Origin of the sequence: Paenibacillus sp. 22594 (assembly GCF_052044425.1) — a bacterium.
Lineage (GTDB): Bacteria > Bacillota > Bacilli > Paenibacillales > Paenibacillaceae > Paenibacillus_AQ.
Genome location: NZ_JBQENA010000011.1, coordinates 115,344 through 167,599, shown reverse-complemented (window position 1 = coordinate 167,599; position 52,256 = coordinate 115,344). Strand labels below are relative to the sequence as shown.

Genomic DNA, 52,256 nt, shown 5'->3' with positions numbered 1-52,256 from the left:
CAAAGGTGTAGCGATTGGCATTCGCCTCGATCTTAGTGCCGTCCACAAAATAATGCTCCAGAGACACGTATTTTTCGGCAGCCAGAAACTGAAGTACGGCGGTAAATACCGTTTCGAGGACATTTCTCATCCGCTGGGAACGGAAGCGATTAAGAGTGCGAAAGTTGGGTTGCTGCCGTCCGGCCAGCCACATGAAAGGAATATTCTCTCGCACGGCTTTGGCGATTTGACGAGCCGAATAGATCGCTGAGTATAGGCGTAAATGATGACTTTGGTGAGCATTTTAGGATGATAGCTGTCGCGGCCGCCGCCGGGATAGGCAGCGTCAAAGATGGAGTCGTCCAGCCGATTGACGGCTGCGTTAACGACACGAACGAGGTGATGTTCTGGAATGTCTTCTTCCAGATCCATTGGCAAGCAAAGTTGGTCCATGGTATATTGAATGTACAAAGAAATCGCTCCTTTTTTGAAATGGTTGCTCGACACTTCCATTTTACCAAAGGGCGATTTCTTTTTGTGATTTTTGAAAGAATTGTAGGAACGTTCCCCCGCTTAAACAGCGGAGAGGACGGACTGATTGCGGAAAAGCGGTAGCGGTCGCCTTGCTCTCCGGATTTTTACCGCTACGGGAAATAAATAAAATCTGGAGAGCACAGCGATTGTAGCAACGGTCCGTTCGCGGAGCGTCCGCACCAAGTGCACAAGTCTATCCAACTCAAAAACAGCGGGGCTGTCTCAAGTAGCCATTTCATGGCTTTTGAGACAGCCCCTTTTTTCATGCTAATACCATTAATGACACGTTTAGAGAAGTTAGTGTTACTTACTTAACTAATGGGGAACGTTAGCAATAAACCAACAGTAGTTTACGATTTTATTTTTCTGTTTAAGACAGCTGTTGGTTTTTATATTGGAACCTTCTAAACGAGCTCTTTTGGAATTCGCTAGTGAGCAGTATGCGTCTACTGTTCGTTAATTTACTGCATACATAGGTAAACAGCTTTTTTGGCATTCACCCAGCTTTCAATTCAATAGCAATTAACTTTCATTTATAATCTTTTAATACCGCCCCAAGCTCGGCTGTATACTTGGTCAGCCTTAAGCTTATCTCTGTGCGCATAACATCACGGGTCAGGCCAAAGCGTTCCTGATATCCCCTGCAAAAGATTTTGTAATACACCAGGAACTCCTCCTGTTCATCTGCCAGTACCCGGATATTCCGCTGCTTCAGCTCTTTTTGCAACTGATAGGTATCCTGCATGATGCGGCGCTGAATAGTTTGACCGGCCATTAAATAGGCGCGTTTGAGGATATTGCCGGAGTTCTCGATCTCCTTCAGGCTTTTGCCAACCATTGTATCTATGTAAGGGAGTAAAATGAGGTCGCGTACCATCGTCCGCTCTCCGATCGTTATCATTTTATCTCCCGGATCCCGCTGCTGCTCCTCGTACTGTTCCACATGCTCCGTCATGATCATTTTGGTTTTCCAGCGTTCGTTGCCTTCAAGTTTACTCATTTATAATGCCCTCCAATCTGTTCAGCTCTCTCCAGGGCAACTCCGGATTCAAGTAAGGATGATGCTCTAATAAGGGCCTGGTTTCCGTACCGGGCTTTAATTCCGTCGATGGCCCGTTCCTTATTGTAAGAGCGGACCCGGTCATCGAACAGCGTAAGCTGGATCACACGATCATCCGAAAGGTGGGACAACGTGATGGCTAAGCGCCCTACAGGCAGTCCGGACCAATGGTCCACGAACAATTTCAGCGCCGCTGCGGCTACCTCATGCGTCAACGATGAAGGCTCGGGCAATGTCATCTGGCGCTCGTAGGAGTGTGAACGCTCTCCGTCTGTCTCCAAAACGGAAACAGATACCACAGCCCCCATATAACGATACCGCCGTGCCCGCTGGCACACCTCAATAACGAGCTCAAGCAGCACAACCTCAATATCCATAAGCCGGGTGTATAAATTCCAGCGCAGTGCCTTGCCATGCCCCACGGATTTGATCTGATGGCGGATCCCCGTGACCACTGGACTAGGATCTAGCCCACGCGCAGTTTGCCAATAATATTCCGCCTGGATATCACTTTGCTTGCCCATGGTCATTCGCATTCGTTGTTTAAACTCGGGCAGCTCCATTCTGGCAATATCTCCGATTGTGGAAATACCCATACGCCAAAAATTCCTGGTCATTCTAGACGCCACCATAAACATATCCTGGACCGGCAGTCTCCACAGGGTGGACTCTAATTGGTCGAAGGTAAGTTGGTATATCCCATCTTTCGTCTTTTTGGCATAATTATCTGTAGCCATCTTTGCCATAACTTTCGTAGACCCAATGCCTACCCGGGTCCAGACACCTGTCGACAGCAAAACATGGTGCTGGATTTTTTGAATCATATATTTCAGTGATCCCCCAAAATAAGCGAGTGAGCCTGTGATATCCAGAAACTGCTCATCGATGCTGTAGGGTTCCACCAGATCCGTATAGGTCCGGTAGATTTCTGATATCAAAAGCGAGACCTTAATGTAAGTTCCCATGCGGGGTCGTATGACAATTAGCCCAGGGCATTTTGTCATAGCCTCCCCCACCCGCGATGCCGTTGTTACTCCCTGAGCTTTGGCAATGGGGCAGGCGGCCAGCACAATGCCGTTCATACGGGTAGGGTCTCCGATTGCAACAGGTTTATCCCGATATTCGGGATGGGCTGCTTTTTCAACGCTTGCATAAAAGGATTGGCAGTCGGACAGTAAAATAACGCGATTCTTAGGCATAGTGCTTCTCCTCTACCCGCTGCCATACAATTTCAATCATTTGACCGTTTCGAATCTGCATAAGATCCGCCTCCAAAACAGGAACATTTGTTTGTATTATAACCACGTTAGAGATTTTTAAGCAATGGTAAAATAGAACAAACGTTCCTATTGCCGGCGATCACCTAACCTTTGATGGGATAATAGGCCGGCAGAGCTTTCACACCAGGCAAACGGTCATACGCTGGACCTACGCTGAAGTATTCATCACAGGATATATGGGAGTTTTTAAGTTCAGCGTAAATCCCCTTGGTATTAACCCCCCGGGGGGGGATATAATCAAATCAGTTGAAAGCCAAATTCACAGGAGGATTGTTATGCCGGAAGCAGTTATCATCAAAGATACCGATAATAAACAAAAAATAAAAATAATCCTAGCGCTTGCTGTACCTGCTATGATTGAGAACTTCCTGCAGACGGTTGTAGGGTTTGTAGACACTCTTTTTGTTTCCAATCTTGGTTTGAATGAGGTTGCCGCTGTGGGTGTGTCCAATGCCATCGTAGCGGTCTACATTGCTGTTTTTATGGCCATTGGAGTTGGAACTTCCTCATTGATTGCTAGAAGCGTTGGTGCAGGCCAGGTCGACCAAGCGAAAGCAATCGCTCGGCAATCCACATGGATTTCTGTTATTGCAGGTATTATTTTTGGCTTGGCTACTCTCTTCTTCGCCGAACCGTTGTTGCGTATAATGGGAGCGGAACCAAGCGTCATAAAACAAGGAGTTGTTTATTTCCAAATCGTAGCTATACCTTCTGTTTTTCTAGCCCTTATGACCATATTCGGAAGTATTCTTCGTGCGGCTGGCAATACAAAGACACCGATGAAGGTTGGGATTTGGATTAATCTTATTCATATTGTGCTGGATTATGTGCTCATTTTTGGACTTTTTGATTGGGCCGGAGGGGGGATAGCTGGCGCTGCCTGGGCAACATCAATCGTGCGAATCATCGGTGCTATAGTCTTGTACCTTTACATTCGCAAATCAAAGCTTTCATTTTCCATCTGGAAAGGCTCTGCCAGTGAGTATACAATGCCGCTGTTAAAGCTTTCGGGTCCTGCTGCAGCGGAAAGGTTAATCATGCGCTTTGGTCAGGTCTTATACTTTGGTCTGATCGTCCGTCTAGGAACGGATGTGTATGCTGCCCATGTTCTGGCTGGAAATATCGAAGTTTTCTCCTATATGCCTGGATACGGCCTTGCCATTGCAGCAACAACCTTAGTAGGGCAGCATCTGGGTGCGGAGCGAAAACAGGATGCCTACCAGTATGGCATGCTCACTGCATGGATCGCTGTAGTATTCATGGGGGTTGTCGGTGTACTTCTCTTTTTCTTCTCACCGCTTGCTGCCAGCTGGTTTACTAAAGATAAAGACGTCATTCATATGGTCACGACAGCCCTTCGAATAGACGCCTTCGCCCAGCCATTCCTTGCAATCGGGCTTGTAATTGCTGGGGCGCTACAGGGTGCTGGAGACACCAAAAGTCCAATGTATAGTACAACAATTGGGATGTGGCTGATTCGAGTCGTGGGTGTGTATGTATTATGTATATACTTAGGGATGGGGATCGCGGGGGTATGGCTGTCCATTACCATAGACCTTATCATACGAGCTGCTTTTCTGCTGTATAGATTCAGAAAACATATGCATGTGCGCCAAACCCTTCAATAAGTATTTGTGGCCCATACCAAATACCCCGCCAATTCTGGAAGGGTACAGAGGTTACTTAATATTTAATTTATTATCATGACTGCCTAATTTATTTGTAGTATGAAGTAGTCAGGGGGATAAAGACGGAGGAGCCCTCTTTAACATCCCCGGTTACAAAAAGTTTACTTACTCCGGAAATATTCACTTCTATCGTTATGAGTCCCTCCTCAGCGGTAATGTTCTGTTTCTTAAGCACCGTGTCGGTATCACTATCTATAATGGAGAAGTCTTCAATATCGTCGCCGATCGCCGCAACCTGGAGATACAGCTTCTGATATTTTTTATTGGGGTAGAGCATGAAGGAAGAGCCACGGGTTCCACTGCCGTTATCGAAATGGACATCTTTATAATCCTTGTCTTTATACACCGTTTTGTCCGGATCTTTGGTGTGATAGGACGAATCAAATCCGGCAGCAATCGATACCCCCTCTGTTTGTTCTCCTAACAAGATTGTGTTGGCTGCGGCATTAAAATTAACGGTAACGCCTAACAGGTCGGATACGGCTCTAACAGGTAAGTACGTTGTATTGTTATAAGTAATCGGAGCTACGACTGCACCACTGCCATTCTTAAGCTGGACGGGTTGGCCATCGACCTTGAATTTGATTCCGGGATTGAGGAAAGCCTTGATCTCTTGCAGGTTGGCACCGGCATATACACCTGTCCCCATCCCTCCAAGTACAGCAAAAACAGTTAGCGCGGCTGTTATCTTCTTTTTCACTTTATCAAACTCCTCTCCGTTATTTCAAATTTTGATTTCCTATATTGGAAGTATAATGAATCATCCCCTGGTATGCAATATTTTCCGGGTCTGCCCTTTTCGAGGCTGTATCAAAACCCAATATATGGTACGATCACAGTACTAGCTGTATTTAAGAGCATGAAGATTGATGCCATGCATACCGTACTATAAAGGGGCTGATCGAGATGGCTATCTTTTACTGGGCTCTTTTGGTTATAGGAATTATTGTTGTTGGTGGTTTATTAGGTACTAAAAGACGTAAGTGATCCTAAGGCTGCTATGCCCTTAATCCATAAAGATAATTACCGTACTGCGGACGAACCTCTTTCGCGAGCCGCATAGCATATCTCAAATAGTACGGGAGGTATGTTCTATGACACGGTTACTTGATGCAAGAACTTCTCAAAATGCAAGTATTGCCGGCAGCATGAATGGTGTGGGATTGACAGCCAACCAGAATGTGCTAATCGGGCAGATTGGACTAACCACTGCAGGAGCGGAAGGTCCAATCAGAGTACAACTTAACGGTGTTGCATCTTTTTTTGTGTTTTCAGGAGGATTTATCACGTTAACCCTGTTTGCTGTTAGAGGGAGTGCAGCTACTGATCCCTTAGTGGCTTCAAACCGACTTCAATTAAATCCTGGAGCAACAACACCGACTAATTTATTTCCGCTTTACTTAATATGCTCTGACTACAATCCTGCTCCAGCAGATGAGATCATCTATTCCTTATTTGTGAACAGCTCGATAAACGTTAACCGAGTAGGTCCCGAAAGTTTCAATGGATGTGCTTATTCTGATTAGGTAATTCTTGAAAAGAAGAAATCCGCCAGCCTATGGCTGACGGATTTTGTCTGTCGATGCAGCGTAGATGCTAGAGCAGAATGGTCTTCGAGATGATTACCAGCAAAATAAACAGAACCAGGATTGCACCGGTAGAAGTAAATGCACCATATCCGCCGCCGTATCCGCCAACATTTTCACCCATAATTTAATTCCTCCTTAAAATAGAGTACGGCTTAGGATATGCGGATTCCCCTCAAGCGTTTGGGCATACCGGAAAAAGATGTGGCATCAGCGATTGGTGAGCGGAATTAAATAATAACAAAGATGTAACTTTAATGACTGTTAAGAATTGCCAAGGAGGTTTAAATAATAAATAAATAGTATTTTAGAGATAGCAGTAAGGGAAGTGAAAGATATGAAAAAAAAGGACATCCAGCTTGCACTTGTTTCCAGCATGTGTCAACGTGTCCATCTGGTTAGCGGAGAAACGTATACTGGAAAATGTGAAATTAATCCGGCTGCCGACGTTTTAGAGATTATAACGAATGAGGGACGGCTTAAGCTCCCCTACTGGACCATAAAACGTTTCGTACGGCTGTAACCCCTGAGGTGAAATCCATGAGCAAATCCAAACGTTCCGATCAGGCGATCGTCTCCCTTTTACTCGGTCTGGCTTCTTCTTTGATTATCGCCTTCTTTGTCATACGCTATATAATTCAGAATGTCTCGTTTGCCCCTTAAGCTCCACGTAACCATCTCCTGATGGGAATCGGTTAATGAGGCGCGACCCGGACGTTGCTTCTTTCCCATTCCTTCACGCCAGCACACGCAGCACGTCCTCTATCTTCCGCTGATGGGAGAGTACACCATAATTCATCCAGGCCATAAAATCCACCTCGTACACGCATCCGCTGCGTACAGCGGGTAGTCTGCTCCATAGCGGTGTATCCAGCAATTCCCGCCCTTCCCCTTCCTGCCGGTCAAAGGTAATGAACAAATGATCCGCAGTCAGCTGCGACAGCTCGTCACGGGTAAGGTTCACACGCTTCTGCCCCCGGGTGAGCTCCTGGACGAGCGAATGCGGCTGCAGTCCCAGATCTTGATGCAATACGCCTCCTGTATACCCCAGCTCCCCACATCCATATAAAGTAATTCCGCAGGAGGAGATCCGTAAAAAGGCTACGCTGCTGTCCTTCACGGAGCGGCTTAGCTGCTGCCTGGCCCGCTTCGACTGCTGCTCGTAATTGCCAATAACCTCACGCACACGATCCGTCCTGCCGAAGATAGCGGCTGTGGAGTGCAGGGTTGCCCGCCAGTCCTCCTGATGAAAAGGCAGCCGGAGCAGCGGGGCAATCCGGCGGCACTCATCCAGATGCCAGCGCTGAAAGCCATCATCCAGCAGGATCAGCTCGGGCGTATAACGGGAGAGTTCCTGCCATTCTCCGGTTGAAATATCGAATGTCGGCACCTGATGGAGCCCCAGGTACTCCTGCTTCCCCCACTGGGCATGGGATAACTGAACCACCGGAACAATACCCAAGGCCAGCAGATAATCCTCCAGAAAAGGAGCGAATACACGAACTCCCTCTTGATGAAGACTTCTATATTGGCCGGGGGTTATCCCCACCAAACCTTTAAAGCGCCGGTTGAAATAGTACTCATTGCTGTAGCCGACGGTTAGTGCGATATCATGCAGACGGTCACTGGTCAGAAGCAGCTGCTGCTGCGCCCGTTCTATACGCAAGGCATTCAAATACTCCAAGGGGCTCTGGCCTGTCATCTCTTTAAAAAGCCGGGGATACCGGGCACGGCTAACACCTGCAATCTCCGCCAGGTAGTCGATAGTGACCTCTTCACTAAAACGCTCCTGTATATAACGTATGGACCGCCGCACTGCCTCATGATCATCCGAGGTCTTCAGCCCTGTGTCATTCGCGCGCATAATCAGCAGCAGCAGCTCCTGAAAACGGATATGACCCGCGAACCCTTCGATCTCTTCCGGGCTTCTGCGGCTTTGACAGATCGATTCCAGCAGCAATGCGCACTGTGAGTAAGGTCTACAGCTGACCGGACCCGGCCGAAGCATGCCGTTCTCGGGCATTCTTTCCTTTCTGCTATGTCCGCTGTTCCCGTTCCCAATAATCTCGAAGGTAATCCGATAAAAACAAAGCTCCTTCTCTTCCGCGTGAATCCGGTTGATTGAGCCAACTTCGAACAGGAACCCCGCTCCTTTTTCTAATCGAAAACGCCGTTCACCAGCTTCGACCCAGCCCTGCCCCTGCGAAATAATGATGAGCGTGTAGTCCTGAAACACTGCAATGGGTCTATTTTCGTTGAGGGATAGGGTAACAGATTCTATATTGGTTAAGCTGTAGAATAGTTTTTTGCTAATACTGTCACTCGGATTTTGCAACATTCCCCGCCTCCTAATTGAGAATCATTTTCATCATCTTAGTGTAGAACAAAAAAGAAAGCCTATCAACTATGCTGATAGACCTTCTTTGTGCTTCATCGCGCCTGGCTTCTATTTATTTCACCATAGCCTCCAGCAGATCATCTAGCTTCATCGAATTAGCCGTAATGGCACCGGATTGCCAATGAGAACGTTCCATTTTATAAATATTTCCGTTCTTCACGGCAGGCAGGTTCTTCCACAGCGGGCCATCGAGGATTTGAAGCGCCTCTTGATTCTCCGCTGTATCCCATCCCCCATTGTCAGGAAAGACAATAATGTGATCCGCTTCAAGCTCAGGAATAACCTCTTCCGATATTAGAGCCTGATAATCTGTCATCTCCGCAGCCATCGGGACTGGTGTGAGTCCGAATTGATCATAAATAACACCGGTGAACCGGTTTTTGACACCGAATAAAGCGAAGGTTTTGTCCGCGACATTCAGCCGGATAACTGCCACCTTCTCTTGTCCAAGCGCCTGCTGCAGCCTGGCTTTTCCATCCGCCACCTTCTGATCGTACTCCTTAAGCACGGCTTCTGCCTTCTCCGGAATGCCCAGTGCATCTGCAATGGCTGTCAGCACTTGTCTGGAGTCCTGCAACACCCGCTCCGGCAGACGGTAGGTGGGGGCGATCTTGGAATATTGTTCAAATTTGGCCGCATCTGCGCCGCCGTCGACGATAATCAGATCCGGATTTTTTTCCAGCAATGCCTCTATGCTACCGGAGATATCGAATTCAGGCACATCCAGATTCAAGTAATCCTGCTTGCCCCAGCTCGGATGATACCATTGAACCACCGGAGTAACACCAAGCGCTGTCAGGTAATCCTCCAGATAGATCCCTGCTACCCGCTGAGGGTTGACGGGAATTTCAACATCTCCGAACTCACCGGCAACGGTCCGTGTCCCGGCTTCAGCTGGCGTGCTGCCACCTGTATCGGCTGGCGTGCTATTTGCTGTGGCTCCATCCGCCAGATTTGTAGCTTGAACAGTGCTGGTACCTGCAGCATTATTATTGGTTCCGCACGCCGCAATTGCAGTCAATGCCAGAATAAGTACGGCTGTCCATATAAGTTTTCTACCCCATTTTACCATTGAATTATTCACTCCCGCGCTCTGCTGTGATTGATTATCATTCTCAATAATCTCAATCCCAATAGTAGCATGTCTTCCCCAGCTTGCAATGCACTTTCTCTGCAAAAATCTTATACAAACATATGAACCAGTGAAAAAATATAAGGATAGTTTATGGCATGAACCCTATACGCTTATTTTTTAAAAAAAGGCCCTGCCGATAACCGGCAAGGCCAAGTGCATACAACAGGTGTTGCTTCTACTATAACGGATAATTATTAAGAGAGTGTATGAAACCCCGGCTTCCTTTTAACGTAATGATGAAGATATTTATTAACGGAGGCGATGATTTTGCAGCAAGAAAACAGGATTTGCCCGACATGTGGAGGCAGCCATTTCACGAAGGGAGTAATGAAAAGCAGTGATGCCAACGTAAGACCGATCGGCAAACCTTTTTCATTGGGCTCTCCAGTGATTTTCACCTTTTGCAAACAATGTGGCGAAGTCGCTTCCATAAAAATTGAAAAGCCCGAGAAATTCTAGTCTGCTGCTCAACTGTCATTCTCTGTCCGAAGTAAATCGATTCCTTGTGTAAGGATAATTTGATTACCCGGCCGGTCTGCCCAGAAGATTGAATCCCCCACTCTCTCCACACCTTGACCCGAACCATAGGTTGGCGGCTTAATTCTGTTCACAAATTTGAATTCATGACCATCGAACCTGTAATGATCCATGCCTTGAGCATATTCCTTGCCATATTCATTCGATCCATGGAGATTGGCATAGAGATTATCTTTTATAAAAAAGATTCCCTGGTAACCGCCCTCACCACCAAATTTCCCTGATAAAGGGTATACTGCCTGTTGGCGAAAATCCCTGTCAAATCTTCTTATTTCATTTCTATCATGATAGACCACCCAAAATGATCCTTTATACTTAGCTATGGATTCTGCTGTACCCTGACCGATATTATATTGCTCAATTTGCTTCAGATCTGAAAGTCTATACTTCACAATTCGACTAATCCGCTCCTCTTCCGGCGGAGAGGCATTGAAGTTATAAACAGTAGCGTACAGAAATTTATCTGAAACCAAACAATCTCCAAAGGACATGAAGCGTTTCTTTCCGTCTTTGCCTGTATAAGCATTTTTCTTTTCCGTTATGTATTTCCCCGCCACTCCATACACTGAAATTGTATTGGAAAGAGCAAAGTCTCTATCCCGGTCCGAAGTGATATAAATCCTTTTTTCATCTGCACCTACGCCTTGCCAAGCGCTGAAAGGATTTTTCATTTTAATCGCAGTTATTTTTCCATGATAAGCATTTGCCTGGGAACTCACAGCAAACCATCCGCTGATCCCAGCAATTACACAAGCTACAGTCATCATTCTTCTCACGAGAACTACCTCTTTTTTTATTTTAGAATATATGGCAACAGTAAAAGTCCGAGTCCGACAGCTGCAAAAATGGATGCACCTATAGCAGAAACTACAAAGTAGGCTCTAGGCGGCTCCTTCACTGCTTTCCAGCCCTGCGTAATCCGCCAAAAGGAGTAGGGCCGGATTGCAGCATAGGCTGCCGCCGCCGTCCAGACTGCAAGAAATGCTGTGAATACCCATGAAATAGCGTTTGGCATTGAACCACTCCTCCTATTCATCCCATCAGCCACTAAGAAAAGGCCATGTTCCGCATAAATACCCCCGCCTCTTCAGGCAGGGTCCAAGCTTCCATCCGGTGTAATCTCACTATAGCCCAAATGGAACAATATGTAAATAAGAAATCGGCGTTTCATTCCCGTCCGCGACCAGGGTCCTCTCTGCCTCTTATTAATTTCTTGATCCAGGTGATTGATTTCTGCAGGATTTTATCTTACAATGGGTTCATAAACGCGCGTTTACGTAAAAAAGGGGGGCACTATGCGCAGCGAAGATATAGCAAAGCTCGCCGGGGTATCCCGAAGCACGGTTTCCCGCGTGATCAACAACTATTCCAACGTCCCTGAGGAGACCCGGGCCAAGGTGCTGAAGGTCATTGAGCAGCATCAGTATGAGCCGAACAGCTTCGCCCGGGCTCTGGCCGGCAAGAAGACCGACACGATCGGGCTTTTCGCTATCAGCATGAATGAGAAAGAGAACACGACCCGGATCTATCAGAACAATTACTTTGCGCCTTTCGTTGATGCCGTTGTCGACACTTCGAACGCCCGCGGCTGTTATGTGCTGATACACACCGTATACTCTCCGGACGATTTCCTGAAGGTGAAGCAGGCTTTCCTGCAGAAACGGATTGACGGCGGCATTATCGTCGGCACCCAGAAGGATATTGATATCGTGCGTGAGATGGTCAGTCTTGAATTTCCGCTTGTGCTGATCGATTACGACATTTCAGAGATTATGTCAGAGCATCTCGACCGCAACCATCTGGCTATCGTGAATTCCAAGGACTACGAGGGTACTGTTGAAGCAATTGAGTACCTGATCAGCCTGGGCCATGAAGAAATCGGCATGATCTGCGGCCGCATGAACACCTACTCCGGGCGGGAACGCTACATGGCCTACGAGGATACGCTGAAGAAGCACGGACTGGCGCTGAATGAGAGATTCGTCCTGAAGGGTGATTTTCTCAAAGAAACCGCCTACGAAGAGGTCAAGAAGCTGCTTGCTTCCGGTGAAGCTCTGCCGACCGCCTTCTTCTCCTCCAACGACGACATGGCTATCTCTGCGATGGAAGCGTTCTCTGAACATGGGATTTCTGTACCTGAGGACATCTCCATCGCCGGCTTCGACGATGTGCAGATGGCCTCACGCATTCATCCCAAGCTGACCTCCGTCCGTCTGCCGATTTACGAAATGTCCAAGGCTGCGGTCGAGAAAGTAATCGAGCTGTGCGATTCCCGCCAGCCGACCTTCAGCACCATCAGCTTCCCGGCGCGGCTGGTCGAAAGAGATTCCTGCCAGCCGCCGAAGAAGCAAGGCAATCATTAATTACCCAAGCAGAAACGGCTTATATTTCGAGAAACTCCCTTTCCCCCGAGGGAATTTTTTCTCAGCTTTGTAAACGCGCGTTCACAATTGAAAGGAGAGTTTTCTCTAATGAAATTCGGAACCTTTGACGACACTCGCAAAGAGTATGTAATCAACACTCCCAAAACGCCTTACCCATGGATCAATTACCTCGGCAACGAGCAATTTTTCGGCCTCATCTCTAATACTGCCGGTGGTTACACCTTCTACCGCGATGCGCGGATGAGAAGACTTACCCGTTACCGGTATAACAATATTCCGCTGGATACAGGCGGACGCTACTACTATCTGTATGACGACGGTGATTTCTGGACCCCGGGCTGGATGCCGGTAAAACGCGACCTTGATTTCTACGAATGCCGCCACGGTCTGGGCTACACTTCCATTACAGGCGAACGCAATGGTATTTCTGTGAACCAGCTCGCTTTTGTACCGATGGGCCATAATGCCGAAGTGCATCGTCTGGTCGTTAAGAACACTGGCTCCGCAAAGAAATCCGTGAAGCTGTTCTCTTTTGCCGAATTCTGCCTGTGGAATGCCAATGATGATATGACCAACTTCCAGCGCAACCTCAGCACCGGCGAAGTTGAAGTGAAAGATTCCGTTATTTATCACAAAACCGAATACCGTGAGCGCAGAAACCACTACGCTTTCTATTCTGTAAATAAAGAAATCGCCGGCTTCGATACAGACCGCGAGTCCTTCGTGGGTATGTACAACGGTCTGGACGCTCCGCAGGCAGTTGCTGCCGGTGAAGCTACCAACTCCGTTGCCAGCGGCTGGTCGCCGATCGGCTCCCATGCTCTTAACATCACGCTGGAACCAGGTGAAGAACAAAGCTTCATCTTTGTACTCGGCTACATCGAGAACCCTGAAGATGAGAAATGGGAATCCCTGAATGTCATCAACAAGAAACCGGCGCAGGCTGTAATCGAGCAATTCGCTACAGATGCTCAAGTGGATGCTGCCCTGACAGTTCTGGCTGCACACTGGGACAACCTGCTGTCCAAATATCAGATTCAGAGCAGCGACGACAAGCTTAACCGTATGGTTAATATCTGGAACCCGTACCAGTGTATGGTTACCTTCAACATGTCCCGTTCCGCTTCCTACTTCGAATCGGGGATTGGCCGCGGTATGGGCTTCCGCGACTCCAATCAGGACTTGCTCGGCTTCGTTCACCAGATTCCAGAGCGCGCCAGAGAACGTATTCTTGATATCGCCGCTACCCAGTTCCCTGACGGCAGCGCGTACCACCAGTACCAGCCGCTCACCAAAAAGGGCAACAATGAAGTCGGCTCCGGCTTCAACGATGATCCGCTATGGCTGATCTCGGGAACGGCTGCCTACATCAAGGAAACCGGCGACTACTCGATCCTCGATGAGCAGGTTCCTTTTGACAGCAATCCGGATCACACAGCTACCCTGTTCGAACACTTGAAGCTGTCCTTCGAGCACGTAACCAACAACCTCGGACCTCACGGCCTGCCGCTGATCGGCCGCGCGGACTGGAATGACTGTCTGAACCTCAACTGCTTCTCCACCGAGCCGGGCGAATCGTTCCAGACGACTGAGAATATCGCAGGCGGCGTAGCGGAATCCGTGTTTATCGCAGGTCTGTTCGTCTTTGTCGGACCGGACTATGCCGAAATCTGCCGCATGCGCGGACTGGATGATGTAGCTGCAGACGCGGTTGCGAAGATCGAGAATATGAGTGCTATCACACTGTCACACGGCTTCGACGGCGACTGGTTCCTGCGTGCATATGACCACTACGGCGACAAGATCGGCAGCAAGGAGAACGAAGAAGGCCAAATCTTCATCGAGCCGCAGGGTATGTGCGTAATGGCGGGTATCGGTGTTGAGAACGGTCAAGCTGCCAAAGCGCTGACTTCCGTTCAGGAACGTCTGGATACGGATTACGGTATCGTATTGCAGCAGCCTCCGTACTCCAAGTACTATCTGAACCTGGGTGAAATTTCTACGTACCCTCCGGGCTACAAGGAAAATGCCGGTATCTTCTGCCACAACAACCCTTGGATCATGATTGCTGAAACCGTGCTGGGCCATGGCGATAGAGCGTTCGATATCTATAAGAAAATCGCCCCGGCTTACCTGGAAGATATCAGCGAAGTTCACCGTATGGAACCTTACGTGTACTCGCAGATGATCGCCGGTAAAGATGCCGTACGCCACGGGGAAGCTAAGAACTCCTGGCTGACAGGTACCGCTGCATGGAACTATGTAGCGATCACACAGTCCATTCTCGGAATCCAGGCTGATTTCGCCGGTCTGAAAGTAGATCCTTGTATCCCTGCTGAGTGGGACGGCTTCGAAATCACCCGCGTCTTCCGTGGAGATACTTATGTGATCAACATCAAGAATCCAAACCATGTCTCCAAAGGCGTAGCCAGCCTCACCCTAGACGGCGCAGCTGTTGAAGGCAACGTTATCGCTCCTGTCGGCGACGGCGCCGTGCATCACGTTGTTGTAGAACTGGGCTAATCCGCTTTCTGCTCCGCGGGTACAGCCTATCCATTTAAGAGTTTCACTGCGGGACTCTTCCTTGTAAAAGGAGGGGCCCGTTTTTGTGCGGATCATAACTTCATGGCGCTAGCCCAACAATGAAAACAGCGGCAAGCCAGGACGAATATAGTCCTAGACTGCCGCTGTTTTATTTGAGCCAATGTCCCCGTTAACCGAATGAACTGTTCGATGATATCATATTACAATTCTAAAGTTTTAAAGAGAAATGGTTTACCTTTTAGGTAATTTCTTATTATGGCTTGGGCATAAGGCTGCTCTTCCTTAAGCCCCTCTGTTTCCCTCGGGTCAGGGGCATGGTGACAATAATTTTCGATCATGACCATCACAGTAAAACTCTCCAACGCTGGGAGCCAGTCAGCTTCTAATCTCATAATGGTCTCGTAACCCTTAATTACTAATTCCCTTTGCAATGGATGCAGCCCTAGAATTGTATGAGCTATATCATAAAGATAATAACCAAATCCACATCTTCCAAAATCGATTGGACGGGGTTCACCATTATGAAAAACAATATTGCCTTGGTGCAGGTCCCCATGAATTAATCCATAATTTCTGCTATCTCTTTGATGCCGGGTAATCCAAGAGAGTATCCTCTCAGCGGCCAATTGATACAATTGGAACTCTACATCTGTCAGGAACCGATCATAATATTTATTCAAACGGTTCATAGCTCGCCTAAAGCTCTGCTCTCCCCAATTGGGCCGCACGAAATTAGGTGTCAACTCAAATTCCTGTGATGTTTTATGGAGTTGTGCTAAGAGAATCCCCTCTTTAAAGATTTGCTCATCAGCAAGTCCTCCACTCGCGTTCGTTCCCTCTAACCAACGCATCAACGAAGCGTAACTATAGTCACCATCCTCCAGATCGATTCTTAGAGTTTTGAAACCGTTGCGGTCTAATATTCCTTGGGGGATGGCAATATCAATCTTCTCATTCAAATACTCAAGCCAATCGATCTCAGATATTATTTCTTCTTCACTCATTCCCGAATGAATACGGAGTAAAAAGGACCCTTCCTTACTTGTATCAATTTGAAATGTACATGTATCGGAGAATTGCATAAAACGTATGTGCTCCCAGTCCAAGTTGTAATGTTGAAGCACCTTCAAAGCTGATAGCTTCGACTGCGAGATTGCCTGCTCTATTTCATTTTCAGATGCCATCATAAATAACCCGCTCATCACCTTTCTTCAACACTGGGTACACCATTAGAGTTTAGTACATATCGGGATAATTCTCCTAAATCATCAAGGATCACGTCTGCATCAACATAACCTGAAGTATCTGTTTCATTTCGTTTCCAAGCTGCCTTCATACCAACAGCCCGGCTTGCTCTTATATCGTTTTCAGAATGGTCACCTACGAAAAGAGCTTCCGTTGCTTTCACTGCGAGTCTTGATAATGCTCTAATAAAAATTGCCGGGTCAGGCTTACGTAATTCTTCCCATTCCGATATAAGTACTTCGTCAAATAAGTGCCTGATCCCCAGAGATTTAAAATTATCATACTGGAATTGTCCATATCCATTAGAAATAAGGTCTACCTTTATGCCGCTGTTTCTTAGTTCTGTAAGCATATTCATCAAATTTGGATAGAAAATCCATCAACAAGTTGCTCATAAACTTTATCTTTCCAAACGTATCCGTGATTATCGAGTTCTATAAAACGTTAAGCATCAATCCGCCATCTCTGGTGGACGACGAAAAAGTGTTGCCTTCTCAAAACTATAGGCGATGCTGATTAGCGTAGGCTCACTGAAAGCCCTCCCGGAAAAGACAACACCAAATGGCCCCTGCGTTGAATCTCCATCCGCATCTATTGTTCCTTTTGCTGAATAACCGGCGGGCACGGTAATAAGTGGATACCCTAACCGGGCAGCTATATACATACCATCAATGTCACCGGGTAACATTAATGCGTCTAAACCGTGTTGATCGAGTGCATTGTCAATCCCTTGCGCTACAGCCAGATGATTATATTCTTGACGTTTAAGCTGATAGGTTGTCTCGATTAACGCATTTTGTTCTGAGCGAATGAGATTATCTTGGCCAAATTTCAATGCGGACGCAGCGTGTTTCTGATTATATTCAATCAGTTCTTGAAGAGAATGCACGGGGATATCCGGGTTCAATTTCGATAAATAGCGATTCAGGCCTGTTTTGAATTCGTAGCAGATTACCTCATTGTTCCATGGATGCTCCTCCAAATGGAGGTCCACAGGATCGATAACTGTGGCACCTTGCTTACGCAGAACTTCAATGGCGGCTTCCATGATAGAAAGTCTTTCTTCATCCAATGACCGATAGTAATGTCTGGGAATCCCAATACGGGCTTTACGCAGAAAGTCCCGGTCGAGATAAGTTGTGTAATCATGAAAAGTAGGATGCGGACTATTCCATGTTGCCTTATCGTTTTCGTCAACCCCGGCGATTGTCCCGAGTAAAGTTGCTGCATCAGTAACTGTCCTGCAAATGGGTCCTGGTGTATCCTGACTTATGGAGATCGGGATAATACCGCTGCGGCTCGCAAGTCCTACAGTAGGCTTTATTCCGACGAGAAAATGTTGGCTGGCCGGCCCAATGATCGAACCCGCAGTTTCTGTTCCTATCGCTGCTGCTGCCAGGTTTGCTGCTACCGCTGCAGCCGATCCGGAACTTGACCCGCTGACGAAAAGCTTACCAGGTCCATACGGATTCAATACATACCCGCCTCTGGAACTGTATCCAGCCGGCATACGGTTAGACATAAAATTCGACCACTCAGTCATATTAGCCTTACCTAGAAGAACTGCGCCGGCAGCTCGGAGCTTTGCGGCAATGAACGAATCTTCAGGAGCAAACGACTCAGCTAATGCGATTGAACCAGCGCTCGTATGCATCCGGTCATGCGTATCGATGTTATCCTTAAGCAGGAGTGGAATTCCGTGCAGCGGCCCTCTACTACCTGTTAAATTTCGCTCAAGGTCAAGATTCCTGGCTATTTCAAGCGCATCCGGATTGATCTCTAATACCGCATTGATCAAAGAATTATAACTATGTATGCGTTCTATATATGCAAGTACGAGGGCTTCGGATGTACATTCACCCGAAGACATTGCACTTTGCATGCTCACCATATCGGCTTCCAGTATCCAAGCTTGTAAGTTGATGCGCATATCTAAATACCCCCACTACTGGTATATTTTCGTACAACCGTAATGGTAACATGCTGCCTTGCCAAGGGTATAGGGAAAGTTTTAATTAAATAATAAAGTATCGTTATCATAAGCTTCTGGACCTAACAAATACAAGTACAAAAACCACCCGTTCGTCCGCTGCTCAGCGGTACGCCGGGTGGTTGAGGTTATTTGGAAATTGTCTGATGCACACGGTTCAGGAAATGCCCCAGCAGTCTACGCCTTGCTCTCCGGGATCCACACCTTCATCTCGCCGCTGCCGCGGTTGCCCCATAGGTAATAGGGAATGGCTGTAATCTCTGCGGCTGCCACAGGTGCCTTCGTTTTGCTGTATAAGCCTCCGCTCCATCCTGCCTGCTCTATCCGGCTGCCTTTGCCTTTTACCACTACTGCACCGCCCAACAGTGAATCTTCAAAGTGCTCCGTGAACGAAGCAGCTCCATCTATCGCAATCGAGCTCAGCGGCGCGCCGTTATCGGCCTCCTCCAGGCAATAGACCAGCGGGCCCCGCTGGATGGCTGTCTTCCCGGCATCTGCACGCAGCTCAGGATGGGCATACACCCGGTGCGCTTCCATAGGCAGCTTCAGCTCGATGATATCCCCGGCGTTCCAGACTCTGTGAATTACGCAGTACCCCTGTGTCATATTCTCATCCACACTCAGCTTCTCGCCGCCCACCCGGATCTCCGCACCGTTGCTCCAGGAAGGAATCCGCAGAGCGAGGCCGAACTCTCCCGGCTGAGCCGGGTTCACCTTCAGCGTGACTGTTCCTTCCCACGGGTAGCTGCTCTGCTGACTAACCCTTACTTCTGTCCCGCCCAGTGTTGTCTTCAATTCACTGCCAATGTATAGGTTGGTATACAGCGTGTTGCCATGAACCGTATAGATATACTGATTCAGCGAGGTCAGCAGCCGGGCTACATTCGGAGGGCAGCAGGCGCAGCCGAACCAGCCCTGGCGCTCGGATTTCACATGATGCTTATCCGGATTGCAGGTGCAGGCCTGAGGCCATACCTCAAGCGGATTCACATAGAAATAGTGTTTGCCATCCTGTGCCATAGAGCCAAGAACGTTATTATAGAGCGCCCGCTCCATCACATCCGCATAGCGCGCATCCGGTTCCAGTTCCAGCATCCGCCGGGCAAAAAAGATCAGTCCGATCGAAGCGCAGGTCTCTGCATAAATCGTGTCATTGGGCAGGTCGTAGTCGAAGGTGAAGGCCTCACCCTGATATGTGGAGCCGATACCTCCGGTAATATACATCTGCTTGCCCGTCATGTTGTTCCATAATCTGACGCAGGCATCGCGCAAGGCTTCATCTCCGGTGATCGCTGCCAGATCTGCCATCGCCGTATACATATAGACCGCGCGGACGGCGTGCCCCACCGCCTTACTCTGCTCCCTCACCGGGAGATGGGCTTGATTATAGGACGGATCCATGCTGTCTGTCGGTGTACCGCTCCAATGCGTAACCCGGTTACGGGCTTCCCATTCCTGTCGCAGGAAATTCGGCTCCTGGCCTCTCTGATCAATAAAAAAGCTGCTTAGCTTCAGATATTTCTCCTCACCTGTCAACCGGTACAGCTTCACCAGGGCAAGCTCGATTTCCTGATGTCCGTCATAGCCCTTCAGCTTGCCTTCCTCCGGTCCAAATATGGAATCGATGTGATCGACCATCCGGCGCATAATATTCAGCAGCTTGTCTTTTCCCGTCGCTTCATAATAAGCAACCGCAGCCTCAATAAAATGGCCTGCACAGTACAGCTCATGGCAGTCCTGCAGGTTGGTCCAACGTTTGCCGGGTTCCTTAATGGTAAAATAGGTGTTCAGATAGCCGTCCGGCTGCTGCGCTTCAGCGATCAGGTCAATGACCACGTCAGCCTGGGACTCCAGTTCCGGGTCACGCTTCAGACGGAGCGAGTAGCCTACCGCCTCCAGCCACTTGGCGACATCGCTGTCCTGGAACACCCAGCCGTGAAACTGCCCTTTTTTTCTCCCGGCGGCAATTTCGAAGTTAGCAATCGCACGGCTCGGCTCCGCATTCGGCACACGGTCGTGCAATGCCTCATACTGATAGGGAATGACCACATCCTGCACCAGACGGATATAACGCCCCCAGAATTCATCCTGAATGGTTACGGACGGTTTGCCCGCTGCTTGATGAATCTCCGATATTTTGTTCATTTTCCACTACTCCTCCATATTTATTTTCTTCTCGCTAATTGCAATTATAGACGGTAAAATAAATAAAAAACAGGATCAGAAACAACCCTGTTTTTGTACTATTTCACACTGAGGTCTTCGCAGGCGTTTCCAACAAATAACCGATTATTAAGGAGCAGAAAATGGCACATAATCCATCCTATATCCATCTGGCGGCACCGCCCTTTCCGTATTTTCTGGAAGGCGACCGTACCTTATATCAGCCTGGGGATCAGCATCCCAGCCGCAGCCGCATGGGAAAATTCGATCTGCTGATCGTTGAACAGGGCTGTTTGTTCATTGGAGAAGAAGATAAGCAGTGGGCGGTGCCGGCTGGGCATACCCTTCTCCTGCTGCCCGACCGCTACCATTATTCGGTCAAGCCCTGTGAAGAGACAACCTCCTTCGTATGGCTGCATTTTCACACCGTAGGTGAATGGATTGAGGCCGAAGGTGAACCGGTATATGCCAGCCGGGAACATCACTTCCAGCAGTTCCTCACCCACCCCTATACCATCCGTGTGCCGCAGTTCGGTCCGCTGCCTGATCCTTTGGAGCGGAGCGGCCAGGCCGAGCTGCTGTTGCAGCTGAACCGTGGAAGACGTTCCAGCGCGGTATGGCAGCAGCAGCGGATCTTCGAGGATATACTGCGGATGCTGGATCTCGCGCAGCAGGATACGGGAGGAAGTCCTGCCGCAGAGATTGCCGAGCTGACCGAAACCTATCTGCGTAATCACTATTCAGAGCCGCTGACCAATGTCAGCCTGGCTGATGCGCTGCATTTCCACTATAACTACCTGGCCCGCTGCATGAAGCGGGTCTACGGGCTGACTCCCATGGAATATTTAACAGATTACCGGCTGGAGCAGGCCAAACTGCTGCTGCTCAAGACGGAGATTCCCATCGCCGGCATTGCCGAACGCACCGGGTTTGAGAGTACGGCCTATTTCTCGCGGCGTTTCGCCCACAAAGTGGGCATTTCACCGCTGCGCTTCCGCAAACGCTATTCCCGCTAAACTCCGCGTCATGGAATATTCGGCTCAGCTAGAAGAAGCGAAAGATACGCCAAAGATTAGGAAGCAGTACTAGCGCCCCTCCCCGCTAACCCGGAATTCATGCAGGTCCCGGTTATAGGACAATCCCCGGATTCGGACGGAGTGGGGCGTATAGGCTCTAATGGGCCCCCCGGGCTCTACAATCCCTGCTCCGCTTTTTACTGCTACAGTTACATTGACCTCCGACAGCGCGGCAGCCAGCAGCTCCATATCACTTACCAGCACTTTATAGATAAAGCTCATTCGTATCACTCCTGCCTTGCGTGTAAATTTCAAGTATGCTTGTCATAAGGCTTCGTCACCCGAATAAAACCTTTTCCGCCGGACATGCTAAATTACGTTCATAATCTTATTGTAGAGGGGTATGTAATCATGGGAGTTCTTAACGGCAATCCTAAAGACGAACCTTTGCACTACGGCGAAATTTTCAATCTCTGGACGTTCTCGGCCGCAGCCAAAATGGCCATGTCCACCTATCAGGCTTATCATTACCATGCCGGGGACCAGGATCTGAAAAAGATCATTGATGACCTCATGGATCAGGCCCAGCATGAAATCAAAGACTGTGACAAGCTGCTGAAGAACAATGGGTTTACACCTCCCCCATCTCTGCCGGACCGCCCCTCTGTCAAGCTGGAGGATATTCCGGCTGGAGCCCGGTTCTCTGATCAGGAAATTGCCGCAGCCCTTTCAAGCGGTGTCTCACTGAGTCTCGTCGTATGCAGCCAAATCATGGGTATGTCCATCCGCGAAGATATCGGCATGATGTTCATGAAGATTCATGCACAAATGGCTGCTTTTGGCTTGGCTCTGCTGAAGCTCAACAAGGAGAAAGGCTGGCTGGTCCCTCCCCCGCTCGAGCTCAAGAAGCGGGAACCCGTTCACGCCTAAGATTTCAGACTGTTTATCCTGCGCAAGCAGGATTTTTTGCTTTTCAGCTATTTTTTTCCATGGATACGCATATTCATTAAGACATGTTCTCCCTGAAGACATGCCTTAAAATCTGGAGATGTTGAATATGCGATATTTACCAAAATATGCCATCATCCTGCTGTCCAGCTTGCTAATTGCCGCAGGCACGAACTTCTTTCTGGTTCCCTACAAAATACTTGATGGGGGAATTATCGGCATCGCCCTCATTATTAATTATATTTCTGGAACAAAAATCGGACTTGCCATCGTCTTATGCAGTCTCCCGGTCTTTTTGCTTGCCTGGATTAAAGAGCGGGATATCTTTTACAGCAGTGTGCTGGGGCTCATGGTTTCCTCCTTTCTGATCGAGCTTCTGGGACCGCTTCAATACTACTTTCTGTATTATGTGGAGCTTGGTTCAATCTCCAGCGCGATTATCGGCGGGTTCCTGATGGGCAGCGGCCTTGGGCTTATGCTGCGGTTCAATGCGAGCACAGGCGGTACCGATCTGCTGGCCAAGTTCATGAAGCGCTACATTCCGCTTAATGTGGGGGTCATCATTTTTTTAACGGATATGCTGATTATTGGCGCAGGCGGCCTGCTGATCTCCAAGGAAACTTTTTTCCATTCCATCCTCACCATCCTCTCCGGCGGAGTGGCAACGGGTCTATGTACCCTTGAAGACGGATAGCAGAACTAGAACAAAATACGCATATTTACGATCATACGTTCCCATTGTAATAAAAGCAAGACCCTGCGCCGGCTGGACAGCAACCAGCCGCTGGTCTTATGCGGAAGATCCCGCACAGCACAGCGGCATTGGGTTGGCACAATGGGTTGGACACTTCGAGGAAAAGGAAAGCTCTATTGCAGCATGGATAACAGCAGCCGAGGAATTGCAGAGAGTGCAGCCTGCTTCTCTACAGCACCCAGTTCGTAAGCTGCTTTCGGCATGCCGTAGACTACAGACGAGGCTTCGTCCTGCCCGATCGTACGTGCACCCTTGCGGCGCAAGGCGAGGAGCCCCTTCGCCCCGTCATAGCCCATCCCGGTCAGCAGAATGCCGATAGCCTGTGCGCCAGCCGCTTTTGCCGCCGACTCAAAGAGCACATCTACGGATGGGCAATGCCCATTCACTTTCGCTCCGGCCGCACACTCCAGCCGATACTGTCCGCCAATCCGCCGCAGCCCAACCTGCTTGTCTCCGGGAGCCACCAGAACCTTGCCTGGAGCAACGAGGTCACCATCCTCGGCCTCTTTGACTGTGAGAGCCGAGCTGAGATTCAACCGGTCGGAAAACATGCGTGAGAACACAGGCGGGATATGCTGTACGATTACAATTCCCGGCATATCCGGCGGCAGCACATTAAGTACACTGGCAATCGCCTCTGTCCCGCCGGTAGAAGCACCAATAACAATCAGCTGCTCCTTGAGGGAACGGCCAGGGCCATCCGTTCCGGCACGGGACCAACACCCCGCTCCGCCAGGAAGGGCAGGCTGCGCTGGTGCCAGAATCTTCGCTTGGGCAGCATTCTTGATCTTAATGATCAATTGCTCCAGGAAATACTGCACACTGCCCGGTGAATTCATATCCGGCTTTGCTTCAAAGTCAACGGCTCCGGCGCTTAACGCCTCAAACACCGCTTCCGTCACGCCGCTGACGACGATAACCGGAATCACATATTGCGGCAGCAGACGGCGGATAAACTCAATGCCATTCATCTTTGGCATCTGCACATCGCAGATCATCACATCCGGCCGCACACGCAGCAGTTCGTCCCTGGCTTCAAACGGATCTCCCGCCTTCGCCGCCACTTCTATACGCGGATCGGAAGTGATCCCCCGGGAAATCACTTCCCGGAACAACACAGAATCATCCACCACCAATACCCGTATGGTTCGGGTATTCTTCATAAGTACATCTTTCCTTCCTTACAGCCGGGCTGTTATTTGCGGTAGACTGCAGGCATGATATAACGGTAGTCTGTAAGCCCGCGGTCGAGTGACTCCGAATGGCCGATGAAGAGATAGCCTCCGGGTTCGGTCCATTCATAGAATTTGCGTACCAGCTTATAGCGGGTGGCATGATCGAAATAGATCATGACGTTACGGCAAAATATAGCATGAAACCGCCTGGTAAATGGAAACCGCTCCTCCATCAGATTAAATCTGCGGAACAGCACCTGGCTCCGCAGATGCGGCTTCACGGAATACCTGCCTTCTGCCAAAGGTTCAAAATACTTTTTTCTCCAGCTATCGGGCAGCTCCTTCATGGCGCCTGCTGCATAACTGCCTCTACGCGCCGTTTCAAGCACGGCACTGCTGATATCTGTGGCAAGCAGCTGTGTATCCCAGCCGTTCCTTCCGCCGCTAAAAGCTTCATCGATGATCATGGAGAGCGTGTACGGCTCTTCTCCGCTGGAGCAGCCGGCACTCCATACCCGCAGATCACGTTCGCCTGTCCGCTTCATCAGCTCAGGAAGGACATGGTGCTGGAAATAGGAAAAATGCTCGCTCTCCCGCATAAAAAAAGTATGATTAGTACTGATCTTGTCCACAAGCAGCGCAAGCTCGGCGGCGCTCCCTCCTGTGCGCAAAAAGCTGTAATATTCGCTGAAGCTGATCATTCCCTTATCCTGCACCATTTGTTGAAGCCTGCCTGCCATCATCGCCCGTTTCTCCGCTTTGAGGTGAATGCCGGCACGGGCCTTAATAAACTCCGCCAGTTCGGCAAATTCCCGGTCTGTCATCGGAATCATAGGCTGTATTTGCCGAACTCGTTATCGCTGAGGGCAATCGTAACGGGAGCCGCAGGCGTACTTTCTTTCACCCATGAAGACGCTGGCACTTTTGGGCCGGCCTGCTTGTTTCTCGACATCTGCTCCAGCATCCGCAGAACGTCAGGGTTCAAATCCTCCATGCCCGCAAAAGTGTTCTGGGTCTGCTGCTTCAGCTTGAACCTTGTTACCTGCTCGCGCATCAGCTCCGCCTGCCCAGCAAGCTCTTCACTGGCTGCCGCGGTCTCCTCTGATGTGGCCGAGTTGGTCTGAACCACCTGCGAGAGCTGCATCACCCCTTGATTAATCTGGCTGATCCCTGCGGCCTGTTCTGTGGAAGCCGCTGTAATTTCAGAGATAATCTCTGCGACCTTGGAGACATCACCAACAATCTGCTCCAATGCGGATGCCGTCGCAGCGGCGATTTTGGTGCCTCCCTCCACCTTTTTCATGGAGCTCTCGATCATAGCCGTAGTTTCTTTAGCAGCACCTGCCGAACGTGCTGCCAGATTACGCACCTCTTCGGCCACAACCGCAAAGCCCTTGCCATGCTGGCCTGCCCTAGCCGCTTCCACTGCAGCGTTCAGGGCAAGGATGTTCGTCTGAAAGGCAATTTCGTCAATAACTTTAATAATTTTGGAAATACTATCCGAGGCATCATTGATCTGCTCCATAGCCACCAGCATATCCTGCATTTGCGTATTGCCCTGCACGGCGTTGTTCATAGCTCCTTGGGCCAGCCTATTTGCCTGCTCTGCACTGTGGGCGTTACGTGAAGTCTGAGCGGCAATTTCTTCTATGGACGCAGTCAATTCTTCAATGGAACTGGCCTGCTCTGTTGCGCCTTGCGAAAGCGCCATGCTGGATTCCAACATTTGTTTTGAACCGGAAGCCACCTGCTCGGACGCCCCCTGAATGCTGCTCATTACCTCATTGAGAGTGCATGACATACGCCGGAAGGATTTGGACAGCTTGCCAATTTCATCATTAGCCTCATTCCGAATCTCTACATTCAAATCACCGTCTGCAATCCGGTCCGCAGCATACACCAGGTTGACCACAGGTTTACTGATCATACGGGATATGACAATACCCAGGAGCGCCGCCAACACCATAGCCCCGGCTACAACTATCATTAACACCAGGATGGTCCGGGCAGCCCCATCGGAGTACGCTTCCGATTTTATCTTGCCGTTCGTCTCTTTGCTCGCGAACAGGTCATCGATATATTCATTCGCCTGGGCAACTATGGAAGAACTTTCCCTATAAAAGTAAGTGAGCGCTTCTTCCCGTCCGGAGGCTTCAGATATTTCAATGGCCTTATCACGTAACTTGTCATACTCGATAACAACCGCTTTTAAATTGTTAAAAACAACACGGGTCTCCTGGGATTGTATGCTCTTACTAAAGTCGTCCAGAGAGGCTGTGAGCTGAGTATCCAGCGCTTTGATTTTTTCAAGAATCTCTGCTTTGTTCTGAGTGCTATGGTTAATCAGCACATCGCGGGTCAGCGCACGGATCTTATGAAATTCAATGCCCGACTTTCCTATATCCCCCACACCTATCCCGTAATTCACATACAAATCCGAATAATTGCGGTCGATCCGTTTCAGGTTCACTATACCCACAACCCCTACAACACCAGCCATAATAGCAACAATAATAAACGAAGAGATCAGCTTGGTACCTAACTTCATGTTGTTGAACCATTTCATCATCATCTACTCCTTATTCTTTCGGCTATAACGCAGTTCCCGGCAGTTCGACTTCAGCGTCCCGTAGCAGCTTGGCGCAATCTACTAGCAGTTTTACCCCATGTCCGGTCTTCCCTATGCGCGTTACAAATCCCCCGCCACCCGGTGAATCCGGTGCAGATACAATCTCCTCCGGCAGAATAGGCAGCACCTCCGATACGCTCTCCACGATCAGTCCCAGTACCTCGTCCAGAATATCGATGACAATTATGCAGGTGCGGTCATTATAGGGTTCCGGGTCCATATGAAAGCGCATTCTCACATCCATCACAGGGATAATCTTGCCGCGCAAATTGATAATCCCTGTGATATATTCCGGCAGATCCGGAATTGCGGCAATCGGTTGGATTCCGATAATTTCTGTTACATATTGAATCTCAATCCCGTAAAATTGGCTGCCTAGTGAAAAAATCAAATACTTATCCCGCTGGGTATCCTCCTCCAGCGTCTCTTCGTATGCATTGTGTCCAGACACAAAGAACACCTCCTAAACTTGTCTGTTAACCCACATTCTTATCATTTATGATTCATCGATGAAGCCAGACGGATAACGTCCAGGATTAGACTGATGCTCCCGTCACCCAGCAGCGTGCAGCCGACAAAATGCTTGCTGCCCGCACTGCTCAAAATATAATCAGGGAGTGCCTTCACCACCACCTGCTGCTGGCCAAGCAGTTCGTCCGCAAGCAGACATACACTGCGGCCCTCATCCTCTACCATGATGAGAATACCCTCGTCTATGGGATCACTATGGTGCGATATACCGGATAAATGATGCAGGCGAAGCACCGGATAGCAGTTACCGCGCACCATGATCCACTCATTTCCATGTGGGTCACTCAGCAGATCCTTCGCATTTGGCTTGAAGGAGCGGATGATGGATGCCGTTGGAAGTGTAAAACGCGAGTCCCCGACACCTACATTCATTCCATCGATAATTGCCAGTGTTAGCGGAATTCTCAAGGTGATTGTGGAGCCTGCACCCGGAATGCTGTCTACGGAAGCGGTGCCCCCGACTTTTTCCAGATCCTTGACAACAACATCCATGCCCACTCCCCGCCCGCTGAACTCGCTGATACTGTCCTTGGTCGAGAATCCCGGATGAAAAATCAGCCTAAAAATCTCTTTATCGCTCATCTCACGTTCATCCCGGGTCAGCAGCCCGTTCTCCAGAGCGCGGGCAACAATTTTGTCCCTATGCAGCCCTTTACCGTCATCCCGGATCATCACCATCACATCTCCGCCGGAGTGCTTGGCTTCAAGTGTTACGGTTCCACTTCGCGGTTTGCCCGCAGCCAGACGCTCGGCAGGCATCTCAATCCCATGATCCAGTGCATTGCGCACCAGGTGCATCAGGGGATCGGACAGATGCTCGATAATATTCTTGTCCACCTCTGTCTCTTCGCCAAGAATAACAAGGGCAGCCTCCTTCTCCAGCTTCCGGGTCATATCTCTTATGATCCGGCTCATTTTATGAAACGTGGCAGCTAGGGGCACCATACGCAGTGACATGACCACATCCTGCATTTCCGCCGAAATCTTTCGCAGCTGTCTGGCCGCTTTGTTGAAATTGCTAAGCGATCCGCCCACACCGGCCAGGTCGGGATTCTGCGTTACCATGGCTTCGGCAATGACCAGTTCACCGATCAAGTCCATCAGATTGTCCATTTTAGCGACATTCACGTTAATCATGGTCTGTGGAGAGGAGAAGGGCGGGCCTCCCTCTTTGGGCTTCTTCTCCCGGGCCGGCACAGTCGGAAGCTTCTGCTCTGGAGCCGTCAATTCAATAGTCTGTGACGCCGTCTCAGGCGCTTCAGGCAGTGCCGGGAGAACAGCAGCTGTCTTCTCTGTTTCGAGCTGTTCCATTTCCATTCCCCTTACATAGGGAGCGTTTCGCAAAAATGCCGCAACCGCTTCACCGCATTCCTGTGTCTCCAGCACAATTATAAATCCATCCCGGCGGATCACCTCTGCGCTGTCAGGGTTCTCTATAATATCTTCAGGCAAGTAGGTAAAACTGCAGTCCATGGTCTCACCTAGTTGATGAATTACCGTGAATGCGCGGATATTCTCCAGCTGACAGTTCTCTTCAAAACGCAGAACCGCTCTGAAACGCGCGTATGCTCCTTTGGACAGATCAGCTTCAGACAGCATAATGTCCGTTCTCTGTGCTATATCCTCCGGTGTCCTCACCTCTGATGGACCGGCAGACCCGGTTTTCAGAAACTGTAAATAGGCTTTCAGTTCTTCAGCCAGCAACGTACAGTCTCCGTCTGCGTGATCTCCATTCTTGATCTTGATCGTCTCCAGCTTGGTAAAATCAACACCTTGCAGAATGAGGTCCGACAGCTCAGAAGCATTATATGGAGCATCGGGGTGGCCACGCAGATAAAAAAACAAATCTTCCATAATATGGGCCAAAGAAGAAATATTCGTATAACCCATCACAGCAGCCGAGCCTTTGATTGTATGCATAATCCGGAAGATAAGGTTAATATCCTCAGGTTGAAGGGTTTCGTGCTGCTCACCGGCAAGAATCGAATCTTCCAGCTGCTGCAGCGATTGCAGGGTCTCAAATATAAACAAATCAAGCAGTGAATCCTCCGGAAAAGAGCCTGACATTGTATTCTCCTTTCGGCCCATCAAGTGGGAAGTGTTATCAGATTCTGTGAGATTTCTCCATTTTTATATCGAAAAATGGAAATAAAAAGTGAATATCTATTTCAATATTTTAATAAATTTTTATTATTTAAGTGAACATTATGAATATAGGTTGATCTTTTGAGAAATTGCAGCGACAATCGAAGATATAACACCCTAGGGGAGGATCGAACGAAGTTGGACAGTACAAGCAACAACAGCAATACTTCCGCGCATGATATTATCGACCTGTGCCTGCTTGCGGGTAAAATTATGCTGCAAAGCGGTGCGGAAACCTACCGCGTGGAGGACACCATGAGCCGTATGGCGGCATCGCTCGGTTTCCCGGGAGCACACAGCTATGTGACGCCGACCGTCATTATGTTCACCACCAGCCGGACGGAACCGGTGAAGCTGTTCCGTATCGCGGAGCGGACCACAGATCTGCAAAAGGTGTCTGAGGTCAACGACATCTCGCGGCGCTTGAGTGAACGTCAGCTTACCGCTAATGAAGCCCGTGAGCGGCTGGGTGTAGTGGATGATGCAGCCCATGCTTATCCGGCTTGGCTGCAGATTGTAGCCGCCGCCTTGACCGGGGCCTGCTTCACCGTAATGTTCAAAGGCAGTCTGTGGGATGCGCTGCCGGCCATCCTGGTGTCCGGACTGGGATTCGCCGCAGCGACATACCTTCACCGGCTGGTACAGATCCGTTTCTTCGCGGAATTCACTGCCTCATTCCTGATTGGACTGCTCGCATTCCTCTCCGTGAGGCTCGGTGTAGGTCAGGAAATGGACAAGATTATTATCGGTTCGGTCATGCCGCTCGTGCCGGGACTGCTCATTACGAATGCAGTCCGGGATCTGATGGCTGGACATCTGGTCTCCGGCCTTTCCAAGGGAGCGGATGCGTTCCTGACGGCGTTTGCGATCGGGACTGGCATCGGGCTTGTGCTGTCACTTTTTTGATCCCCTACGTGAAAGAGGTTAACTGTTCATGATTTTGCAACTGATAACCAGCTTTATTGCTGCTGCCACCTTCTGCATTCTGTTTAATGCGCCGGTCCGCGCATTGATACAATGCGGTTTTGCCGGGATGGTGGGCTGGATGCTGTATCTGCAGCTCGATGAAAGATGGGACACTGTGGTGGCTACCTTCGCGGCTACGGTAGTGGTCGGGGTGATCAGCCAGATCTTTGCCCGCATCTACAAAATGCCGGTCATTATCTTCAGCGTCGGCGGCATTATTCCGCTGGTCCCGGGAGGATTGGCTTATGATGCCATGCGCAAGTTCGTCGAGAATGACAACAATCTGGCCATCCAGTTTGCCGTTCAGGCTCTGCTCCTCTCCGGAGCCATCGCGACCGGACTTGTGCTCAGCGAAGTGCTCGGACAGATGTTCCGGCGAAAGAATGTCCGCAGCTCTTAAGTCCGCCGCACACGGCAAACCCACTATCATAGCTCGCTGCCCGAAACATAAAGAAGCTGCTCCACATGTCATGAAGATGACTAGTTGGAGCAGCATTTTTATTATGCCAGGCGATAAGGTGAGCCTTAACTCCCCCTACACCACCGTCAGATCATTTTTTGATAGCTTGCGATGTCCAGCCATCTGCCAAATTTGTTGCCGATCTCTTTGAAGAGCGCGCTTTGCTCATATCCGTGTCTAGTGAACAGCCGGCGGCTCGGTTCATTGTCTGAGCATACGGTTGCCACCAGAACATGAAAATCAAGCTCGGCTGCCCGCTCCTCAATGAAGTTAAGCGCTTTGCCGCCGAGTCCCTGTCCGCCGCTGCCGGGCCTCAGATAGATGCTGATCTCACCGGAGGTATCGTAGGCCTGCTTGTTCTTGTGTCTGGCAATCAGAACATAGCCGTGCATTTTCCCGTCCTGGAGAATGGCGTAGGACTTGAAACGCGGATCACCGTGTAACACCGACTGACGCATAGCAGCCTCATCCAGCGGCTCTGTATGGAAAGAAACCGTCGTATTCAACACGTAATAATTATAAATATCTACTACTTCAGCCAGGTGCTCTTCCCCAATTTCCATAAAAGACAAACCGCTTGCTGCTATTCCCCCCATGATTAATCCTCCCAGATCGCTGTTTCCAATTGATCGACAAATTTGCGGAGCTTCCCGGCAATTTTCAGGTTAATAGCCCCGTTCTGATACATTTGCTGCACCGTATTCCGCTGTTCCTGAATCGCCTGCAGCTTCAGCTCTAGCTTCTGGTCATCGACAACGCCATCCTTAATCCAGCCGTCCCCTTCGATAAGGCGGGACTCCATCTGCGCATACTTGTCAATAACCTTCTGTGAAGCCAGACGGTTCTCTTCACTCATTCCGGCGCTGACGGCAGAGATGGCAGCCTGACACATTGAAATCTTGGCAACTCGGGCACTCTCGGCATTCTGTGCTGCCAGCCGCCCTTCATCCCCGTTCAGCCTGCCGGAGAACAACCCCGAGAACAGGCGCTGAATTTCAGTGAGCGAAAATTTGATCTGTGTGTCGAGCCGTTTGCACATCAATGCTTCCTTGTGATCCAGCAGTTCTTCCATCTTCGATGCTACGGGAGCCGCGACGAAGCCGTTCTCGAGCATCCGGCGCAGCTCCGTACGCTCAGCAGCAATAGCATTCCGCTTCGCCTGGACCCCCAACTGCCGGAAGTGTTCCGCTTCCGGATCATCACCCATTTTCGGAGCGCACAGCTTGTCAATTTTGTCTGTGAATTCCAGCAATACCGGCTGATTTCCGGGCAGCGGATTCTCCGAGACCAAGCTTCGCAGCATGCTCATTCCGGCGTCAATCACTACCGATCTTGCCGACAGCTCCGAATTGACCTTAACACTCTCCACCACAACCGTGTCTTCCTCTTCCGCAAGGAGCGGCAAAAATATGCTTGCAATCAACAGTGACACTAGAATGACACCTGCCGCAAGAGCGATAATCAAGTCCCGCTGCGGGAAAGGTGAACCATCACCCAGAACCAGCGGAATCGAGAAGGCACCTGCCAGTGTAACCGCGCCCCGCACACCCGAAATCGATGTAATGAGCAGAGACTTCAGCGGCGATCGCGGTGTTTTCAGCCTCCGGCTCTCAAACAAAGAGTATGCATACACCCACAGAAACCGCAGCACAATCAGCAGCGCTGTGATCGCCAGCACATAACCGGCCACCATAAAGTTGTTCAAGGAACTGTCGTTGTAAATCACTTGAACGACGTCCGGTACCGATACCCCCAGCATCAAGAAGACCAGACCATTCAGAACCAGCAGCAGCACCGACCATGTGCTTGCGGAGACAAGCTGGAGCTTGTATTGCGGCGATACAGCCCTGTCCTTCTCGATGGCATACATTACGCCCCCTGCCACTACAGCAAGGATGCCCGACACGCCAATCTCTTCACTGACCAGATAAATAATAAAGGGCGTAAGGATCTGCAGAAGCACATGAATGGTTACATCCTCCATACCGAACCGGCGGATAAACACACTGAGCCGGATCAGCACAAAGGACAGCAGCGCTCCCAGCAGCAATCCTCCAGCCGCGATACACACAAAGCTTATCGCCGCCTTGGGCAGCGAGAACATCCCGGTAACCGCTGCAGCAATGGCAAACTTGAAAGCGACCAGCCCCGATGCGTCATTCATCAGCGACTCTCCTTCAAGGATGCGGTGAATGCTCTTTGGCAGATGAACTTTCCCGGCCAGTGCGCTGACTGCAACCGCATCGGTAGGCGATAGGATGGCAGCCAGCGCAAAGGAAGCAGCCAGCGGTATGGACGGAATCATCCAGTGGATGGCATATCCGGCGACAAATACCGTTGCAAAGACCAGCCCGAGCGACAGCAGCAGGATAGGTGCCCTGAGATTCCACAGCTCGTCGCGCGGCGTCCGCCGCCCGTCATTGAACAGCAGCGGAGCAATAAACAGCACAAAAAACAGCTCCGGTTCAAAGGTCATATAGATTCCCGTCGGGAACGCGGCCGCAATAACACCCAGTCCAATCTGAATCAGGGGAATCGGCACAAATGGGATGAACCGGTTCACGATATTGGAGACCGCGATCAGTCCCAGCATTAACAACACAGCAAGAAATGTCTCCAAACCCCTCAACTCCCCTGATGTATAATCATGTGATCGGCTTTACAACTGTTAATGGATTAACCCACCTTTCCCCGGAGGACAGTTGTTTCCCTCTTCTTCATATTCAAAAATATCCTCAATGCTGAGCTTGAAGTATCTTGCCAACTTAAAAGCCAGAATGATCGACGGGTTGTATCTCCCATTCTCCAATGAGCAAATCGTCTGTCTCGACACCTCCAAGGCCTCCGCAAGCTCTTCCTGCTTAATACCCTGCTGCTTTCGGATTGCCTCAAGCTTGTTTTTCATCGCTGTTCCTCCAGATCATGTAAAGCTAGCTTTACATAGAACAATATCATTTTCACCGTTAAATGTAAAGCAGGCTTTACAAAAAACTGAAATTGTTCATCGTTTAGATGGTTGACAAAAATAAATATTTGTGTTATAATATAGTATTTTGGATTTGAAACCACTGCATAATTTATGTATGATATGCATTAGCCTGACGGCACATTCTTATCTATTGTAATGGAGGGATATTATGCATATCGCCAAAGGAATTGAAATGCTGGAGATTACCGTGCCGGTGATGGGCGGAACAGACACGTTCTGCCCTGCCTTGATCTGGGACGAAGCAGGAGCTGTACTAATCGATACCGGAGTACCGGGGGCTGCACAGAAGTTCAAGGAAGCGGCCGCCGAAGCTTCTGTACCTTGGGACCTTGTGCGGACCATCCTGATCACACACCAGGATATCGATCATATCGGCAGCCTCCAGGCTCTCCTGGAACAGAGCCAATCCAAGATCACCGTATTCGCACATGAAATCGAGCGGCCCTATATCGAAGGCGACAAGATGCTGCTGAAGCTTACTCCTGACGCAGTGGCTGCCGCCGAAGCCGCGCTTCCGCCGTCAGTACCGGAGGAGTGGAAGCGTGCTTTTCTCCATATACTGGCACATCCGCCCAAAGGAAGAGTAGATCAGACACTCACCGGAGGGGAGTATCTGCCCATCGGAGGCGGAATTACCATTATTCATACTCCGGGCCACAGCCCTGGCCATCTGAGCCTATATCATCACACCAGCCGTACGCTGATCGCAGCCGATGCACTGACCGTGCGCGGCGGCCAGCTCAGCGGTCCCGATGCGGCAGCTACACCCGACATGGCTACAGCTCTCCAGTCTCTGCACAAATTTGCTGAGTTTGAAATCGATCAGGTGATTTGCTATCACGGCGGCCTCTTCCGTGGTGATGTGAACCGGCGGATTGCCGAACTGGCCCAGGGAGACCATTAATCCCGTACCACGGGAGGGATGCCCCGGTAAACATAACAAGCAGGAGCGGGACCGTGTACACCGGTCTGACTCCTGCTTGTTATTTTAACAACGATCCAGCTCCAGCCTTGCGGCCCTTCACTTAGGACTCCGAAACTACCGTAAACCGCTCACCGATATGCTGCGGCTGTTCGAGCTCATCTACAATGGCAATAGCATAATCCGCATAGCTGACATAGCTTTCGCCCTTGGAATTGGAGAGCAGATGATCCTTGCCTTTCTCATAGGCACCTGTTCTGGCCCCTACGGCAAAGTTCGCAGACGGACTGACAAAGGTCCACTTCAAGTCCTTAGTGCCTTTGAGAATCTCCAGATTCTTGCCCTGGTTCAAGGCCGTTGGCTTCACAAAATCAGGGAATCCCGGGGTATCCACCACTCTCACGGTTTTAGCTTCATCCACATACAGGCTTCCCGCTCCGCCTACGACAATCAGGCGTGTATCCGGCGCAGCCTTCAGCGCTTCAATCAGTACATTTCCGGCATCCACATGCAGATGCTCTTCCCCAAACGGAGCGCCAAAGGCATTAACCACAGCATCAAAACCCTTCAAATCCACTCCTGTCAAAGCAAAAACATCTTTCTCCACGACTGCGGCCTTGCTGCCCGCTACTTTGGAGGCATCCCGGACGAATGCCGTAACTTCATGCCCCCTGTCCAGCGCTTCCTTGGTGATTTCGCTTCCTGCCTTACCGCTTGCTCCAATAACTGCAATTTTCATGATAAGTACCTCCTAAGTATAGTAGTGCATCAGGCCAACTGCAGGATATCCTGAACAATCTCCCGGTCCACATCCAGATCAAACTTGCGGCCCCAAAAGCATTCTGTTCCCTTTTGCCGGATTCGTTCGTAATCCTCAGCCCGGAGTGTTCTCGGGAATTCCGGTCCGGTGTCCCAATCGGTATAGCGTTTGATTTCATTAACAACCCTATGCTTAAAGCTGCTGTTCAAGATAATCGAATGAAAAAAGATTTCGTCTCCGCAAAAGGAGTTTTTAAACAAGCGGACGTAACCGGGATTACTGCGGATATACTCCAAAATGTACTCCATGCACTCTCCGGTAACCGACATCCAGTTTGAACCCTTATACAGGGCATCCGGCAGATTCTTCAAGCTGCGCTTCAGCACCGGCACTGACATCACCAGGTTGATGTAGCGGTTGCGGATCTCCGAGACGGTTTTGGCCCGTGAGACGAGGAATCTCGGATAATACACAGACACTCTGTACATACACCCCCACATTTCCGCATCATTCGGCAGTTGTAGATGTTTGACGAACTCTTTACCCTGATTTTCCTTGAAAAAGTCAACGATCGTCCGGTTCGGAACCAGCGGCAGATCCTGCCCGCTTATAATATGAATATAATCGAAGTGCCCCTGCTCATGGATCAGCTCAAAAGATTTGAGGATGCACTCAATCTGACCATAGTGGCCCCACTGCACATCCACAGGCTGTTTCACAAAATGAATGTCTTCCCGGTGGATAATCTGCGCCTCAATCCCGCTTTTCCGGTCCACATGGAGAAAGAATTCCACATGTTCATCCGTTAATGATTCCAGCAGCAGGTTGATCTGCTCCGGGTTCTTATGACAAAGGACAACATATGCCATTTTGAAATGATTCAAAACATTCATCCTTTCGCTCATTTATTTCCACATATTATAGGGGAATGAGCGGAGATGAACAAGTTTTGGTTTCTTTACGGCTTCACCAGCAGCTTAATGCCTATGTTCCAAGGATCAGTAACCGTTACTATGCCGCCTGTTGTATCCACTCTGTATCCAGCGGAACGCACCCGTTCGGCCACGGCATCACGTTCCTGAACACTTGGCATTAGCAGGGTAAAATAGTCAATGCCCGCCGCATCGGCCGGTGCTGCCGGAGCACCTTGTCCTGCCCAAACGTTCAGTCCCATGTGATGGTGGTATCCGCCGGCCGAGATGAACATCGCCGCATCACCGTACGCAGCCGTCTGCTCGAAGCCCAGCGTATCGACGTAGAATCTCTTGGCTTCTCCAAGATCGCCCACATGAAAATGAACGTGCCCGATTACAGTACCCGCAGGCAGCCCGGCCCATGCCAGACCTTCTGAAGCGGCCAGCAGACCATCCACATCCACCGGATCTGTTGTCATCACAACGTTCCCGTTCGCCTCATACTTCCAGGTATCCCGCGGCCGGTCGCGATAGATCTCAATTCCGTTATTATCCGGGTCCTGAATATACAATGCTTCACTGACGAGATGATCGCCCTGGCCAACATGAATTCCCGAATCAATCAGATTGCGCAGCACCAGTCCAAGGCTCGGACGGTCCGGTACAAGAATGGCGAAGTGATACAGCCCTGCGGCAGAATTGCGCCGGAGCACCCGTGCATTCTCAATCTCCCGCAGCACCAGGAGTACATGCTGGCCGTCCGCCGTCATTTCTACTTCACGCCCAGTCTGGCGGAGCACCTTCAGTCCAACTACATTCTGATAAAAATCAAGCGAACGCTCCAAATGGCTTACCCGAATCTGCACAAGTCCAATTTCCAAAGTTTGCGGCAATGTTGCTGCTGTTGTCATATAAACCCCTCCTGGATTTAACTAAGATATCCAATTCCCGCGATTGCGGTTAGTCTTAACAAGTTCCAATATTACCATTCACGGCTGTAACAGTTCCAGTTACATATTAACTAACTTTAGTTTAGTAGCATTCTATAAGTTTGTCAATTACTTTCTCACAAAAAAAGAAAAAGCCGACCCCATCGCGGTCAGGCTTGATCAGAATTGAACGGGATACCATCCCAGCTAGCTACAGCTTGTATTCATGCGTCCTTGCCCCGGTACTCTGCTGTTCTAAGCTCCCGAATATACGGCTCCAAATGAGGCATTTGCGAATCTATGGCCTGCTGCACTGCCCGCTCGATATCATAAGGAACTCTTACGAACTGCAGATTCAGCGGTGCCTGATCACGGCTGCCGTAATCCCCCTCCAGAACGGTATACGAGGCCTGTGTGATATCCAGCGGATTGCCGACACTTCCTGTATTGAATAACGTCTTTCCTTCCGGATGCTGAAGATATGCCCCGTGGATGTCCCCGTATCCGGCCACATCCGCCGGCCGCTGTTCGCCGCACAGCTCTGAAGGTTCAAATAGCGATAAGCGCTGTGCCAGATCATCCCAGGGCTGGATACGCTCATTTACGCTCCGCGGTGAAGCATGGAACAGGCGGATGTATTTTCCGCTCATCCAGAACTCGATGGAGAATGGCAGCTTGCTCAAATACGCTATTCGCCCGGGTCCGAGGAGGGCCTGGTGCCATTGTATCGCCTCAAACTCACTTTCATATGCGATGTATTCATCCCAATTGCCCCTGACCACTTTCTCACAATGCTGCCGAATCAGGTCAACCGCCAGATCCGAATTGGGTCCCTTGCCTACAAGGTCCCCTAGACAGAAGATCCTGCTAATCTTGCGCCGCTGAATATCCGCCAATACGGCCTCCAGAGCTGTTACATTGCCATGAATATCAGAAATAATGGCTATTTTCTCCACGTATGTACCTCCGTTGCTGTACTGTATAAACTCAACTTGTGATTTTTCCATTTTGGGACTTGGTTATGACTCCCTTTTATTTTCCCCATTGTATTCTATAAGCCAGCAGTCCTTATATTCCCCTTCATGCCATTCATGCTCCGGAAGCAGCTTTTTGCGCACAAACCCGTTTTTCTCATACACACGCAGCGCCCGGTGGTTCCAGCTTTGCGGGTCCATGACAATTTTATCCGCCCGCTTGATTTCCAGCAGGAAGATAACCGTCTCTCGCACCAGCTGCGAGCCAATGCCCTTATTCCAGAGCCTTGATTCGCCGATAAACTGGTCCATTCCGTAAATTACACCTGCAAAATCCGTATAGCCATACTCTGCCCGCTCATCGTCATCAATGGGATAGAACTGAACGTAGCCCACTTCCTCCGACCCGTAACAGACAATAGCGCGGATCATCCCCTCCGGGGTGTCTTCGAAAAAACGCTCCTGCACCATTGCCGGATCATGCGGACGGTCGCGGCCTTCATAATACTCCAGGACAACCGGATCCGACAGCCACTTCACCAGCAGCAACGCATCCTCTGGTTCCAGATTTCTAACACTGAGGTCTTTCTTATGATAAAGGATCATTGCCGGAACACTCCTTGTAGGCGTCAGCTTGCAGTCTATTCAGGTATAAGTTGTAATTCTCATCATCAAAACAAACAAAAATAATCTCTTCCAAACCCGTGTGTTGCTGAAGAAATCCGGCAACAGCCTGGAGAGCGATATCCGCAGCCTGTTCTTTGGGAAAACGATATATCCCCGTACTAATATTCGGAAAAGCAATGCTTCTGCCCTGCAGTTTATGCGCCAACTCCATGGTATTCAGGTAGCAGCTCCCCAGCAGTTGACGTTCATTTTGCTCACCCTTATTCCACACTGGCCCTACGGTATGAATCACATATCGGGCTGGAAGTCTCCCGGCTGTTGTATAGACTGCTTCACCTACCGCACAACCGCCTTGCTTATTCCTGATTTCCATACATTCAGCAAGAATATCCTGACCTCCGGCTCTATGAATAGCTCCATCCACTCCGCCGCCGCCCAGAAGACTGGTATTCGCCGCATTCACAATAATGTCAGCCTGGCACTTCGTAATATCTCCCTTAATAACTTCCAGCCGCGTGTCTCCGATCCGGAACGTCTTCATGATGCATCTCTCCTGTAGACAAAATATATCGCTCCCGCGTTACATCCGCTTATCAATAATATGCTTGTTCTCCCTGATCTCTTTGCGCAGCAGCCGGATTTCGTCAATCAATATATCCAGTTTGTCTGAAGTCCGGGATCCGTCCACAGCCTTTCTGATTACGATCAAAAGTACCACCAGACCCATGAACCATAAACCGAGTGCAAAAATCAACATCAATCCTCTCCCTTCGGCGAATGCATGGTGTTAGTCTACTTCACTTGGAATATTGTGTAAAGCAATAGACAGCCTTAGCCAGCTTGCCGTACATGTTCTCCATACAAAAAAGGGACCCCGCCAACGTCCGGCAGGGCCAAGGTCTATTTATAAGGGGGTCATGGGATTACTATAAGCCCTGAAGCTTAAAAGCGTATGAAGATCAAATAAAGGTTTGCTGAAATTGTCCAATCCGGTGCTATGCACAATAAAAAGATCCCGCCGAGGCACAGCAGGATCTAAGCAAAAATCTATCCACTGGGGGGTGGAGAACTCAACTATACTCCCCGAACCTTAAAATTACATAAATTCCCGGTAAATGTTTTCTTAAATTTCATTTACCCATTCGTGTTAAATTTAGCAGCCTGATACACTTATGGCCCGCTCCCACCCGAAGCGGCTATCCAGCCAAGTCTGTTCTTTTTCACATATACAAACGGCAAATCTGCCTTAGGCACAACATATAAATCTCCATAGCGCGGATCGTTTTTGATTCGGCCTTCAGATACTTCTCCAGTAAAAGCAAGTACCGGATGCTTGAGGAGCAGGCTTTTTCTGACAGCAAGCTCCGGGCTTAAGGAAGGGAAGAACGCCACATAGAATATCAATATTCCTGCAGGGATAAAGAGATATCGGACTCTACTCTTGCGCATAATGGAGCACCTCCTGTGCTTGTGATCAGGTTGATTTTACCATTAAGGCTCCAGGCACGCACGTCTAAGCACAAAATAAGGTATCCCGCAGTCATCAATATGATGATGGGGATACCCTTCCAGGGACACGAAACCCACTACACTTCAAGACACCGGAATCTGATTCACGATCTGATCCAGTGTAACCCCCTGCAGCACATTTTCCATCGCCTGCTGAGCGAGAGAAAAGACAGGGATTATGACTCCGGCAATATTTTGGCCAACCGGGCAGCTGGGATTCGGATGCTCGTGAACAGAGAACAACGAATCCGCCTCTACCGCATTCACAGCTCTATAAATTTGCAGCAATGTTATTTCGGCGGGGCTTCGCGTAAGCTTCGCTCCCGCTACTCCGGGACGGACCTCAACCAGACCCGCCTTATGCAGCATGCCTGTAATCCGCCGGATCACCACCGGGTTGGTGTTGACACTGACTGCGATCCATTCCGAGGTGCTTTTGCCTTCCTTGTTGCTGTCGATCAGCGTCAAAATATGAATAGCCACCGCAAACCGGGTGCTGATGTTCATGGAAATCTCTCCTTAGTGCGTTACCCCATAGATGCAACTATAATAGTTACATTCTATCCGGTTGTCAATACCTGCAGGAGCTCAGCAACCTCAACAGGGTACTTCTTGGTCAGCCTTGATTTGCCCAGGTTGCTCTTCACTATCTTCATCAGCCGGGCATCTCTGCTCTCCGCATATTTACGCAGCATTGCAAATCCGGGCTCCGGCAGCCTGGCGGCAAATACACTCAGACTATATTCCAGACCCTTGGACAACACGCGAAAATGTTCCGGGTCGGCGGACCTTGAAGCGTCTCTGCCGATTCCCTCCATAATCCCGTCTGCCACCTCCAGACAATACAGAGCATTGAGCTCAGGCTTCAGCAGCGGCGGATGTGCCAGTGCTGCAACAAAAGCACGCTGCTCAAGCAGCGTAGACTCCGCACGCCATCCTTCTAGCAACTGCTTAAGCAGCACAAAATCATACTCGCCAATGGATTGCAGCCCCATTGCCGCGGCCTCACGAATTCTCCATCTGGCGTCATTCATGGCCGCTCGCAGGAATCCTTCCGCCTGGCTCCGCCGTCCGGTACCCCCATAGGCATAATGGGCTCCGCAGGCCCAGACTGCACAGAACACCAAAAATTCCTGTGGATCACCTGCAGCAGCTTCAGACTCAGGGATCTGCGCCCAGGCAGTGATTAGCTCCCAGGCATCCTCCGTCACATCAGGATTGGCAAAAAGGCTGGCAAAGCTGCCCGCCAGAGCGAGGTTGGCCCTCGGTCCGGGCAGCCCGCTCTTCTGAAGCATATCATTGGTGAGCACCGGCCATAGATCACGGTTGTTCATCTGCTGCTGAAGTGTTGCTGGTAGGTTTGGACTTTCTTTCATCTCATTGCCCCGTTTCCCTGCGCTTCTACTGTCTGCAAATGATTCCCTGCACATCATAGGGGTAATCCATTTGTCTCTTGACATCAAGCATGGCAGCTTCTCCCGCCAGAAGCGACATCATATATAGTCCCAGATCAATGGAGGCAGAGACTCCGCCTCCTGTAATGACCTTGCCGTCCTGTACAATCCGCGTCTTCACTGTCTGTTCGCAATACGGGTCCAGCAGTTCGTAAGCGGAAGGATGAGTCGTTGCCCAGCGGTCCTGCAAAAATCCGGCCGCACCCAGCAGCAATGAACCTGTGCACACGGACACCTTATAGGGGACCTCTTCGGCTCCCCGAAGCCAGGAGATGAAGGGTTCATCATCCCGCAGCTTTCTCGTCCCCATTCCGCCCGGTACAAATACCAGGTCATATTGCCCCAGATCCGGCTGAACCTTGCCGATCTTAACAACCAGTCCCTGCTCATCCTCCACCTGTCCGGTGAAACCGCAGATGTCCATCTCCAGCCCTTGGCCTGCTTCATAGGCCCCCAAACGGCGAATCACATCATAAAAGCCGGCAAAATCCAGAAAAGTGATACCGTCAAAAAGTACAAAAGCTATACGCATCTTATCCTTCTCCTCCCGGCAATTTCACATATTACTCGCTGTCGTAAGCCTGCAAAGCCACCGGTAAGGCTTGAATAACCCCGTTACCAGCAGCCGGTAAGCCCAGCAGAACTGCGCTGATAACCTCTTCTCTCGTGGCTCCAAGCGCCTTGGCATGCTTCACATGAAAAGGCAGACCGCTTTCAAGACGCATCGCCGCCAACACTGAAATATAGGCAATTTCTTCTGTCTTCGGATCCAGATGGCTTGCTGCATCCAATTTCTGAACCGTCTCCATCCAGGCTTGCTGCTGCTGCGGAGCTTCCTTCATAAAAGTGGCAAAGGCATTGCTTACTTGCGGTGTATTGTCCATTTAATAGCCTCCGTTTCGTATAATGAGTCTTTCAGGCACTTGTCAGGATAATCGGCTTACCCTTGGTGACTACGATCGTATGCTCATACTGGGCTACCCGGCTACTGTCCTTCACACTCAGTGTCCATCCATCAGACTGCTGCTCTACGAAATCCGTTCCTGTTGAGAGAAAAGGCTCAACCGTGATGACCTGCCCTTCTTGCAGCACAGTGGTTACACGCGGATTATAGAACGGAAGGATCTCAAAAGGCTTCTCATGCAGCGATCTGCCTATGCCGTGGCTGCAGAGATTCCGCACCACTTTATAGCCGCGTTTGCGGGCTTCCTGCTCCATCACGCGGCCGATCTCGTTAACTTTCATCCCGGCTCTCAGGTGATTGATAACACTCATCATGGTCTCTTCGGTGCTGCGGCATAGATGGACAATTTTTTCGTTGAACGGCGGCAATTGAAAAGAAACCCCAGCGTCCCCGTAATACCCGTTAAGCTCGGCGGAAACATCAATGTTAATCAGATCGCCCGCTTCAATAACCCTGGAGCCCGGAATTCCGTGAGCTACCTCTTCATTGATACTAATGCAGGTGCTTCCTGGAAAATTATAGGTAACCTTAGGAGCAGACTTCGCACCGAACCGCTCCAGAATCGCCGCTCCCACTCCGTCCAGCTCAGCGGTTGTCATACCTGGAACTACACTTTTTCTCATTTCCGCTATAGTGTAACCTACTACTTGGCCTGCTGCCTTAAGTCCTTGCAAATCCTGTGCTGTATCACTAGTCATCTGCCCACATTCCTCTCGGTTCAAATCACTTCACTGGCAAATCTGAATTTGTTCTTATACTAATTCCTGTACGGAGTGATCGGAGTTCAGGGTAAATCCTGTCACCGGAAACAGATCACTCTGCAATATCGTTACCGGCCTATTGACAGCAACCGAAGCCTCAGCAGCTTCAGAGCCGGTGTCAATGGCGGAGCTCCCTTTGGCATAAACAAGCTTTCTTAGCTTATCGGCGTTTTTGACGGAAACAGAATATCCTTTGCCACTGTTCTCCTCCGAAACCAGCAGTCCAAGGTTCCCGCTGTCCTCTCCGAGATTCAGAATATAATTCTCTGTATAGCCGTCCCCGTAGGTCAGCTTCATTCTGAACTCGACACCATAATCCAGCTCGCCGCTTATCCGTTTGCTGCCATTCATCGCGTCTGCCATCAGCTTGATAAATGCTGGATCAGTAAAGGTCTTGCTCTCGAAGGGTCCATCCTCCGCTTTGCCGTCCTGAGACTGAAAGTCGAGGGTAATCTCTGAAATCCATCTCGCATTGATGAAACCGAAAGCATTCTGGCAGCCGCTCAGCAGAACAGCCAGCAGAACCGGCACCATCAGCAGCAGCCTTTTCATGGGTTCCACCTCCAAATTCTTATGTATTCTCCAATTATATCAGTCTTGTGAACCAAATAACATTCTGTCACTTTTGCAAAAAAAAGAACCTGCAATGCCTGCAGATCCTTCTCATTTAGTTTCTGGTTGATAAGCAGTGCTACTCCCGTCCAGAAAAACCTCAATTATCATTTTATATCTGTTTCATCAACCAATTCTGTTTGCCTATCATTTTCATAAGCTCAAGCTGCTGCTCCCCCCACAGCATATCCTCTTCCTCATCCTTAACATAATCCTTAAATAGATCATAGGAAATTGGATCGCCAATCATGGTTTCAAGGATCTCGCCAACTTGGCCTAAGCCGCTTTTTGAAAGCTCCACATCATATGTAAGCCATTCTTCGATATCTTCGTATACCGGAACTTCATTCACTACACCGTTCTTGACGATGCCGCCAAGATCAATAATACGGTCAATGAATTTCTCGACAAACTGCATCTCCTCCTCTGCGTGTTCTGCATATTTCTCCCCAAGTTTTGAAAAACCCTGGCTGGCAAAAATTCTGGACTCTATTCTGTGTCCGACAGACTGCTGCGAAAGCAAGGTTACTAACATCTGGAATAACTCGATAGTTTTTTCATTTTTAGCCATAATGAATTTCTCCTCATATACTATTTTTTATTAAACTAAATTTTTTGTAATTATATTTTGCACAATCATTTATATATCTAACTTACTCCTTAAGTTAATCACTGTCAAGAGTGAATTAGCTTCAATTTCCTATGAGCATCCAGCCGTTCGTAAAGTATATGACACCGTAGTTGAGACCTGAAAAAATTGTATTTTCTATATGTAAAACTTGTCCTTTTGATGCATCTAAACAAAAGGCCGATCCGTTATATCTTAACGGATCGGCCTCACGGAATGGCAGACAAATATGTATGGAATGCAGGCTGCCTATTACATTTAGCTAATGGCTCCTACTGCTCTCAGCCAGGCATCGGTAATGAGAGCATGTCCAGCCGGTGAAGGATGAACCCCATCCGGTGCCCAGAACGCAGATTCCGCCTTCACAGATGCCGCAGCAAACAGTCCATCGAGCGGTACCAGCACAGCACCATACTCACGGGCCAGCTCACGCACCACATGGATTTTCGGGTCCAGATCCTGGCGCCAGCCTTTGCGGTCCTCAGGAACCGGCAGCACAAAAGGCTCAACCAGAACCAGCTTGGCGCTTGTTGCTGCCAGGGTGCGTTCGATCAGATCGCGATAGGAAGCTTCGAACTGTACAGCCGTAGTTTCCTCACCGGAATCATACCGGCGCCAGGTGTCGTTGATGCCGATATAGATCGAAACCACAGTCGGTTTCAGCTCCAGGCAATCCTTGTCCCAGCGCTTCTGCAGATCAGCAATACGGTTGCCGCTGATTCCGCGGTTGAAGAAAGCCAGTTTCTTTTCGGGATATAGCAACCCAAGCCGTGCCGCTATCATCAGTGCATAGCCGACACCCAGCGAGGACGGGTCTTCATAGTTTCGGCCCCAATCGGTAATACTGTCGCCCTGGAACAAAATGATATCGTTTTCTTGAAATTCCATACTGAAAAGCCTCCTATAAAACAACAGTTATAGTATAAACAAATCTATTATAGCAAATAGATTTCGGGTGAGCACCTAATGAACAGATTTAATAATTTCGGTGGTGAATTTGTTCACGTTCAGTTCAGCGGCAAGCAAGGCCTCATGAAGCTCCTGCCCGAGCCCCTCCCTTTCTCTTCTGAAATATAGAGCCCTCACGAAATTTTTGCTGTTGACCCGGTTGATGTACTGGCTGCGGCTACTGGGCTGGCTGCCGGAGGTCACAAGACTGGTGATCCATTCAGCGATACGTTCCCGCACAAGCAGATTGCCGCGGATCATCGTGTCCACAATCGTAGCCATCCGTTCATCCTCTTCGTCTCTGAAGATGTATACTCCGTTGTGGAGCATACCCCGAACCGCTTCCAGAATCTCTAGCTGAACCAGTTCATCGCTTTCCGGGCATTGAACCAGCTCATCAATAGCATCAGCCCCATGGGCTGCCGAGTGAGCCCAGCCGCCTTCTTCAACATAGCCGCGCAGGTCCTTCTCTTCAGTGTAATAACGAAGAAGCGCTGCCTTCAGCTTCAGAAAACCGGCAGCATCCAGAAAAGGCCGTTCTCTGTGCCGCTGGATAATAAGTCCAATAACAAGTACAGTAAAGGTTCTGGTAAACACTGTATTATCCCCTTGCCCGCCTATGTTATGGAACAGATGCTGCTCATCCAGCAGGACTTCCAGAATACCGCACAGCTCATCAGAAGAGAACAACCGCTGCTCAAGAATCCATTCATAGAATGTCGGATAGATCAGCTCGTCCCGCAGTTCCGGCTGAGGATCTCCGATATACTCCAGCATCAGGGAGATGAAACGCTGATGCTCTTCGCCTTCACGGAGCCTGTAGTGCTCTGTTTCTATTCTTTGCAAATCGGTCATTAACTGAATTCTGACACTATTCATGGTTCCACTCCCTCATTGATTTACTATGTAAATTAACACAATTCCTTGACCCTTTCCAGATCAAAAAACCTCCAAGCCTATCCGATCCTTACAGCATAAGGATCGGATAATTGCTTGAAGGTCCTCTAGGGCTTTTTATAGAAACAGTATAGACAATAATTAGTACGCCAGGCTGAACAGGCCTTTGATGTGGGACAAATAACGGATATTGCTGGCTTCCTTCATAAGGGTGGCAGGCAATCCTTTGAGTGGAGTATTGCTGGCACCGATAATCGCCACTCCGTCTTTGCGTCCCAGGCTGGCAAGCGTACCGGAGTTGATCGGGCTGAAGGCTTCAGATGCAGAGTTATTCAGGTAAGCATACAGATTGTAACCGATCAACTCACCCATCTGCCACGCAATTTGTGCGGTTGGCGGATATGGACGTCCATCTGCTGCGAAGACAACGGCGCTGTCACCTGCCACAAAAACATCCGGGTGCGAGGTAGACTGCAGGAAATCATTGACTGTGGCACGGCCGCGGTTCACTTCAAGACCGGATTCACCGACAAGAGGGTTGCCCTGCACGCCACCGGTCCACACGAAGGTATTTGCCACAATCTGCTGGCCATCCTTCAGATCGATCACATTGCTGGCCACATTGGTTACAGGAAGACCAGTCAGGAAAGTTACCCCACGGGTAGTCAGGCTGGTTACCGCACGTTCAATCAAGTGATCCGGCAGCACTGGAAGGATTTTTGGCCCAGCTTCTACCAGCATCAGCTTGATATCTTGAGCATTCACACCATACCGTTTGGTCAGCTTCGGCAGCACATCAGCAATCTCGCCTACCAGTTCCACACCGGTTAGTCCGCCGCCGCCAATCAGAATGGCTGCATCGGCAGGATTGTGCGTCTTGGAGTATTCACGGATGCGTTCTTCAATATGGGCATGGATTTTTTTCGCGTCAGCAGCGGATTTCAGCACCATGCTATACTCTTCCAGCCCCGGTATGCCGAAATATGCAGTAGTGCTGCCAAGCGCAACCACAAGGGCATCATACGTAAGCGCCGTCCCATCAGACAGCTGCACCTGCTTGTTGTCAACAGAGAATGACTTCACCTTGGCAATTTTCAGATCAATGTCTTTTCCGGCAAAAAGCTTGGTAAGAGGCATAGTTACAGCTTGTTCCGAGGCACTCCCTGCGGCCAGACGATGAAGCTCGGTAATAATCTGATGCGTCGGATACTGATTGACGACTGTGATTTTAGCTTCAGCCTTACTCATATATTTACGCACGTTAATAGCACTCAGAAGACCGCCATAGCCTGCTCCGAGAATCACGATATGTTTTGACATGGTAATGTTCCTCCGTCCTTATTTTTGTGGATTACGTTCGCCGCTGACCTGCAGGTATGCATTCATGAAACGGAGCATTTTTTGCACCTGGGGGTCCTTAATCATTCGCATCATGCCGAACAGGCTGATCGTTTCACTGCTCTCGTTGGCACGATCCTTGGCTTCGATCACTGTAGCCGCCATCGTTTTAACGGAATCTACTACAGGCTCGGCAAGCTCTTTGATAGCACCCACTGTATCACTTTTCAGCACTTCATCCGATGCAACAGCCTGCACAAAATCAAGTGATTTGGTTAATGCACCAACCAGCTGTGTAATCTGGGGAAGCTGCTCCACCAGTGTTGTTAGGGACTCCTGCACCTCAGGCTTCAAGAGCTGATCCAGGAGATCTTCTTTGGTAAAAGCTTTGGTTTGCGTAATGGTTTCTGACATAATGAGCGCTCCTTTACAATAGCTTTATTTCATATAGAAGATGGACTAGCAGATAAACGAAATAATTAATCTCTAAATCAATGTGATTATTATAACATTCTCTATGTAATAAATGTCACAATCTTTTTGCCTCTATACCCTTATTTTGTGATTAAAATCACTTCTTTTCTTCGGATTTCGATATATCCCTCATTTTTGTAAAAAAATTTAGTGCAGCGTTACATTTAGTCATTGACGAAGGTAAAATGCCGTGATATGTTTAGCAAGTAACTAATAGTAAGTTCATTTATTAATATCAGCTATTAATAATTATTAACCACTACATACACAATGGAGGAATGAACATGAGTACTTTTTCAGAATTGGTTCAAGCACGGAGATCAGCAAATAACTTCGTAGAGGGCATCGAGATTCCCCAGGGCGAGCTGGAGGAAATGTTCTCGCTGGCCCGTCTTGCCCCTTCAGCCTATAATTTGCAGCATGCGCATTATAAGGTGGTTGCCAATGAAGAGCTGAAAGAAAAAGTCCGTGAAGCAGCCTATGGCCAATATAAAATCCACACAGCTTCAGCCGTCATCGTCGTGCTTGGAGACAAGAATGCGTATCTGCAGGCACCGGAAATCTATAGCGGCCTGAAAATGCTGGGAGCTATGAGCGCGGAAGAATTTGACGGCACCATTGAAGCCATCAATGGCGCCTACATTGGAAATGACGCTTTTCAGCGCGATGAAGCGATCCGCAATGCCTCCCTGTCCGCGATGCAGTTCATGCTGATTGCCAAGGACAAGGGCTGGGATACCTGCCCGATGATCGGTTTCGATTCTGAAGCCCTCGCGGCAACCCTGAGCCTGCCTGAGAATTTGGTACCGGTCATGCTTATTACCATCGGTAAGGACAACAAGCACAAGATCAGACCCCGCGGCTACCGCAAGCCGGTAAATGAGTTTGTAGAGTTTTTTTGAGTGATGCACGCAGCAAAAACAGAGCCATCCGGGACGCAGCCCAGATGGCTCTTTTGCTTAAACAGCAGTAATCACTTAGCTCTACACTCTGCGGAAACGCCACAGGATACTTTGAAAATCACCATGCAATGCAGGCAGCGGCAATCCCGCATACATCAGATGATCGCCTCCGTATACACCGCCGCCTTCCAGCCATTCATAATCCGCATTAGGATCAAGACCCTTAAGCCTCAGGTAATACAGCTTATCATTAGGCTCAGCCAGTGTACGGACATAGACCACTACAGCCTCTGACTGATCTTCTGCCGCAATCAGCCACGCTGTCTCATTCCCTTCAAAGGGGCTCAGGAGCCGGTATTGCTCCCCAAACTGAACAAGCGGACGCAGTTCTTTGTACAGCGCCACCTGTGCTTTTACCGCCGCCTTTTCTTCTTCCGTAAACTTCGTCAAATCCAGCTCATAGCCAAAATTGCCTGACATGGCCACATGGCCACGGAGTTCCAGAGATGTATTGCGCTGAACCTGATGGTTCGGAACCGCAGACACATGACTGCCCATAGCGCTCAGCGGGTAGACAATACTTGTACCATACTGGATTTTGAGCCGGCTGACTGCATCGGTATTGTCACTCGTCCAGGTCTGTGGCATGTAAAAGAGCATCCCTGGATCGAAACGGCCCCCGCCTCCAGAGCAGCTCTCAAACAGAACATCCGGGAATTCCGAGGTGATCCGTTCTAGAACACTATATAGCCCAAGCATATAGCGGTGCGCCGTTTCCCGTTGTCTTTCCGGCGGCAGCTGTGCAGATCCGATTTCAGTCATATTGCGGTTCATATCCCATTTGACATAGGTGATTGGTGCTGACCGCAGCACAGCAGCAATCCGGTCACCGATCGCCTGACAGACATCCTCGCGTGAGAAGTCCAGAACCAGCTGCGTACGGGCCAGCGTTCTGCGGCGGTCCTGTACATGCAGACACCAATCGGGATGCTGCCGGTACAGCTCACTGTCCGGCGAAATCATCTCCGGTTCAAACCACAGGCCAAACTGCATATCGAGCTTATTCACCCGCCGCGCCAGATCCTCCAAACCCTCGGGCAGCTTGTTCGGATCAACCACCCAGTCCCCAAGTGAGCTGCGGTCATTGTCCCGGTGGCCGAACCAGCCGTCATCCAGGACGAACAGCTCCATGCCCAGCTCACTGCCAGCACGGGCGATATCTTCAATCTTACCGGCAGTGAAATCGAAATATGTAGCCTCCCAGTTATTGACAAGCACAGGACGCGTACGGTCACGGAAGGTGCCGCGGGCCAGCCGCGTACGATACAGCTTATGATAGGTTCTGGACATTGCGCCAAGGCCAGCAGCAGAGAAGACAAGCACTGCCTCAGGAGTCTGGAAGGATTCTCCCGGCTCAAGCAGCCAGTTGAAATCAAAGGGATTGATGCCCATTGACAAGCGGGTTGTCTTATACGGCTCAACCTCAGCCTGAGCGGTAAAACTGCCGCTGTAAACCAGACTGACGCCATATACCTCTCCATGATCCTCATCTGCCCCCTTGGAAAGAAGGGCCATGAAAGGGTTATGGGCATGGCTGCTTGCCCCTCTGCGGCTCTCCACTCCTTGCATTCCGGAAGCGAGCGGCCGGCGTTCTACGTAGCGTTCTCTTGCCCATGAGCCTGACAAGTGCAGAAGATCGTAGCTGGAATCGCGCAGGTCTACGCTCATGCTGAGTCCGCGGAGCAGCTTCAGCTCACCTGTACCTTCATTTACGAAACGAACTGAACGCGTAATCGCATTCAATTCATTAAATACAGTGTAACTAAGGATGATCCGCAGCCCGGCTAACGCATCAAGCAGCTCCAGCTCCAGAGTCTCCGCTTCATCCTCATGCTCGGAATAAGTCGCGGGGAGGCCTTCAAGTGCAGGTTTGCCGCGATAAATCCGATGGGTATCGTACACAGCCTCGGAGGCTGTCGTTCCGTCAGGTGCCTGAATCTGATAGGCTGGATGCCTGAAATCCCCAACACCATAAGACGGATATTCCTGCGAAATCGTGTCAAAGGAGATTGACATATCTTCAGGATAGGGGCTTGGCGAGAAGGAGCAGCGCTCCGTCCGCTGCAGGATAGAAGATAGCGCGGTTGCCCGGATAGCTCTCCCCCAATAGACATGAACCGGAACTCCTGTTGGCAGGAGCTGGAGAACATAGCTGGTTGCACGGCTCTGAATATGAAATATACGTTCCCCCGAATGAAATTGAATTCCCATCTGATCCTCCTAAAATTGGCGGGCGAGGCTTCGCAGTAATTATTCTAACTGGCACCGGAAGCATCGGCCTGAATTTGTTAGCATTCTATTTTCGCGAAAAACTCAATTCAACAGCATGCATTTCATGTTTGTTAGCAAAATACCTATGAATCCTCAATGAAACTGGCTTGTCCTGCAAGCATAGACTAAATTTTGTTAGCGCTATCTTAGTATACTATGAAATCTTTTTAAATTCA

55 protein-coding genes and 1 pseudogene are annotated in these 52,256 nt (G+C 49.6%); 14 read left to right on the top strand and 42 right to left on the bottom strand.

Annotated elements, in window-relative coordinates:
* From ACTJKB_RS26910 to ACTJKB_RS26900, 3 genes and pseudogenes are all read right to left on the bottom strand, one after another.
* A pseudogene (locus ACTJKB_RS26910) lies at positions 1–450 on the bottom strand (transposase); the annotation flags it as partial.
* A gap of 592 nt (positions 451–1,042) precedes the next feature.
* A complete protein-coding gene (locus tag ACTJKB_RS26905; protein ID WP_440837403.1) occupies positions 1,043–1,513 on the bottom strand; it encodes a hypothetical protein in 471 nt (156 codons plus the stop codon).
* Entirely contained in the window at positions 1,510–2,772 is a 1,263-nt protein-coding gene (locus tag ACTJKB_RS26900; RefSeq protein ID WP_440837402.1) for a DNA polymerase IV, read from the bottom strand. Before ACTJKB_RS26900 ends, ACTJKB_RS26905 begins: the two co-directional genes overlap by 4 nt.
* A gap of 356 nt (positions 2,773–3,128) precedes the next feature.
* On the opposite strand from ACTJKB_RS26900, the gene ACTJKB_RS26895 reads away from it, so the two are divergent.
* On the top strand, positions 3,129–4,481 hold the full coding sequence (locus ACTJKB_RS26895) for an MATE family efflux transporter (RefSeq protein ID WP_440837401.1): 1,353 nt from the start codon (positions 3,129–3,131) through the stop codon (positions 4,479–4,481).
* Between the two features lie 88 nt (positions 4,482–4,569).
* On the opposite strand, the gene ACTJKB_RS26890 is transcribed toward ACTJKB_RS26895, so the two are convergent.
* Positions 4,570–5,241, bottom strand: a complete 672-nt coding sequence (locus tag ACTJKB_RS26890; RefSeq protein WP_440837400.1) for a stalk domain-containing protein — start codon at positions 5,239–5,241, stop codon at positions 4,570–4,572.
* A 394-nt stretch (positions 5,242–5,635) separates the two neighbouring features.
* Here ACTJKB_RS26890 and ACTJKB_RS26885 point away from each other — a divergent pair, with 394 nt between their 5' ends.
* Positions 5,636–6,067 (top strand): hypothetical protein, encoded by a 432-nt coding sequence (locus ACTJKB_RS26885; RefSeq protein ID WP_440837399.1) that lies wholly within the window; start codon positions 5,636–5,638, stop codon positions 6,065–6,067.
* 70 nt (positions 6,068–6,137) lie between these two features.
* Here ACTJKB_RS26885 and ACTJKB_RS26880 read toward each other — a convergent pair whose 3' ends face one another.
* Entirely contained in the window at positions 6,138–6,251 is a 114-nt protein-coding gene (locus ACTJKB_RS26880) for a YjcZ family sporulation protein (protein WP_208619445.1), read from the bottom strand.
* A 213-nt stretch (positions 6,252–6,464) separates the two neighbouring features.
* Here ACTJKB_RS26880 and ACTJKB_RS26875 point away from each other — a divergent pair, with 213 nt between their 5' ends.
* Both ACTJKB_RS26875 and ACTJKB_RS26870 read left to right on the top strand, forming a co-directional pair.
* Entirely contained in the window at positions 6,465–6,650 is a 186-nt protein-coding gene (locus ACTJKB_RS26875; RefSeq protein WP_440837398.1) for a hypothetical protein, read from the top strand.
* 17 nt (positions 6,651–6,667) lie between these two features.
* A complete protein-coding gene (locus ACTJKB_RS26870; protein WP_440837397.1) occupies positions 6,668–6,790 on the top strand; it encodes a hypothetical protein in 123 nt (40 codons plus the stop codon).
* A 73-nt stretch (positions 6,791–6,863) separates the two neighbouring features.
* Here ACTJKB_RS26870 and ACTJKB_RS26865 read toward each other — a convergent pair whose 3' ends face one another.
* The gene (locus ACTJKB_RS26865) at positions 6,864–8,465 is read right to left on the bottom strand and encodes a helix-turn-helix domain-containing protein (RefSeq protein WP_440837396.1); all 1,602 of its coding nucleotides are present in this window, start codon (positions 8,463–8,465) and stop codon (positions 6,864–6,866) included.
* A gap of 112 nt (positions 8,466–8,577) precedes the next feature.
* The gene (locus ACTJKB_RS26860) at positions 8,578–9,597 is read right to left on the bottom strand and encodes an ABC transporter substrate-binding protein (RefSeq protein WP_440837395.1); all 1,020 of its coding nucleotides are present in this window, start codon (positions 9,595–9,597) and stop codon (positions 8,578–8,580) included.
* A 324-nt stretch (positions 9,598–9,921) separates the two neighbouring features.
* Here ACTJKB_RS26860 and ACTJKB_RS26855 point away from each other — a divergent pair, with 324 nt between their 5' ends.
* Positions 9,922–10,119: a hypothetical protein gene (locus tag ACTJKB_RS26855; RefSeq protein ID WP_440837394.1), complete on the top strand. Its 198-nt coding sequence runs from the start codon at positions 9,922–9,924 to the stop codon at positions 10,117–10,119.
* Between the two features lie 8 nt (positions 10,120–10,127).
* On the opposite strand, the gene ACTJKB_RS26850 is transcribed toward ACTJKB_RS26855, so the two are convergent.
* Both ACTJKB_RS26850 and ACTJKB_RS26845 read right to left on the bottom strand, forming a co-directional pair.
* Positions 10,128–10,973, bottom strand: coding sequence for a hypothetical protein (locus tag ACTJKB_RS26850; protein WP_440837393.1), 846 nt, complete (start codon positions 10,971–10,973; stop codon positions 10,128–10,130).
* A 17-nt stretch (positions 10,974–10,990) separates the two neighbouring features.
* Complete coding sequence (locus tag ACTJKB_RS26845) at positions 10,991–11,212, bottom strand: DUF6199 family natural product biosynthesis protein (RefSeq protein ID WP_440837392.1); 222 nt, start codon at positions 11,210–11,212, stop codon at positions 10,991–10,993.
* A gap of 280 nt (positions 11,213–11,492) precedes the next feature.
* Here ACTJKB_RS26845 and ACTJKB_RS26840 point away from each other — a divergent pair, with 280 nt between their 5' ends.
* Together ACTJKB_RS26840 and ACTJKB_RS26835 are read left to right on the top strand one after the other, a co-directional pair.
* Positions 11,493–12,560: a LacI family DNA-binding transcriptional regulator gene (locus ACTJKB_RS26840; protein ID WP_440837391.1), complete on the top strand. Its 1,068-nt coding sequence runs from the start codon at positions 11,493–11,495 to the stop codon at positions 12,558–12,560.
* 108 nt (positions 12,561–12,668) lie between these two features.
* Positions 12,669–15,104, top strand: a complete 2,436-nt coding sequence (locus tag ACTJKB_RS26835; protein WP_440837390.1) for a GH36-type glycosyl hydrolase domain-containing protein — start codon at positions 12,669–12,671, stop codon at positions 15,102–15,104.
* Between the two features lie 221 nt (positions 15,105–15,325).
* Here ACTJKB_RS26835 and ACTJKB_RS26830 read toward each other — a convergent pair whose 3' ends face one another.
* The 4 genes from ACTJKB_RS26830 to ACTJKB_RS26815 form a co-directional block, all read right to left on the bottom strand.
* Positions 15,326–16,309, bottom strand: coding sequence for a phosphotransferase enzyme family protein (locus tag ACTJKB_RS26830; protein WP_440837389.1), 984 nt, complete (start codon positions 16,307–16,309; stop codon positions 15,326–15,328).
* A gap of 17 nt (positions 16,310–16,326) precedes the next feature.
* On the bottom strand, positions 16,327–16,728 hold the full coding sequence (locus tag ACTJKB_RS26825; protein ID WP_440837388.1) for an HAD family hydrolase: 402 nt from the start codon (positions 16,726–16,728) through the stop codon (positions 16,327–16,329).
* A gap of 93 nt (positions 16,729–16,821) precedes the next feature.
* Complete coding sequence (locus tag ACTJKB_RS26820; protein ID WP_440837387.1) at positions 16,822–18,300, bottom strand: amidase family protein; 1,479 nt, start codon at positions 18,298–18,300, stop codon at positions 16,822–16,824.
* 237 nt (positions 18,301–18,537) lie between these two features.
* On the bottom strand, positions 18,538–20,505 hold the full coding sequence (locus tag ACTJKB_RS26815; protein ID WP_440837386.1) for a glycoside hydrolase family 127 protein: 1,968 nt from the start codon (positions 20,503–20,505) through the stop codon (positions 18,538–18,540).
* Positions 20,506–20,666: 161 nt separating this feature from the next.
* On the opposite strand from ACTJKB_RS26815, the gene ACTJKB_RS26810 reads away from it, so the two are divergent.
* Entirely contained in the window at positions 20,667–21,539 is an 873-nt protein-coding gene (locus ACTJKB_RS26810) for a helix-turn-helix transcriptional regulator (RefSeq protein WP_440837385.1), read from the top strand.
* Positions 21,540–21,608: 69 nt separating this feature from the next.
* Here ACTJKB_RS26810 and ACTJKB_RS26805 read toward each other — a convergent pair whose 3' ends face one another.
* A complete protein-coding gene (locus tag ACTJKB_RS26805; protein WP_074114037.1) occupies positions 21,609–21,821 on the bottom strand; it encodes a hypothetical protein in 213 nt (70 codons plus the stop codon).
* A gap of 129 nt (positions 21,822–21,950) precedes the next feature.
* Between ACTJKB_RS26805 and ACTJKB_RS26800 the strand changes: the two genes are divergently transcribed.
* Positions 21,951–22,469 (top strand): DUF3231 family protein, encoded by a 519-nt coding sequence (locus ACTJKB_RS26800; protein ID WP_440837384.1) that lies wholly within the window; start codon positions 21,951–21,953, stop codon positions 22,467–22,469.
* Between the two features lie 127 nt (positions 22,470–22,596).
* Positions 22,597–23,181 (top strand): YitT family protein, encoded by a 585-nt coding sequence (locus ACTJKB_RS26795; RefSeq protein ID WP_440837383.1) that lies wholly within the window; start codon positions 22,597–22,599, stop codon positions 23,179–23,181.
* Between the two features lie 173 nt (positions 23,182–23,354).
* Here ACTJKB_RS26795 and ACTJKB_RS26790 read toward each other — a convergent pair whose 3' ends face one another.
* Genes ACTJKB_RS26790 through ACTJKB_RS26770 form a run of 5 tightly spaced genes read right to left on the bottom strand, consistent with a single transcriptional unit; the run spans position 23,355 to position 29,643 of the window.
* Positions 23,355–24,404: a protein-glutamate methylesterase/protein-glutamine glutaminase gene (locus tag ACTJKB_RS26790; protein ID WP_440837382.1), complete on the bottom strand. Its 1,050-nt coding sequence runs from the start codon at positions 24,402–24,404 to the stop codon at positions 23,355–23,357.
* A 32-nt stretch (positions 24,405–24,436) separates the two neighbouring features.
* Positions 24,437–25,249, bottom strand: a complete 813-nt coding sequence (locus tag ACTJKB_RS26785) for a CheR family methyltransferase (RefSeq protein WP_440837381.1) — start codon at positions 25,247–25,249, stop codon at positions 24,437–24,439.
* The gene (locus ACTJKB_RS26780; RefSeq protein WP_440837380.1) at positions 25,246–26,982 is read right to left on the bottom strand and encodes a methyl-accepting chemotaxis protein; all 1,737 of its coding nucleotides are present in this window, start codon (positions 26,980–26,982) and stop codon (positions 25,246–25,248) included. Before ACTJKB_RS26780 ends, ACTJKB_RS26785 begins: the two co-directional genes overlap by 4 nt.
* 25 nt (positions 26,983–27,007) lie before the next feature.
* Positions 27,008–27,496, bottom strand: coding sequence for a chemotaxis protein CheW (locus ACTJKB_RS26775; protein ID WP_440837379.1), 489 nt, complete (start codon positions 27,494–27,496; stop codon positions 27,008–27,010).
* A 41-nt stretch (positions 27,497–27,537) separates the two neighbouring features.
* Positions 27,538–29,643 (bottom strand): chemotaxis protein CheA, encoded by a 2,106-nt coding sequence (locus tag ACTJKB_RS26770; RefSeq protein ID WP_440837378.1) that lies wholly within the window; start codon positions 29,641–29,643, stop codon positions 27,538–27,540.
* A 216-nt stretch (positions 29,644–29,859) separates the two neighbouring features.
* Here ACTJKB_RS26770 and ACTJKB_RS26765 point away from each other — a divergent pair, with 216 nt between their 5' ends.
* Both ACTJKB_RS26765 and ACTJKB_RS26760 read left to right on the top strand, forming a co-directional pair.
* Positions 29,860–30,627 carry a threonine/serine exporter family protein gene (locus ACTJKB_RS26765; RefSeq protein WP_440837377.1) on the top strand — a complete coding sequence of 256 codons (768 nt, stop codon included), beginning with the start codon at positions 29,860–29,862 and terminating at the stop codon, positions 30,625–30,627.
* 28 nt (positions 30,628–30,655) lie between these two features.
* Positions 30,656–31,087, top strand: a complete 432-nt coding sequence (locus tag ACTJKB_RS26760) for a threonine/serine exporter family protein (RefSeq protein WP_440837376.1) — start codon at positions 30,656–30,658, stop codon at positions 31,085–31,087.
* 146 nt (positions 31,088–31,233) lie between these two features.
* Here the strand turns inward: ACTJKB_RS26760 and ACTJKB_RS26755 are convergent, their stop codons facing one another.
* From ACTJKB_RS26755 to ACTJKB_RS26745, 3 genes are read right to left on the bottom strand one after another with little or no spacing between them, the layout of a single operon-like run.
* Positions 31,234–31,743, bottom strand: a complete 510-nt coding sequence (locus ACTJKB_RS26755; RefSeq protein ID WP_440837375.1) for an N-acetyltransferase family protein — start codon at positions 31,741–31,743, stop codon at positions 31,234–31,236.
* A gap of 2 nt (positions 31,744–31,745) precedes the next feature.
* Positions 31,746–33,767 carry a Na+/H+ antiporter gene (locus tag ACTJKB_RS26750; protein WP_440837374.1) on the bottom strand — a complete coding sequence of 674 codons (2,022 nt, stop codon included), beginning with the start codon at positions 33,765–33,767 and terminating at the stop codon, positions 31,746–31,748.
* 48 nt (positions 33,768–33,815) lie between these two features.
* A complete protein-coding gene (locus tag ACTJKB_RS26745; protein WP_440837373.1) occupies positions 33,816–34,052 on the bottom strand; it encodes a helix-turn-helix transcriptional regulator in 237 nt (78 codons plus the stop codon).
* 232 nt (positions 34,053–34,284) lie between these two features.
* Here ACTJKB_RS26745 and ACTJKB_RS26740 point away from each other — a divergent pair, with 232 nt between their 5' ends.
* The gene (locus tag ACTJKB_RS26740) at positions 34,285–35,040 is read left to right on the top strand and encodes an MBL fold metallo-hydrolase (protein ID WP_440837372.1); all 756 of its coding nucleotides are present in this window, start codon (positions 34,285–34,287) and stop codon (positions 35,038–35,040) included.
* A 121-nt stretch (positions 35,041–35,161) separates the two neighbouring features.
* Here the strand turns inward: ACTJKB_RS26740 and ACTJKB_RS26735 are convergent, their stop codons facing one another.
* The 19 genes from ACTJKB_RS26735 to ACTJKB_RS26645 all read right to left on the bottom strand — a co-directional run bounded on the left by ACTJKB_RS26735 (position 35,162) and on the right by ACTJKB_RS26645 (position 48,787).
* Positions 35,162–35,797 (bottom strand): NAD(P)-dependent oxidoreductase, encoded by a 636-nt coding sequence (locus ACTJKB_RS26735; RefSeq protein WP_440837371.1) that lies wholly within the window; start codon positions 35,795–35,797, stop codon positions 35,162–35,164.
* 29 nt (positions 35,798–35,826) lie between these two features.
* Positions 35,827–36,702 carry a beta-1,6-N-acetylglucosaminyltransferase gene (locus ACTJKB_RS26730; protein WP_440837370.1) on the bottom strand — a complete coding sequence of 292 codons (876 nt, stop codon included), beginning with the start codon at positions 36,700–36,702 and terminating at the stop codon, positions 35,827–35,829.
* 74 nt (positions 36,703–36,776) lie between these two features.
* Positions 36,777–37,643 carry a VOC family protein gene (locus ACTJKB_RS26725; protein ID WP_440837369.1) on the bottom strand — a complete coding sequence of 289 codons (867 nt, stop codon included), beginning with the start codon at positions 37,641–37,643 and terminating at the stop codon, positions 36,777–36,779.
* 242 nt (positions 37,644–37,885) lie between these two features.
* Positions 37,886–38,617, bottom strand: coding sequence for a metallophosphoesterase family protein (locus tag ACTJKB_RS26720; protein ID WP_440837410.1), 732 nt, complete (start codon positions 38,615–38,617; stop codon positions 37,886–37,888).
* A 63-nt stretch (positions 38,618–38,680) separates the two neighbouring features.
* Positions 38,681–39,241 carry a GNAT family N-acetyltransferase gene (locus ACTJKB_RS26715; protein WP_440837368.1) on the bottom strand — a complete coding sequence of 187 codons (561 nt, stop codon included), beginning with the start codon at positions 39,239–39,241 and terminating at the stop codon, positions 38,681–38,683.
* On the bottom strand, positions 39,225–39,803 hold the full coding sequence (locus tag ACTJKB_RS26710; RefSeq protein WP_440837367.1) for an O-acetyl-ADP-ribose deacetylase: 579 nt from the start codon (positions 39,801–39,803) through the stop codon (positions 39,225–39,227). The genes ACTJKB_RS26715 and ACTJKB_RS26710 overlap by 17 nt, the downstream gene beginning before the upstream one ends.
* Before the next feature lie 39 nt (positions 39,804–39,842).
* A complete protein-coding gene (locus ACTJKB_RS26705; protein ID WP_167374707.1) occupies positions 39,843–40,019 on the bottom strand; it encodes a hypothetical protein in 177 nt (58 codons plus the stop codon).
* A 413-nt stretch (positions 40,020–40,432) separates the two neighbouring features.
* Positions 40,433–40,711 (bottom strand): hypothetical protein, encoded by a 279-nt coding sequence (locus tag ACTJKB_RS26700; RefSeq protein WP_440837366.1) that lies wholly within the window; start codon positions 40,709–40,711, stop codon positions 40,433–40,435.
* 144 nt (positions 40,712–40,855) lie between these two features.
* The gene (locus tag ACTJKB_RS26695; RefSeq protein WP_440837365.1) at positions 40,856–41,278 is read right to left on the bottom strand and encodes an Rrf2 family transcriptional regulator; all 423 of its coding nucleotides are present in this window, start codon (positions 41,276–41,278) and stop codon (positions 40,856–40,858) included.
* A gap of 53 nt (positions 41,279–41,331) precedes the next feature.
* On the bottom strand, positions 41,332–42,147 hold the full coding sequence (locus ACTJKB_RS26690) for a hypothetical protein (RefSeq protein WP_440837364.1): 816 nt from the start codon (positions 42,145–42,147) through the stop codon (positions 41,332–41,334).
* A gap of 25 nt (positions 42,148–42,172) precedes the next feature.
* Entirely contained in the window at positions 42,173–42,757 is a 585-nt protein-coding gene (locus tag ACTJKB_RS26685; protein ID WP_440837363.1) for a DJ-1/PfpI family protein, read from the bottom strand.
* Between the two features lie 31 nt (positions 42,758–42,788).
* Entirely contained in the window at positions 42,789–43,109 is a 321-nt protein-coding gene (locus tag ACTJKB_RS26680) for a carboxymuconolactone decarboxylase family protein (protein WP_074088498.1), read from the bottom strand.
* Positions 43,110–43,140: 31 nt separating this feature from the next.
* Entirely contained in the window at positions 43,141–43,887 is a 747-nt protein-coding gene (gene map, locus ACTJKB_RS26675) for a type I methionyl aminopeptidase (RefSeq protein ID WP_440837362.1), read from the bottom strand.
* A 54-nt stretch (positions 43,888–43,941) separates the two neighbouring features.
* Positions 43,942–44,502, bottom strand: coding sequence for a hypothetical protein (locus ACTJKB_RS26670; protein WP_440837361.1), 561 nt, complete (start codon positions 44,500–44,502; stop codon positions 43,942–43,944).
* A gap of 172 nt (positions 44,503–44,674) precedes the next feature.
* Positions 44,675–45,133: a ferritin-like domain-containing protein gene (locus ACTJKB_RS26665; protein WP_440837360.1), complete on the bottom strand. Its 459-nt coding sequence runs from the start codon at positions 45,131–45,133 to the stop codon at positions 44,675–44,677.
* Positions 45,134–45,448: 315 nt separating this feature from the next.
* Positions 45,449–46,078: an SGNH/GDSL hydrolase family protein gene (locus tag ACTJKB_RS26660; RefSeq protein WP_440837359.1), complete on the bottom strand. Its 630-nt coding sequence runs from the start codon at positions 46,076–46,078 to the stop codon at positions 45,449–45,451.
* Between the two features lie 75 nt (positions 46,079–46,153).
* Positions 46,154–47,017, bottom strand: coding sequence for a DUF2785 domain-containing protein (locus ACTJKB_RS26655; protein ID WP_440837358.1), 864 nt, complete (start codon positions 47,015–47,017; stop codon positions 46,154–46,156).
* 159 nt (positions 47,018–47,176) lie between these two features.
* Entirely contained in the window at positions 47,177–48,355 is a 1,179-nt protein-coding gene (locus ACTJKB_RS26650) for an NAD(P)/FAD-dependent oxidoreductase (protein WP_440837357.1), read from the bottom strand.
* 18 nt (positions 48,356–48,373) lie between these two features.
* Positions 48,374–48,787, bottom strand: coding sequence for a DUF1641 domain-containing protein (locus ACTJKB_RS26645; RefSeq protein WP_074108218.1), 414 nt, complete (start codon positions 48,785–48,787; stop codon positions 48,374–48,376).
* A 344-nt stretch (positions 48,788–49,131) separates the two neighbouring features.
* Between ACTJKB_RS26645 and ACTJKB_RS26640 the strand changes: the two genes are divergently transcribed.
* On the top strand, positions 49,132–49,749 hold the full coding sequence (locus tag ACTJKB_RS26640; protein WP_440837356.1) for a nitroreductase family protein: 618 nt from the start codon (positions 49,132–49,134) through the stop codon (positions 49,747–49,749).
* Between the two features lie 81 nt (positions 49,750–49,830).
* Here ACTJKB_RS26640 and ACTJKB_RS26635 read toward each other — a convergent pair whose 3' ends face one another.
* A complete protein-coding gene (locus ACTJKB_RS26635) occupies positions 49,831–52,020 on the bottom strand; it encodes an alpha-galactosidase (protein WP_440837355.1) in 2,190 nt (729 codons plus the stop codon).
* Positions 52,021–52,256 lie beyond the last annotated feature (236 nt).

Bases quoted from the DNA above. Each gene is read 5' to 3' on its own strand.
- ACTJKB_RS26905 (WP_440837403.1), bottom strand. From the start codon at position 1,513: ATGAGTAAACTTGAAGGCAACGAACGCTGGAAAACCAAAATGATCATG.
- ACTJKB_RS26900 (WP_440837402.1), bottom strand. From the start codon at position 2,772: ATGCCTAAGAATCGCGTTATTTTACTGTCCGACTGCCAATCCTTTTAT.
- ACTJKB_RS26895 (WP_440837401.1), top strand. From the start codon at position 3,129: ATGCCGGAAGCAGTTATCATCAAAGATACCGATAATAAACAAAAAATA.
- ACTJKB_RS26885 (WP_440837399.1), top strand. From the start codon at position 5,636: ATGACACGGTTACTTGATGCAAGAACTTCTCAAAATGCAAGTATTGCC.
- ACTJKB_RS26880 (WP_208619445.1), bottom strand. From the start codon at position 6,251: ATGGGTGAAAATGTTGGCGGATACGGCGGCGGATATGGTGCATTTACT.
- ACTJKB_RS26875 (WP_440837398.1), top strand. From the start codon at position 6,465: ATGAAAAAAAAGGACATCCAGCTTGCACTTGTTTCCAGCATGTGTCAA.
- ACTJKB_RS26870 (WP_440837397.1), top strand. From the start codon at position 6,668: ATGAGCAAATCCAAACGTTCCGATCAGGCGATCGTCTCCCTTTTACTC.
- ACTJKB_RS26865 (WP_440837396.1), bottom strand. From the start codon at position 8,465: ATGTTGCAAAATCCGAGTGACAGTATTAGCAAAAAACTATTCTACAGC.
- ACTJKB_RS26860 (WP_440837395.1), bottom strand. From the start codon at position 9,597: ATGGTAAAATGGGGTAGAAAACTTATATGGACAGCCGTACTTATTCTG.
- ACTJKB_RS26855 (WP_440837394.1), top strand. From the start codon at position 9,922: ATGATTTTGCAGCAAGAAAACAGGATTTGCCCGACATGTGGAGGCAGC.
- ACTJKB_RS26845 (WP_440837392.1), bottom strand. From the start codon at position 11,212: ATGCCAAACGCTATTTCATGGGTATTCACAGCATTTCTTGCAGTCTGG.
- ACTJKB_RS26840 (WP_440837391.1), top strand. From the start codon at position 11,493: ATGCGCAGCGAAGATATAGCAAAGCTCGCCGGGGTATCCCGAAGCACG.
- ACTJKB_RS26835 (WP_440837390.1), top strand. From the start codon at position 12,669: ATGAAATTCGGAACCTTTGACGACACTCGCAAAGAGTATGTAATCAAC.
- ACTJKB_RS26830 (WP_440837389.1), bottom strand. From the start codon at position 16,309: ATGGCATCTGAAAATGAAATAGAGCAGGCAATCTCGCAGTCGAAGCTA.
- ACTJKB_RS26825 (WP_440837388.1), bottom strand. From the start codon at position 16,728: ATGAATATGCTTACAGAACTAAGAAACAGCGGCATAAAGGTAGACCTT.
- ACTJKB_RS26820 (WP_440837387.1), bottom strand. From the start codon at position 18,300: ATGCGCATCAACTTACAAGCTTGGATACTGGAAGCCGATATGGTGAGC.
- ACTJKB_RS26815 (WP_440837386.1), bottom strand. From the start codon at position 20,505: ATGAACAAAATATCGGAGATTCATCAAGCAGCGGGCAAACCGTCCGTA.
- ACTJKB_RS26810 (WP_440837385.1), top strand. From the start codon at position 20,667: ATGGCACATAATCCATCCTATATCCATCTGGCGGCACCGCCCTTTCCG.
- ACTJKB_RS26805 (WP_074114037.1), bottom strand. From the start codon at position 21,821: ATGAGCTTTATCTATAAAGTGCTGGTAAGTGATATGGAGCTGCTGGCT.
- ACTJKB_RS26800 (WP_440837384.1), top strand. From the start codon at position 21,951: ATGGGAGTTCTTAACGGCAATCCTAAAGACGAACCTTTGCACTACGGC.
- ACTJKB_RS26795 (WP_440837383.1), top strand. From the start codon at position 22,597: ATGCGATATTTACCAAAATATGCCATCATCCTGCTGTCCAGCTTGCTA.
- ACTJKB_RS26790 (WP_440837382.1), bottom strand. From the start codon at position 24,404: ATGAAGAATACCCGAACCATACGGGTATTGGTGGTGGATGATTCTGTG.
- ACTJKB_RS26785 (WP_440837381.1), bottom strand. From the start codon at position 25,249: ATGATTCCGATGACAGACCGGGAATTTGCCGAACTGGCGGAGTTTATT.
- ACTJKB_RS26780 (WP_440837380.1), bottom strand. From the start codon at position 26,982: ATGAAATGGTTCAACAACATGAAGTTAGGTACCAAGCTGATCTCTTCG.
- ACTJKB_RS26770 (WP_440837378.1), bottom strand. From the start codon at position 29,643: ATGTCAGGCTCTTTTCCGGAGGATTCACTGCTTGATTTGTTTATATTT.
- ACTJKB_RS26760 (WP_440837376.1), top strand. From the start codon at position 30,656: ATGATTTTGCAACTGATAACCAGCTTTATTGCTGCTGCCACCTTCTGC.
- ACTJKB_RS26755 (WP_440837375.1), bottom strand. From the start codon at position 31,743: ATGGGGGGAATAGCAGCAAGCGGTTTGTCTTTTATGGAAATTGGGGAA.
- ACTJKB_RS26745 (WP_440837373.1), bottom strand. From the start codon at position 34,052: ATGAAAAACAAGCTTGAGGCAATCCGAAAGCAGCAGGGTATTAAGCAG.
- ACTJKB_RS26740 (WP_440837372.1), top strand. From the start codon at position 34,285: ATGCATATCGCCAAAGGAATTGAAATGCTGGAGATTACCGTGCCGGTG.
- ACTJKB_RS26735 (WP_440837371.1), bottom strand. From the start codon at position 35,797: ATGAAAATTGCAGTTATTGGAGCAAGCGGTAAGGCAGGAAGCGAAATC.
- ACTJKB_RS26725 (WP_440837369.1), bottom strand. From the start codon at position 37,643: ATGACAACAGCAGCAACATTGCCGCAAACTTTGGAAATTGGACTTGTG.
- ACTJKB_RS26715 (WP_440837368.1), bottom strand. From the start codon at position 39,241: ATGATCCTTTATCATAAGAAAGACCTCAGTGTTAGAAATCTGGAACCA.
- ACTJKB_RS26710 (WP_440837367.1), bottom strand. From the start codon at position 39,803: ATGAAGACGTTCCGGATCGGAGACACGCGGCTGGAAGTTATTAAGGGA.
- ACTJKB_RS26705 (WP_167374707.1), bottom strand. From the start codon at position 40,019: ATGTTGATTTTTGCACTCGGTTTATGGTTCATGGGTCTGGTGGTACTT.
- ACTJKB_RS26700 (WP_440837366.1), bottom strand. From the start codon at position 40,711: ATGCGCAAGAGTAGAGTCCGATATCTCTTTATCCCTGCAGGAATATTG.
- ACTJKB_RS26695 (WP_440837365.1), bottom strand. From the start codon at position 41,278: ATGAACATCAGCACCCGGTTTGCGGTGGCTATTCATATTTTGACGCTG.
- ACTJKB_RS26690 (WP_440837364.1), bottom strand. From the start codon at position 42,147: ATGAAAGAAAGTCCAAACCTACCAGCAACACTTCAGCAGCAGATGAAC.
- ACTJKB_RS26685 (WP_440837363.1), bottom strand. From the start codon at position 42,757: ATGCGTATAGCTTTTGTACTTTTTGACGGTATCACTTTTCTGGATTTT.
- ACTJKB_RS26680 (WP_074088498.1), bottom strand. From the start codon at position 43,109: ATGGACAATACACCGCAAGTAAGCAATGCCTTTGCCACTTTTATGAAG.
- map (WP_440837362.1), bottom strand. From the start codon at position 43,887: ATGACTAGTGATACAGCACAGGATTTGCAAGGACTTAAGGCAGCAGGC.
- ACTJKB_RS26670 (WP_440837361.1), bottom strand. From the start codon at position 44,502: ATGAAAAGGCTGCTGCTGATGGTGCCGGTTCTGCTGGCTGTTCTGCTG.
- ACTJKB_RS26665 (WP_440837360.1), bottom strand. From the start codon at position 45,133: ATGGCTAAAAATGAAAAAACTATCGAGTTATTCCAGATGTTAGTAACC.
- ACTJKB_RS26660 (WP_440837359.1), bottom strand. From the start codon at position 46,078: ATGGAATTTCAAGAAAACGATATCATTTTGTTCCAGGGCGACAGTATT.
- ACTJKB_RS26655 (WP_440837358.1), bottom strand. From the start codon at position 47,017: ATGAATAGTGTCAGAATTCAGTTAATGACCGATTTGCAAAGAATAGAA.
- ACTJKB_RS26650 (WP_440837357.1), bottom strand. From the start codon at position 48,355: ATGTCAAAACATATCGTGATTCTCGGAGCAGGCTATGGCGGTCTTCTG.
- ACTJKB_RS26645 (WP_074108218.1), bottom strand. From the start codon at position 48,787: ATGTCAGAAACCATTACGCAAACCAAAGCTTTTACCAAAGAAGATCTC.
- ACTJKB_RS26640 (WP_440837356.1), top strand. From the start codon at position 49,132: ATGAGTACTTTTTCAGAATTGGTTCAAGCACGGAGATCAGCAAATAAC.
- ACTJKB_RS26635 (WP_440837355.1), bottom strand. From the start codon at position 52,020: ATGGGAATTCAATTTCATTCGGGGGAACGTATATTTCATATTCAGAGC.